Source organism: Chryseobacterium sp. NG-CE01 (genome assembly GCF_055695505.1).
In genome coordinates, this window is record NZ_CM146369.1 from 4,202,261 (window position 1) to 4,259,931 (window position 57,671).

The 57,671-nt window shown below is 37.2% G+C and carries 49 protein-coding genes (2 of these 49 running past the window's edge); 26 read left to right on the forward strand and 23 right to left on the reverse strand.

The annotated features are described in order from the left end of the window. The 5 genes in view from ACYT6F_RS19160 to ACYT6F_RS19180 are tightly spaced (at most 54 nt apart) and all read left to right on the forward strand, a layout consistent with a single transcriptional unit that may run on beyond the window. Positions 1-317 carry the 3' portion of a tellurite resistance TerB family protein gene (locus tag ACYT6F_RS19160; protein ID WP_472599202.1) on the forward strand. It extends 34 nt beyond the left edge of the window, so the window shows 317 of its 351 coding nt (coding positions 35-351); its start codon lies off the left edge, out of view; its stop codon occupies positions 315-317. Positions 318-371: 54 nt separating this feature from the next. Continuing rightward, complete coding sequence (locus tag ACYT6F_RS19165) at positions 372-1,757, forward strand: AAA family ATPase (RefSeq protein ID WP_472599203.1); 1,386 nt, start codon at positions 372-374, stop codon at positions 1,755-1,757. Next, positions 1,750-2,427 carry a DUF4276 family protein gene (locus ACYT6F_RS19170; RefSeq protein WP_472599204.1) on the forward strand — a complete coding sequence of 226 codons (678 nt, stop codon included), beginning with the start codon at positions 1,750-1,752 and terminating at the stop codon, positions 2,425-2,427. Before ACYT6F_RS19165 ends, ACYT6F_RS19170 begins: the two co-directional genes overlap by 8 nt. Continuing rightward, complete coding sequence (gene tpiA / locus ACYT6F_RS19175; RefSeq protein ID WP_248392040.1) at positions 2,424-3,182, forward strand: triose-phosphate isomerase; 759 nt, start codon at positions 2,424-2,426, stop codon at positions 3,180-3,182. The genes ACYT6F_RS19170 and tpiA overlap by 4 nt, the downstream gene beginning before the upstream one ends. A 1-nt stretch (position 3,183) precedes the next feature. Continuing rightward, on the forward strand, positions 3,184-3,474 hold the full coding sequence (locus ACYT6F_RS19180; RefSeq protein ID WP_472599205.1) for a hypothetical protein: 291 nt from the start codon (positions 3,184-3,186) through the stop codon (positions 3,472-3,474). A 57-nt stretch (positions 3,475-3,531) separates the two neighbouring features. On the opposite strand, the gene ACYT6F_RS19185 is transcribed toward ACYT6F_RS19180, so the two are convergent. The 3 genes from ACYT6F_RS19185 to dnaG form a co-directional block, all read right to left on the reverse strand. Next, the gene (locus ACYT6F_RS19185; RefSeq protein ID WP_472599206.1) at positions 3,532-4,029 is read right to left on the reverse strand and encodes a type 1 glutamine amidotransferase domain-containing protein; all 498 of its coding nucleotides are present in this window, start codon (positions 4,027-4,029) and stop codon (positions 3,532-3,534) included. A 350-nt stretch (positions 4,030-4,379) separates the two neighbouring features. Then, positions 4,380-5,066 carry an ATP-dependent Clp endopeptidase proteolytic subunit ClpP gene (gene clpP / locus ACYT6F_RS19190; RefSeq protein WP_029294345.1) on the reverse strand — a complete coding sequence of 229 codons (687 nt, stop codon included), beginning with the start codon at positions 5,064-5,066 and terminating at the stop codon, positions 4,380-4,382. A gap of 111 nt (positions 5,067-5,177) precedes the next feature. Next, a complete protein-coding gene (dnaG, locus tag ACYT6F_RS19195) occupies positions 5,178-7,157 on the reverse strand; it encodes a DNA primase (protein ID WP_472599207.1) in 1,980 nt (659 codons plus the stop codon). Positions 7,158-7,335: 178 nt separating this feature from the next. Here dnaG and ACYT6F_RS19200 point away from each other — a divergent pair, with 178 nt between their 5' ends. The 10 genes from ACYT6F_RS19200 (at position 7,336) to ACYT6F_RS19245 (ending at position 17,520) form a co-directional block, all read left to right on the forward strand. Next, positions 7,336-9,396 (forward strand): hypothetical protein, encoded by a 2,061-nt coding sequence (locus ACYT6F_RS19200; protein WP_472599208.1) that lies wholly within the window; start codon positions 7,336-7,338, stop codon positions 9,394-9,396. Further along, positions 9,372-9,857: a hypothetical protein gene (locus ACYT6F_RS19205; protein WP_472599209.1), complete on the forward strand. Its 486-nt coding sequence runs from the start codon at positions 9,372-9,374 to the stop codon at positions 9,855-9,857. Before ACYT6F_RS19200 ends, ACYT6F_RS19205 begins: the two co-directional genes overlap by 25 nt. A 146-nt stretch (positions 9,858-10,003) precedes the next feature. After that, positions 10,004-10,411 carry a tRNA (adenosine(37)-N6)-threonylcarbamoyltransferase complex ATPase subunit type 1 TsaE gene (gene tsaE, locus ACYT6F_RS19210; protein WP_472599210.1) on the forward strand — a complete coding sequence of 136 codons (408 nt, stop codon included), beginning with the start codon at positions 10,004-10,006 and terminating at the stop codon, positions 10,409-10,411. Positions 10,412-10,480: 69 nt separating this feature from the next. Next, a complete protein-coding gene (locus tag ACYT6F_RS19215; protein ID WP_472599211.1) occupies positions 10,481-11,674 on the forward strand; it encodes an alanine dehydrogenase in 1,194 nt (397 codons plus the stop codon). Continuing rightward, entirely contained in the window at positions 11,674-12,045 is a 372-nt protein-coding gene (locus ACYT6F_RS19220) for a hypothetical protein (protein ID WP_472599212.1), read from the forward strand. Before ACYT6F_RS19215 ends, ACYT6F_RS19220 begins: the two co-directional genes overlap by 1 nt. Before the next feature lie 65 nt (positions 12,046-12,110). After that, complete coding sequence (locus ACYT6F_RS19225) at positions 12,111-12,881, forward strand: histidine kinase (RefSeq protein WP_472599213.1); 771 nt, start codon at positions 12,111-12,113, stop codon at positions 12,879-12,881. Further along, entirely contained in the window at positions 12,859-13,569 is a 711-nt protein-coding gene (locus tag ACYT6F_RS19230; RefSeq protein WP_472599214.1) for a LytR/AlgR family response regulator transcription factor, read from the forward strand. The genes ACYT6F_RS19225 and ACYT6F_RS19230 overlap by 23 nt, the downstream gene beginning before the upstream one ends. Positions 13,570-13,661: 92 nt before the next feature. Then, positions 13,662-15,944 (forward strand): cation:proton antiporter, encoded by a 2,283-nt coding sequence (locus ACYT6F_RS19235; protein ID WP_472599215.1) that lies wholly within the window; start codon positions 13,662-13,664, stop codon positions 15,942-15,944. 277 nt (positions 15,945-16,221) lie between these two features. Next, positions 16,222-17,067: a prephenate dehydrogenase gene (locus ACYT6F_RS19240; RefSeq protein ID WP_472599216.1), complete on the forward strand. Its 846-nt coding sequence runs from the start codon at positions 16,222-16,224 to the stop codon at positions 17,065-17,067. A gap of 48 nt (positions 17,068-17,115) precedes the next feature. Beyond that, a complete protein-coding gene (locus ACYT6F_RS19245) occupies positions 17,116-17,520 on the forward strand; it encodes a PH domain-containing protein (protein WP_472599217.1) in 405 nt (134 codons plus the stop codon). An 89-nt stretch (positions 17,521-17,609) separates the two neighbouring features. Here the strand turns inward: ACYT6F_RS19245 and ACYT6F_RS19250 are convergent, their stop codons facing one another. The 7 genes from ACYT6F_RS19250 to ACYT6F_RS19280 all read right to left on the reverse strand — a co-directional run bounded on the left by ACYT6F_RS19250 (position 17,610) and on the right by ACYT6F_RS19280 (position 24,568). Further along, positions 17,610-19,028, reverse strand: coding sequence for an L-serine ammonia-lyase (locus ACYT6F_RS19250; RefSeq protein WP_472599218.1), 1,419 nt, complete (start codon positions 19,026-19,028; stop codon positions 17,610-17,612). A 222-nt stretch (positions 19,029-19,250) separates the two neighbouring features. Further along, positions 19,251-20,594, reverse strand: coding sequence for an ammonium transporter (locus tag ACYT6F_RS19255; protein ID WP_472599219.1), 1,344 nt, complete (start codon positions 20,592-20,594; stop codon positions 19,251-19,253). Positions 20,595-20,701: 107 nt separating this feature from the next. Next, positions 20,702-21,343, reverse strand: coding sequence for an alpha/beta hydrolase (locus tag ACYT6F_RS19260; protein ID WP_472599220.1), 642 nt, complete (start codon positions 21,341-21,343; stop codon positions 20,702-20,704). 81 nt (positions 21,344-21,424) lie between these two features. Beyond that, entirely contained in the window at positions 21,425-22,060 is a 636-nt protein-coding gene (locus tag ACYT6F_RS19265) for a YceI family protein (RefSeq protein ID WP_472599221.1), read from the reverse strand. A 78-nt stretch (positions 22,061-22,138) separates the two neighbouring features. Next, positions 22,139-22,705 (reverse strand): YceI family protein, encoded by a 567-nt coding sequence (locus ACYT6F_RS19270; RefSeq protein ID WP_472599222.1) that lies wholly within the window; start codon positions 22,703-22,705, stop codon positions 22,139-22,141. Positions 22,706-22,840: 135 nt separating this feature from the next. After that, positions 22,841-23,890 (reverse strand): glucokinase, encoded by a 1,050-nt coding sequence (locus ACYT6F_RS19275; protein WP_472599223.1) that lies wholly within the window; start codon positions 23,888-23,890, stop codon positions 22,841-22,843. A 114-nt stretch (positions 23,891-24,004) separates the two neighbouring features. Further along, positions 24,005-24,568 (reverse strand): hypothetical protein, encoded by a 564-nt coding sequence (locus tag ACYT6F_RS19280; protein WP_472599224.1) that lies wholly within the window; start codon positions 24,566-24,568, stop codon positions 24,005-24,007. 247 nt (positions 24,569-24,815) lie between these two features. Here ACYT6F_RS19280 and ACYT6F_RS19285 point away from each other — a divergent pair, with 247 nt between their 5' ends. Then, positions 24,816-26,195, forward strand: a complete 1,380-nt coding sequence (locus tag ACYT6F_RS19285; RefSeq protein WP_472599225.1) for a DUF1800 domain-containing protein — start codon at positions 24,816-24,818, stop codon at positions 26,193-26,195. 21 nt (positions 26,196-26,216) lie between these two features. Next, complete coding sequence (locus tag ACYT6F_RS19290; protein ID WP_472599226.1) at positions 26,217-27,401, forward strand: DUF1501 domain-containing protein; 1,185 nt, start codon at positions 26,217-26,219, stop codon at positions 27,399-27,401. Between the two features lie 51 nt (positions 27,402-27,452). Here the strand turns inward: ACYT6F_RS19290 and ACYT6F_RS19295 are convergent, their stop codons facing one another. The 4 genes from ACYT6F_RS19295 to ACYT6F_RS19310 form a co-directional block, all read right to left on the reverse strand. Beyond that, positions 27,453-27,593, reverse strand: coding sequence for a hypothetical protein (locus ACYT6F_RS19295; RefSeq protein WP_178337351.1), 141 nt, complete (start codon positions 27,591-27,593; stop codon positions 27,453-27,455). A 54-nt stretch (positions 27,594-27,647) separates the two neighbouring features. Beyond that, a complete protein-coding gene (locus tag ACYT6F_RS19300; protein WP_472599227.1) occupies positions 27,648-28,667 on the reverse strand; it encodes a helix-turn-helix transcriptional regulator in 1,020 nt (339 codons plus the stop codon). Between the two features lie 109 nt (positions 28,668-28,776). After that, on the reverse strand, positions 28,777-29,109 hold the full coding sequence (locus tag ACYT6F_RS19305) for a hypothetical protein (RefSeq protein WP_472599228.1): 333 nt from the start codon (positions 29,107-29,109) through the stop codon (positions 28,777-28,779). A gap of 48 nt (positions 29,110-29,157) precedes the next feature. After that, positions 29,158-29,490, reverse strand: coding sequence for a HopJ type III effector protein (locus ACYT6F_RS19310; RefSeq protein ID WP_472599229.1), 333 nt, complete (start codon positions 29,488-29,490; stop codon positions 29,158-29,160). 97 nt (positions 29,491-29,587) lie between these two features. On the opposite strand from ACYT6F_RS19310, the gene ACYT6F_RS19315 reads away from it, so the two are divergent. The 6 genes from ACYT6F_RS19315 to ACYT6F_RS19340 all read left to right on the forward strand — a co-directional run bounded on the left by ACYT6F_RS19315 (position 29,588) and on the right by ACYT6F_RS19340 (position 38,774). Next, positions 29,588-30,970: an RtcB family protein gene (locus tag ACYT6F_RS19315; RefSeq protein ID WP_472599230.1), complete on the forward strand. Its 1,383-nt coding sequence runs from the start codon at positions 29,588-29,590 to the stop codon at positions 30,968-30,970. A 59-nt stretch (positions 30,971-31,029) separates the two neighbouring features. Next, positions 31,030-35,025, forward strand: coding sequence for a P-loop NTPase (locus tag ACYT6F_RS19320; protein ID WP_472599231.1), 3,996 nt, complete (start codon positions 31,030-31,032; stop codon positions 35,023-35,025). 203 nt (positions 35,026-35,228) lie between these two features. After that, on the forward strand, positions 35,229-35,951 hold the full coding sequence (locus ACYT6F_RS19325) for a hypothetical protein (RefSeq protein WP_472599232.1): 723 nt from the start codon (positions 35,229-35,231) through the stop codon (positions 35,949-35,951). Between the two features lie 372 nt (positions 35,952-36,323). Then, a complete protein-coding gene (locus tag ACYT6F_RS19330; RefSeq protein WP_472599233.1) occupies positions 36,324-37,073 on the forward strand; it encodes a nucleotidyltransferase domain-containing protein in 750 nt (249 codons plus the stop codon). 8 nt (positions 37,074-37,081) lie between these two features. Further along, a complete protein-coding gene (locus ACYT6F_RS19335; protein WP_472599234.1) occupies positions 37,082-37,438 on the forward strand; it encodes a DNA polymerase beta superfamily protein in 357 nt (118 codons plus the stop codon). Positions 37,439-37,676: 238 nt separating this feature from the next. Continuing rightward, positions 37,677-38,774 (forward strand): DNA polymerase beta superfamily protein, encoded by a 1,098-nt coding sequence (locus ACYT6F_RS19340; RefSeq protein WP_472599235.1) that lies wholly within the window; start codon positions 37,677-37,679, stop codon positions 38,772-38,774. Between the two features lie 80 nt (positions 38,775-38,854). Here ACYT6F_RS19340 and ACYT6F_RS19345 read toward each other — a convergent pair whose 3' ends face one another. The 8 genes from ACYT6F_RS19345 to ACYT6F_RS19380 form a co-directional block, all read right to left on the reverse strand. After that, entirely contained in the window at positions 38,855-41,227 is a 2,373-nt protein-coding gene (locus tag ACYT6F_RS19345; RefSeq protein WP_472599236.1) for a choice-of-anchor L domain-containing protein, read from the reverse strand. A 119-nt stretch (positions 41,228-41,346) separates the two neighbouring features. Continuing rightward, complete coding sequence (locus ACYT6F_RS19350; protein WP_472599238.1) at positions 41,347-44,916, reverse strand: choice-of-anchor L domain-containing protein; 3,570 nt, start codon at positions 44,914-44,916, stop codon at positions 41,347-41,349. 198 nt (positions 44,917-45,114) lie between these two features. Next, positions 45,115-47,490 carry a choice-of-anchor L domain-containing protein gene (locus ACYT6F_RS19355; RefSeq protein ID WP_472599240.1) on the reverse strand — a complete coding sequence of 792 codons (2,376 nt, stop codon included), beginning with the start codon at positions 47,488-47,490 and terminating at the stop codon, positions 45,115-45,117. A 187-nt stretch (positions 47,491-47,677) separates the two neighbouring features. After that, entirely contained in the window at positions 47,678-48,208 is a 531-nt protein-coding gene (locus ACYT6F_RS19360) for a DUF1003 domain-containing protein (RefSeq protein ID WP_472599242.1), read from the reverse strand. A 10-nt stretch (positions 48,209-48,218) separates the two neighbouring features. Further along, the gene (locus tag ACYT6F_RS19365; RefSeq protein ID WP_472599243.1) at positions 48,219-48,992 is read right to left on the reverse strand and encodes a TIGR02757 family protein; all 774 of its coding nucleotides are present in this window, start codon (positions 48,990-48,992) and stop codon (positions 48,219-48,221) included. Positions 48,993-48,997: 5 nt separating this feature from the next. Further along, the gene (locus ACYT6F_RS19370) at positions 48,998-49,912 is read right to left on the reverse strand and encodes a ribonuclease Z (protein WP_472599244.1); all 915 of its coding nucleotides are present in this window, start codon (positions 49,910-49,912) and stop codon (positions 48,998-49,000) included. A gap of 174 nt (positions 49,913-50,086) precedes the next feature. Then, the gene (gene rdgB, locus ACYT6F_RS19375; RefSeq protein ID WP_472599245.1) at positions 50,087-50,668 is read right to left on the reverse strand and encodes an RdgB/HAM1 family non-canonical purine NTP pyrophosphatase; all 582 of its coding nucleotides are present in this window, start codon (positions 50,666-50,668) and stop codon (positions 50,087-50,089) included. A 77-nt stretch (positions 50,669-50,745) separates the two neighbouring features. Then, positions 50,746-51,576 (reverse strand): lysostaphin resistance A-like protein, encoded by an 831-nt coding sequence (locus tag ACYT6F_RS19380; protein WP_472599246.1) that lies wholly within the window; start codon positions 51,574-51,576, stop codon positions 50,746-50,748. A 175-nt stretch (positions 51,577-51,751) separates the two neighbouring features. Here ACYT6F_RS19380 and ACYT6F_RS19385 point away from each other — a divergent pair, with 175 nt between their 5' ends. After that, positions 51,752-53,347 carry a peptide chain release factor 3 gene (locus tag ACYT6F_RS19385; protein ID WP_472599247.1) on the forward strand — a complete coding sequence of 532 codons (1,596 nt, stop codon included), beginning with the start codon at positions 51,752-51,754 and terminating at the stop codon, positions 53,345-53,347. 228 nt (positions 53,348-53,575) lie between these two features. Then, positions 53,576-54,496, forward strand: coding sequence for a DUF4349 domain-containing protein (locus ACYT6F_RS19390; RefSeq protein ID WP_472599248.1), 921 nt, complete (start codon positions 53,576-53,578; stop codon positions 54,494-54,496). Positions 54,497-54,737: 241 nt separating this feature from the next. On the opposite strand, the gene ACYT6F_RS19395 is transcribed toward ACYT6F_RS19390, so the two are convergent. Further along, a complete protein-coding gene (locus ACYT6F_RS19395; RefSeq protein ID WP_169229735.1) occupies positions 54,738-55,877 on the reverse strand; it encodes an acyl-CoA dehydrogenase in 1,140 nt (379 codons plus the stop codon). 277 nt (positions 55,878-56,154) lie between these two features. Between ACYT6F_RS19395 and ACYT6F_RS19400 the strand changes: the two genes are divergently transcribed. Next, positions 56,155-57,671 carry the 5' portion of an AMP-dependent synthetase/ligase gene (locus ACYT6F_RS19400; RefSeq protein ID WP_472599249.1) on the forward strand. It continues 262 nt past the right edge of the window, so 1,517 of the gene's 1,779 nt are visible here — the first part of the coding sequence; its start codon is at positions 56,155-56,157; its stop codon lies off the right edge, out of view.

Genomic DNA, 57,671 nt, shown 5'->3' on the forward strand with positions numbered 1-57,671 from the left:
ACTTATTGATGATTTTATCTTCGGTGGACGGGGAATTTGCTCCGGAAGAAGGAATGCTGGTGCAACAATATCTGGCAGATGAATTTCCGTTTAAAACGGATCTTGATAATGAGCTTGAAACCATCGCTCTTTTGAAACCCGAAGAATGGAAAGGTCATTTTGACTTCCATGCCCGTTGCTTCTACGACGATTCTACGGAAGTGGAACGTCAGAACTTTATCCAGTTTGCCAAAACGCTTATCAAAGCCGATAATAAGGTAACCGATGAAGAACACTCTTACTATACACTTTTGAAAAAAATCTGGAATATTAATTAAAATTATTTATTTTAAACTTAATACTTGATATTTAATCACTTCAAATCTTAAAATATGATTACAAAGATTAAAATAAATGGGTTTAAATCATTTCATAATTTTGAAATGACTTTTACACCATTTACAATAATCGCAGGTACTAATGCGTCAGGTAAGAGTAATCTTTTTGATGCTTTGGAGTTGCTTTCCAAGCTTGCAGAGTCAGATAATATTAAAAAAGCAATTCAAAGTCAAAGAGGTGATTTTTTGGAATTGTTCAGCATGTATGATAAAGGAATTTATTCTGAAATAATGGAGTTTGAAGTGGAGATGCTTGTAAATCAAAAAGTAAAAGATGCATGGGGAAATGAGGCGACTTTGAAATATACAAGATTACAATATCAACTAAAATTAAGGCGATTTACAAATCAATCTGGACTTGATGATATAGAAGTATTCCATGAAAAATTAATTAATTTAAAAAAAGACAATGAAGATAGGTGGATCAAAATAATTCCAAAAAATAAAATCGAATTATGGAGACCAAAAGTTGATGGTAATAGAAAAGGTAAACCTTACTTAGATACAATACAAAAAAACGGTATTGATACAGTTGTGATACATCAAGATGGATCTAAGGGAACATTTCGTCAGATTCCGATAGTAAATGCAAACAGAACAGTTCTAAGCAGTATTGATAATGTTGATTTCAAACATGTCTTAGCAGCTAAAGAAGAAATGAAGTCTTGGAAATTTTTACAGTTAAATCCAGATGATTTAAGAGAACCTACTAATAAAAGTAATGGAGAAGATGAAATAACTAGTTCTGGCAAAAATTTAGCAGCCGCACTTTATAGAATTTCTTTAAGCAACAGTTTTGCTTTAAAAGAAATATCAAGAAAACTAAATAAGTTTCTTCCTCAATTTATCGAAGTTAAAGTATTTGATGATAAAGAAAATCGTCAATTTATCATTAAGTTAATTGATAAGGATAAAAAAGAATATACATCTAGGGTTCTTTCCGAAGGTACACTAAGAATATTAACCCTCTGTATTTTAGAATACGATGATAATTTTGGCAGTTTGCTTTGCTTTGAGGAGCCCGAAAATGGAATTCACCCAGCTAGAATTTCCACAATGCTTGATCTTTTAGCAGACTTAAGTACAGATTTTTTAGATAATGAATTACCTCTTAAACAAGTTATTGTAAATACACACTCATCTGTTTTAGTTGGTGAATTTTGGACTAATTACAAAAATGATGAAAATAAATCTCTCTGGTTTAGTAAAATGATAACCAAAACTGATTTTTACAAAAATGAAAAAATAAAATTCGAAACTACTAAACTTTCTCCTGTTGATAAAAATTTTATTGCAGATTTATTTGTCGATAGAAAAGTATCAATCATCACTGTTAAAGATTATTTAGATAACGGTAAATTCTTAATTGAAGATGAGTAGTAGACAATTATTCATAGGCTTAATTTCTGAAGGAAGTACAGATACAAGGTTTTTATTTTCTGTTATAGAAAGAACTATTAAACAAATCATTTTTGATTTTGGTGGTGTTACTGAAATCAGTATAGAAGAATTAAAAAAAGATTTTGGCAAAAACTTTTCAAATCAAGTTATAGATGCTAATTTAAATTATCAAAAAGAAAGTTTTATCAATGTTCTGTTAGTTCATAGCGATGCTGATTATAAAGATGATTCTAAAGTTCTGAAAGAAAAATTTATTCCTTTGTTTGAAAATATTCAAGTAAATAATGATCTACTATGTAAAGAAATTGTGCCGGTAATTCCAGTTTACATGATTGAATCATGGATGTTAGCAGATATTGATTTATTTTTAGATGAAATTTCAACTGACAAAACAAAAACTGAACTTGGACTTAATGGAAATCCTGAGACTTTCACGAATCCAAAAAATAAAATAAAAGAAGCTCTACAAATTATCAACCAGGAAAAGCCAAAGAAGAGGAGAAAAGATTTACTGATAAGTGATTTGTATCAAATTATTGGACAAAAAATTGAAATTGATCAACTTCTGAATCTAAATTCTTTTAATAAGTTCTATAATCAAATTACTGAATCCTTACAAAAATTAAAATATATAAATAAGAAACTATGAGAAGAAAAATAGTTGCAGGAAACTGGAAAATGAATAAGAATGTAATTGATGCACAACAGTTGATGGTTCAGTTACTAAGCTATAAAAACAACAATGCGACCAACTGTGAGGTATGGATTGCGCCGCCGGCTTTATACCTGATGATGGCGAAAGATATTTTCGAGAAAGATGAAATCGGAGTTTTTGCACAGGATATGAGCGAGTATGAAAGCGGAGCCTACACCGGAGAAATTTCTGCTGACATGCTTGAGTCTATCGACGCATCCGGTTCTCTGATCGGACATTCTGAAAGAAGACAGTATCATGGTGAAACCGATTCCCACTGTAACAAAAAAGTGAAACTGGCTCTAGATAAAGGTTTGATTCCTGTATACTGTAACGGTGAAACGCTGGAACAGAGAAAAGCCGGACAGCATTTTGAAGTGGTAAAAAACCAGACGGAAGTAGCCCTTTTTACGCTTTCTGCAGAGGAAATTAAAAAAGTGGTGATCGCTTACGAGCCGGTTTGGGCCATCGGAACCGGAGAAACGGCAACTCCTGAGCAGGCTCAGGAAATCCACGCGCACATCAGAAGCATTATTGCTGCAAAATACGGACAGGAGGTAGCTGATGAGGTTTCTATCTTGTACGGAGGTTCCGTAAAACCGGACAATGCAAAAGAAATTTTCTCCCAGCCTGATATTGATGGAGGACTGATTGGCGGTGCTGCTCTGAAACTGGAAGATTTTTCAAAAATTATTGAGGCTTTTAACTAAGGTGAAAAAGTTTATTCTCACATTTTTTGGAGTTCTTCTGTTTGATATTGTGTATACTTTCCTGTATGATCAGTTTTTTATTGGGATTCAGCCTGAGTTTTTACAATATCCATTGATTGCAGTTCAATATATGGCTTGTGCACCGGCAATTTTCTTTAACAAACTATTGCCTTTTTATGCACCGATACCATTACATCAGTCTATACTGATATTTCTGGGAAATGTATTTGTACAGACCTTATTGGTATATACTATTTTCTTTAAAAGGAAAAAGGTTAAACAGGAAGAATAAAAATTTCGGCGGCATCTTCGATGCCGCCGAAATTTTTATGATATTTGCTCAATTGGGTTACAATGTCTGCTCCTCATGTTTCCCTTCCTTGATCTCTTCCACCATTTTCGCGTTGAAAGCCGGAAGATCTTTTGGAGTACGGCTGGTAACCAGTCCGTTATCTACTACTACTTCACTATCTTCCCATTGTGCTCCCGCATTTTTAAGATCCTGGCTGATAGAATTTACGGAAGTCATATTTCTGCCTTCCACTACTTCAGCATTAATAAGGATCTGCGGTCCGTGACAAATGGCAGCCACCGGCTTTTGCTGCTGGAAAAAATCTTTCACGAAAGACAGTGCGCTTTCATTTGTTCTTAACTGATCCGGATTGATGACACCTCCCGGTAAAACTAAAGCATCGTAATCGGAAGCGTTTGCTTCATCTAATGTTTTATCAACAGGATATTCCTGCCCCCAGTCTTTTTCAGCCCATGCTTTGATGGCTCCTGACTCGGGACTGATGATATGAGCAGTCCAGCCCTGCTGTTCCAAATGTTCTTTTGGAGATTTCAATTCGCTTTCTTCAAATCCGTGTGTTGCTAAAATTGCAATTTTCTTGACATAATTTTATGATTTAAGTGTTATGTCATTTTAATTGGAAAAATGATGCCGTTCAGACCCCTGAATTTATAAAGTTTGTTAAAGTCTTGATTTTTGGTTCGAATCAACCCTATTGGCTATAATTTCAACAAACTGACATTTTAGCCCGGATTGAGCAATTGTCTGAGCTCATTTTGAGGTTTTGGCGGCGCGGCGAAGCCGCGCCGCCAAACCTCAAAATAGCGAGTGCGGAAAGCCGGAATAGCTCCTAATAAAAAAGCGCATCAAAACTAATTGATACGCTTTTCTATCTTTTACAAAAATTACTTTTTGTCTTTGGATCTCTGTAATACTTCGTCTACCATTCCGAAACCTTTGGCTTCTTCGGAGGTCATCCAGTAATCACGGTCTGATGCTTTTTCTACCCAGTCGTATGTTTGTCCGGAGTGTTCGGAGATGATCTCGTACAACTCTTTTTTAAGTTTCAACATCTCTCTCAGGTTGATTTCCATATCAGAAGCTACCCCTTGTGCACCTCCTGAAGGCTGGTGAATCATTACTCTTGAGTGCTTCAACGCAGAACGTTTTCCTTTTTCCCCTGCAACCAGCAATACGGCGCCCATTGAAGCGGCAATTCCTGTACAAATCGTTGCTACATCCGGCTTAATGATCTGCATGGTATCGTAAATACCCAATCCGGCATACACACTACCACCCGGCGAGTTGATGTAAATCTGAATGTCTTTGGAAGGATCTGCACTTTCTAAGAAAAGAAGCTGAGCTGTAACGATATTCGCCACCTGATCGTCAATTCCTGTTCCCAGGAAAATGATCCTGTCCATCATCAGACGTGAAAATACATCCATCTGAGCAACGTTCAACCTTCTTTCTTCCATGATGTACGGTGTAAGATTGGTAGGACCATACATTCCCATATACTGATCGGTAGCCAGACCGCTGTTTCCTAAGTGCTTTACAGAGAAATCTCTGAATTCTTTTTTAATGTCCATATTTCTGTTATGTATTATTAAATTTTACGAAGTTTAAATTACAACTTTTATTCCTAAAATATTATAGGACTTTTTGTCACAGACTTTTTTAAAAAGAAAAAATAATTAAGGTTATCTGTCAGAATAAATTCCGGTAATTGCAGAATAATTCAGTACTTTGGATAGTTCTACTGACACCAGGGTGAGCATCTGTATCTTTTTGATCAGTTCAAAATATTTTCCTTCATCAGAATCGGCATGGTCTGCAAGCTCATTTTTGGTTTTTAAAATTAAAAAATTCACATAGCGGAATTTATGGATCAGAATGTCACCGGCAACCTGTTCGGGGATTTTGTCACCGTAATTGGGTGAAATAATATTCCGCGTAGACCAGTCATTCAGCTCACTGTAGATATTCATAGAATTAACTGCCGCTTTACTGAGTTCTTCATCCATTAATCCGAAAAAGAAATTTCCTTTTCTCAGTTCTTCTTTTTCAATTCCCTCTTTAATATAATCTACGATTTTTTTGTTGAGCTCCACCTGAAATTCGTAACCGTCTTCTTCAAAATGGTGGAGAATTTCCTCGATGACCGTAATTTCATAATTCTGCTCATCGGGTGTTGTACGCTGCAGCACCACATCACCATAGTTCAGCATATGGTTGATCAGGTCGTTTTCCATCTTAGTGACATTAAAAACAATCGGGTCTACCTGATCTCTCGGTTCGTCAACAATCTGCAGTTTGGCAGGCTGCTGCGCTTCGGCTTTCACCTGGGCTTTCTGGGTCTGGTTCTGTGTGATCTGCTTCTGAACATCCAGCTCATTGAAAAGACTCTGCTCCGAAAGTCCGAATTTATTGGAAACTTCCTTAAGGTACACTTCCCTTTTCAGGGCATTCTGAACAAATGATACCGATTTTACAATATCCCGGATGGCTTCCGCTTTTTTGATAGGATCGTTACCGACTTCTTTAAGCAAAATCTCCGCTTTGAAGTCAATGAAATCCATTGCCTGGTTTTCAATAAACTTTTCGACATATTCCTGTGGATGCTTTCTGGCAAATGAATCAGGGTCATCTCCGTCGGGAAACAAAAGAACACGGATGTTCATTCCTTCGGTAAGCAGCATGTCAATACTTCTGAAGCTGGCTTTTATTCCGGCATTATCACCGTCAAAAAGAATGGTAACATTCTCGGTAAGCCTTTTTATTAATTTGATCTGCTCCGTAGTAAGCGACGTTCCCGAACTCGCCACCACATTCTCGATTCCAGACATGTGCAGCGAGATCACATCCATGTATCCTTCCACCAAAAGGCAGACATTTTTTCTTGAAATGGCCTGCTTGCTTTGATTTAAACCGTAAAGAACATTGGATTTATGATAAATTTCCGTTTCCGGGGAATTGAGGTACTTTGCCGTTTTAACATTATTCTTGAGAATTCTCGCTCCAAAACCCAATACTCTTCCTGAAAAGCTGTGAATCGGAAAGATCACCCTTTCACGGAAACGATCAACTCCGGAAGGTGTATTTTCCGGGAAAATAGAAAGTCCGGACTTTTCCAGGATTTCTTTTGCATAGCCTTTTTCCAGAGCATAAGCCGTAAAAGCATTCTTCTGTTCGGGAGAATATCCGAGCTGGAATTTTTTAATGATGTCATCCTTCAGCTCACGCTCTTTAAAATACGAAAGCCCGATCGATCTTCCTTCTTCGGAATCCCAGAGTATTTCCTGGAAGTAGTTATTAGCTACTTCATGAATCTTATAGAGTAGATCTCTTTCTGTATGTGCCTGTTTGGCTTCTTCAGAGTATTCACGCTGATCTTCCTCAATTTCAATTCCGTATTTTTTTGCGGCATGGCGCAACGCTTCAGGATAGGTGAAATTTTCAATTTCCATCAAAAAGGAAATTGCCGTTCCTCCTTTACCTGTAGAAAAATCTTTCCAGATCTGCTTGCTCGCAGAAACCACAAAGCTCGGCGTCTTTTCATCATGAAACGGACTGAGTCCTTTGTAATTAGACCCTGCCCTCTTCAGCTGCACATATTCTCCCACAATCTCTTCTACACGGATTGTTGAGAATATTTTATCAATGGTCTGTTTGGAAATCATGATGCAAAAATATACAAATTTTAGTTTTCATCGGCAAGATATTCGGTAATCGGTGGATTAAGTTTTGTGAAAAACAGTAAATTAATTATACATTTTTTTCAAATAAAATAATAGATACAAATATTATTTTTATGTATAATTGCATTTCAAAACTGATAGATAATCTCAAATACTAAACATGACAAAAAACTATTACAAATTGATAGGGTTTTTCCTATCTATTATCTTAATTATGCAATCCTGTAGAAATGAAAGTTTGGCTCTCGAACAGGAGAATAGTCCTCAATACAATTATAATATTGCAGTTCTCGACAGAGAACAATTAGAAAGCAAAATCAATCTTTTACAAGAAGTTAATAAAATAAAAAATAACTTCTTCCAAACAACAAGCAGCAAAACTCCTAAAGATAGAATTTTAGAGGGCGCCATTATCGAAACAAATAATGTATTAGAAATTACTAAAGGTTCCAACGTAACTTATACATTTCCTATAGCGAGAACATTTTCAAATGATATTGTTGAAAATCTTGTCTTAAGAGAGAATGCTGATCATACTTATTCAGGAGCTTTAATACAGTATAGATTATCACCGCAAGAGAAAGATCGGTATTTAAAAGGCGAATATGTTGATTTAAAAGGAAAAATTAAAACCTATATTATTAATAATATTTCTATTTCTGGTAAAGGCTCCACATATTCTTATTATGATGGTTGCTGGGAATTTGTTTATGAAACAAACCCATGTGCAGGTACGGAACATCATAGTTATGGTGCTTCATGCCCATTAGCCGGAACTAGTGGAGCAGCTCAGCCAAATCAGATAATTGCTGCATATAATCATTGTGGTGAGGGAGATAGTGGTGGAGGTTCTGGTTCTGGAAGCGGTGGAGGCTCAGGAACAGGAAATTCTGGTGGAAGTAATCCAGGTTCTGGTGGAGGGTTAGGCGGTGGAGGAAATTCTGGGGGATCAGGTACGGGAGGGAATACATATTTTCCTGACTCTAATCCTTACAATACCTTTTTATTTGCATCCTTTGATGACATGTATAATGTTTGTGCAGAAGGTGATGAAATATGTGAAGCAGACCGACAATTAAATATACAGGTTCAGCAATATCTTTTAACCTTATCTCCAAAAACAAGTACTTTAGCATCTTATACGCCCATTTTACATATGATTAAAGATTACTTCTTAATAAACGGATACGGTGATGAAGCTTTGACGGAGCGTCTTAATTTACTTGGGAATTGGTTTAAATTCCAAAATAATACAGATGCAGATGTAAAATTGAACAACTTTAAATTTGCAAGCTGGGGTTTGAAATATTTTATAGATCATGATCAGGAAATATTTGATTATTTTAAGAACCATCCTGATGATCTCAATATTTTATTTATGGATGATGTTTCAATTGCTGACGATGCCGAATTCGCCAATGAGTCTGCTAATGTTGTGGCTGATATTTTAATCAATAATCAAAATGCAAGCTTGAATAATTTAAATATATCTTGGCCAAATTTAGATACTTTTAAACAAAAAGTAAAACAAACTATTTCTTATGGTGTTTATACAACTGCAAAATATACAAGAAACTATTTATATTTGCCAATGTACAAACTAGGAGTTAAATATCCAGCAACAATTTATTGGTCCAATAAAGCGATTGATAAAATTAGGCTTGAAGCCGTTACTCCAATGGTGAATTTTAATGTAAATTCAATGGGATGGGGAGATCTATTTAATATCTGGCTTTTTGAATTAACACCTGGAAATTATGCAAACAATACTATTAATTTTACCAATGCTTCTAACATTGTAAATGGGAATAATATTTATAATCCATCTACAAATGCAGTTAAAACTTTTCCTAAAGGAAATGGTAATCATGTGCTTAATATTTCAACAGATTTAGCTAATGGAATGCCTCAAGGAGCAAGTAAATCAGGTTATTTTACATACGATGTTAATGCTTTTTACTCAACACTTTCGAATGCAAACTTAGGAATACAGATGTTAGGATCATTTCCCATTACGGCATATATAATTACGAAATCTTCCAATTCGGCAGTTGTACAATTTACCATTACAAATACTCTAGGATGGGAATCAGGCACAAGATTTATAAAAGGAAGCAGTGGCAATCAAGGAGTTATTAATGACAAACCAGTAGGTTCTGGGTTACACTTAGGTGGAAATATAATAAATAATTTTACATGGATGGAAACTATAACATTTTAAGATATTTTTTAGCGCTTATTGTAAGCCTTATTCTCTCTGGTTGTCATCAAAATAAAGAGCAAGAAAATCCTTTAGATTTAGCTGACTATAAACCTTCAATTAATGAGGCTGCAGGGAAATATTATTTTGTTCCTATCAAAGATGAATTTAGGGATGATTATAAATACTTTAATTTAAATAAGGGAGATACTTTATTCCTGGAAATTAAAAAAGATTTAACGTATAATTTTAATAAATTTTATTTTAATCAAGGCGAATCTCTAAATAATGTAGTTGGGAATTTGGTGTTAGAAAAAAATAATATTATTATTGATCCAAGTAAAAAAATCAAAAATGCAGTTATTTATCTTTCAGGATTTAAAAAATCTCAGAAAAATGATTTATACTATTATTATGGAATAAATACTCCTACCGATAAAACTTATTTTGAATATTATATTATTTATAAAAAATTAAAATAATATTTTTATCAGACTTTAACCTCAGAGACTATTAATTGATAGTCTCTTTTTATTATATATAATCCAGCATCAATGTATACTCTTCCAGCCCATTCAACGGATCACTCCTTCAAATTCCCGTTAAATAATTATCTTTGTTTAAAAATATGCAATTCACAATTCATGATATGGACGACTGGCAACATATTGCAGAGACAGTCGCTTCAGGATTACAACACAACATTCTCCTTCTCAAAGGCAACCTGGGAGCAGGAAAAACCACCTTCACCCAATTTCTGGTTAAAAAACTGGGAAGTGAAGATGAAGTAAGTTCTCCCACATATTCTATTGTTAACGAGTACAATACGCCTCAGGGAAAAATATTTCATTTTGATCTTTACCGGTTAAAAAATATTGATGAAGTCTACGATATCGGTATGGAAGAGTATCTTGATAATGCCTTTTTGTGTATTATTGAATGGCCGGAGGTATATGAAGATGATCTTTACGGTCTTAAATACCACGAAATGAGCATCATTAACACAGGTGAACAGAGAGAAATCTTATTCGAGTAAATATTATGTATCTTTGTTTCTGAAATTGAATGTAAAATAACGATCTGTTAGAATTTAATTATTTAAAGGATGAGTACGACAAATATTTTTACTCCTTTTACCGAAGAGGAACTGATGCCGAAAGAAGAAAAGCTGGAGGTCATCAAAAAAGGAAAACAGTTCAGCATAGGAATCCCCAAAGAAACCTCCCTGAATGAAAGAAGAGCTTGTATCACTCCGGATGCTGTACAGGTTCTGGTAGAAAGTGGTCATGAAATCATTATAGAATCCGGTGCCGGTATTGGTTCTTTTTTTACAGATCTTCAGTACTCCGAGTCGGGCGCAAAGATTACCAATGATCCTAAAGAAGCTTTTTCCCAGGATCTGATTCTTAAGGTAAACCCTCCTACGGATGAGGAAATCGAGTATATGCGTCCTAATACCTATCTCGTGTCTGCTCTTCAGATCAATCTCCGGGATAAAGATTATTTCCTTAAACTTGCAGAAAAGAAAGTAAATGCCATTGCTTTTGAATTTATAGTAGATGAATACAAGCAATTAGCTTTGGTAAGGCTTGTAGGCGAGATTGCAGGAACAGTTTCCATACTGTATGCCTCAGAATTATTAGCTTTATCAAACGGGCTCATGCTGGGAGGAATTACAGGAGTAAGGCCAGCCGAAGTGGTGATCATCGGAGCCGGAATCGTGGGTGAATTTGCAACCAAAGCAGCCATCGGTTTAGGAGCCAGCGTAAGAGTCTTTGATAATTCACTTTCAAAGCTCAGAAGACTTCACACTTTAGTAGACAGCCGGGTTCCCACTTCTATCATTGATCCTAAAGAACTCAAAAAAGCATTAAGAAGAGCCGATGTGGTGATCGGAGCGTTACCAAGACTCAATATGACACCGATTGTGACCGAAGATATGGTCATGAAAATGAAAAAAGGGAGCGTTATCATCGATATTACCATCGACAACGGAAAAGTAATCGAGACATCCGAGCTGACCACCATGGAAGACCCTTACATCATTAAACACGGCGTTATTCACTGTGGACTTCCCAATCTAACGTCAAGAATGCCAAGAACAACAACGAAGGCCATTTCCAATTTCTTCCTTTCCTATATCCTTCACTATGATGAAGAAGGCGGTTTTGAAAATATGCTGGTCCGCAAAAATGAAATGAAACAAAGCCTTTATATGTACAAAGGACGACATACGAAGAAAATCATCTGCGACCGTTTCGGACTTACCTATCACGATATCAATCTTTTAATCTTCTAATGAAAAAACTCAAATTTTATATGATAGGTCTTATTCCGGGACTTATTATCGTATTTTTTATTTTAAACAAAAAAGGGGCAAGCTGCAGCGGATATCTTCCCAACAGCCGCGTCATCGCAGAAACATTATCTAAAGATTTTACGTATTCAGATCAGTTCAAAGCTGAAATGGCTGCATCGAAGATCGATGAAAAATTTTTAAAAGACAGCATCATCACCAAAGGAAAAATTGATTTTGATAAAAGTCATGCCCAGAAAAAACCCTGTCCTGATTATCTTTTAGTTTATCCTGAAGAGAATCCGGTTTATGAACTTACATTTGAAAAATGTGAGGAAAAAGCAACAATGACGTCTTTGAAGAAGCTGAAATAATGCTCCGACACGATCAGCATGACATTTGCCACTATTAAACAACCAAAGAAAAACAATCTGATCTAATGGACGGCAATTACTACATGATTCACGATTATCTGATATTCATCGGGGTTTTTGCTATTTTCTTTTTGTTAACGGTAAGTATTTTTCTGTTTACCCAGAACCAGAAGTTCAGGATTAAAAATGCGAGGCTTAGCGAAGCCAATAAGATGATCCAGCACCGGCTGAATGAAGTTCAGCTGGAACATATCGGTACAAAGCTCAACCCGCATTTATTCAAAAACATTCTTAATTCAGTACAGTCACATGCCTATCAGACGTATATGTCGCTCGATAAGCTGGCCAACGTTCTCGATTATATTCTTTATGAAAGCAACAACAAATTTGTAAGTCCCAAAGAAGAATTAAATTTCGCTTTAAGTTTAATTGAGATTAATAAAATAAAGGTAAATCCCCTCTTTGATTTCAGAATTAAATCTAAAATTGATAAGTCTGATGCTTTGTTTGAAGAAAGAGTTTTTGCACCGCTGATTTCCGTTGATCTGATTGAAAATGCTTTTAAACACACCGATTTTCTTGCTCAGGATTCTTTTATTGCCATTCACATGGAACTTCAGCAGGGAATTTTTTCAATGAAAGTAAGCAATAAAGCTTCCCTTAAAAATGTTCTTGAAAAAGAGAAAAGCGGGTTCGGAAGCCAGTCGCTGGACCAGCGCCTGAAAATGATATACAATAATTTCTACTCGCTGCATAAAAATTCAAAAAACGGTATCTTCACCGCAGAATTAACTATCAATTTAGGAAAATTTTATGATAAAATGCGTTATTCTTGATGATGAATTACTGGCCATCAGCTACCTGAAGCTTCTTTGCGGGCAGATTGAGAATGTTGAAGTTGTAAAAGCATTCAATGATCCGAAAGCTTTTTTAAATGAGATCGGAAATATTGACTGTAATGTCTGCATTTTAGACATCGAAATGCCAGGAATGAATGGTCTTCAGGTCGCAGAGCTGATTCATGATTCAAAAAAAATTATTTTTACCACAGCCTATAAGGAGTATGCAGCAGAAGCTTTTGACCTTAATGTAGTAGATTATGTAAGGAAACCTATCAAAATAGAAAGGCTCATGCAGGCATTTGAAAAGGCGAAGGAACTCGTGCAGAATAGCCATAAAAAAGATTTTATTGAGTGGAATACCAACATCGGCAAAACCGTAATTTTCACAGACCAGATCGCCTATATCAAAACTTCTGAGATCGACAGCCGCGACAAGGAGATAATCCTCAACAACGGCACCAATATAGTACTGAAAAACCTTAATTTTAAAAACCTTCTGGAAATGCTTCCTGCAAAAGATTTTGCACAGGTGAATAAAAAAGAAATCATCGCACTTTCTTCCATTAAAGTTTTTTCCACCAACGAAATTATTACTGCTATTCCTGTTAATGACAACAGTTTTCTGAAACTTCAGATTGGAGAAATCTATCGGAAAAGGCTTTCAGAGTTGTTTGAAAGATAATTTTACTGCATTTTTTATTGCTTTCATTACATTTAGAAAATAATAATATTCGTTATAATTTTATTCTTACCAATTTTGCAAAAAAACGGAGTATGAAACTTGGAAAATATAGGAATATTATTTTTTACCTCAGCACCATTGCGGTCTTTTCGATGCTGATGTACTGGTTTTTTGTTGAAGGAAAAACACTGGAAATAGGGGAAAATATCGCACCTTCCAAAAACACGGGTTTTACCATGTGGGAAAGTTTCACCGAATCTTTCCTTGAAAACCTACATCATCCGTTAGCGCTGCTCCTGGCGCAGATTGTTACCATTATTCTTGTCGCAAGGCTTTTCGGGTGGATCTGCATCAAGATCAAGCAGCCATCCGTAATCGGTGAAATGATTGCGGGAATCGTTTTGGGGCCTTCCCTTGTAGGAATGTACTTTCCTGAATTTTCTGCATTCCTCTTTCCGAAAGAATCACTGGGAAATTTACAGTTTTTAAGCCAGATCGGTCTAATTCTCTTTATGTACATCGTAGGAATGGAGCTTGATCTCAGCGTACTGAGAAAGAAAGCACATGATGCCGTAGTAATCAGCCACGCCAGTATTATCATTCCTTTTGCGCTGGGAGTAGGTCTTTCTTATTTCATTTATCGTGAATTTGCTCCGGACGGAATCCAGTTTACCTCTTTTGCTCTATTCATTGCGATTGCTATGAGCATTACTGCTTTTCCGGTATTGGCTAGGATCGTTCAGGAAAGAAACCTTCAGAAAACCAAGCTCGGAACGGTAGTTATTACCTGTGCCGCAGCAGATGATATTACCGCATGGTGTATTCTGGCAGCGGTAATTGCTATTGTAAAGGCCGGGTCTTTTGCCAGTTCTATTTATGTGATTTTAATGGCGATAGCCTATGTATTTTTGATGATAAAAATCGTAAGGCCGTTCTTAAAAAGAATCGGAGATCTGCAGGCCGGTAAAAATACGATCAACAGACCGATGGTCGCTATCTTTTTTTTAACATTAATCCTTTCGGCATACATTACGGAAGTCATTGGTATTCATGCATTATTCGGTGCTTTTATGGCTGGTGCCATTATGCCGGAAAACGCAAAATTCCGAACCATGTTTATTGATAAGGTAGAAGATGTTGCACTTGTTCTATTGCTTCCTTTATTCTTCGTTTTCACCGGACTTCGTACACAGATCGGACTTTTGAATGACGGGCATCTCTGGATCACAGCAGGCTTTATTATCCTAACTGCTGTTATAGGAAAATTTGCCGGCAGCGCATTAACAGCAAAATTTTTAGGCATCAATTGGAAAGAAAGTTTAACCATCGGAGCATTGATGAATACAAGGGGCCTGATGGAATTAATTGTCCTGAATATAGGATATGATCTTGGCGTTTTAAGTCCCGAAATCTTTGCCATGATGGTCATTATGGCCTTATTTACCACTTTTATGACGGGACCGGCGCTGGATTTCATCAATTTTATTTTTAAATCTAAAAAAACAGAAGATGAAAGTAATGACAGTGATGCTGCCCGATACAGAGTTCTGCTTTCCTTCGATAATCCCGAATCGGCAAGCACTCTGCTGAAGCTTGCACACGATTTTACCAAGAAAATGAATGCCAATAAAAGCATAACCGCTATCAATATTGCCCCGGTAAACGAAATGCATGCTTATGATATCAATGAATATGAAAACGAACAGTTCCGGAATGTAATCGAAACCTCTCAGGAACTTAACCTGGAAATCACCACTCATTTCAAAGCTTCTACCGATATCGAAAGCGATCTTACCCAGATCTCAAATAAAGGAAACTATGATCTCCTGCTTATTATGCTTGGAAAATCAATGTATGAAGGAAGTTTGCTGGGAAGGCTTTTAGGTTTCACGACTAAAATCATTAATCCTGAAAAACTGCTCAATACCGTAAAAGGGAAAGGCAATATCTTCAACACATCTCCTTTTGACGATTTTACCCTTCAGATTTTAGATAAAACCAATATTCCGGTAGGGATTATGGTGGATAAAAATTTCAGCGCCGCAGATAAAGTATTCGTTCCGATATTTAATCTCAGCGATTTTTATCTCCTTGAATATGCCAAAAGGCTCATCAACAATAACAATTCCCAGATTATCATCCTTGATGTTGCCGGACAGATCCGAAGCAATATCGAAGTAAAAGAACTCATCAGGAGTATTGAGCAGGTAGCCCCCAATCACATCACTTTATATAACGAGAAGAAAATTGAAAAAGAATTTCTCACTTCTCAGGACCTGATGCTGATCAGCAATAAAAGCTGGAAAAATCTGATTGACAGTAAAAGTCTCTGGCTTTCGGATATTCCTTCCACGTTGATCATCAGCAATCCTTAGTAAAAGTGAATGGTGAATCTCAAAAGGCAATTAGCTTCTTGCAAATTAACTTGTTATCATCACGCAAATTTACAAATTGACAATTGACCTATAAATCAAAATTCACCATTCATTTTCTTAATTTCAATTAAAAAAATTTACCTATCTTCGTGTTGTGATGATAAATATCGGAACATATTATTATGAAATTTTTAGCTCAGATTTGGGATAAAGGATTTCTGTATAGATAAACATAACCTCGTCCCCGGACGGGGTTTTTTATTTTTAAATTTAAATAATGAAGATAAGTATTGTAGGAACAGGCCTCATCGGCGGATCAATTGCCTTAAAACTGAAATCAAAAGGAATAGCAGACTTTATTTATGGAATCGATAACAACACTGACCATTTGAATGAAGCGCTGAAATTAAATATTATTGATGCCCATGCAGATCTTGAATATGGAATCAGAAATTCCGATCTCATCATTCTTGCGATTCCGGTGGATGCTGCCCGGCAACTCCTTCCGCAGATTCTGGATCTCATTACAGAAAGGCAGGTCGTAATGGACACGGGATCTACAAAAGCAGGAATTGTACAAGCCGTAAAAAATCATCCAAACCGATCAAGGTTTGTCGCCTTTCACCCGATGTGGGGAACGGAAAACAGCGGTCCGAAATCTGCTGTTTCAGAAAGCTTTGCCGGAAAAGCCGGAGTTATCTGCAATAGAGAAGAATCTTCCGAAGATGCCCTTGAAACCGTGGAACAAATTGTTGAAAACCTTGATATGCATTTGATCTATATGGACGCGAAAGACCATGATGTTCACACAGCTTATATTTCACATATTTCTCATATCACTTCCTACGCACTTGCTAATACTGTTCTGGAAAAAGAACGTGAGGAAGAAACCATTTTCCAGCTGGCAAGCTCGGGATTTTCCAGCACTGTCCGGCTGGCAAAGTCACACCCGGAAATGTGGGTGCCCATCTTTAAGCAAAACAGAGAAAATGTTCTGGATGTGCTCAACGAGCATATCTCTCAATTAAGAAAATTTAAGTCGGCCTTAGAAAAAGAAAATTACGGGTATCTTGAAGAATTGATTTCCAACGCCAATAAGATCAGGGGAATTTTAGATAAATAATGTTTGATAATTAATCCTTTCTTACATTTGTTAAAAGCAAATTTAATTATGAAAAATATACCTGTCAGAATCGGATGGGAACTTTTTATTCCTGTTTTTTGTATTATATTTTTTCCTGTTATTTCAGAAATCAGAAACAACAATTGGGAAATAGTTTTCGTACCTTCTTCTGTTATCGCTGTGATATTATTTCTAATATATACGATTCGTTATCAGCTGGATTCTGACTTTTTATATGTCAAAAATTCAATATTCGGCACAACAAAAATCAGCATTAAAGACATTTATAAAATAGAAAAAACCTGGAATATGATTTCGTCTCCTGCCCCTTCGATTATGGGCAGGGTAGAAATCTATTACCAGTCCGGAAGTATTGTTATTTCGCCAAAGGATTTTAATGATTTTGAACGGGATCTTCTTGCGGTAAATCCTGGTATTACGGTGAAAAACTAACTTTAAAGTAACCTAAATTACAGTATTAATTGAAAATCCTCAGAAATATTTCATACTGAGGATTTTTATTCTTTATAAATTAACCAACCTTAACACTCCGCTACATTTACCGCAATCGCCAGTCCGCCTTCGGAAGTTTCCTTAAAGCGGTCGTTCATAGACAAAGCGGTTTCCCACATGGTCTGAATAACCTGGTCCAGACTTACCTTTGCTTTCGCAGGATCACTTTCCAATGCGATATTAGCAGCGGTAATCGCCTTTATGGCGCCCATTGTATTGCGTTCGATACACGGAATCTGAACCAAACCTTTGATCGGATCGCAGGTCATTCCCAGATGATGTTCCATGGCAATTTCTGCAGCCATAAGAACCTGGCCGACACTGCCGCCGAGAATTTCGGTAAGTCCTGCCGCGGCCATTGCCGAAGAGACCCCGACTTCAGCCTGACAGCCGCCCATCGCAGCAGAAATAGTTGCATTTTTCTTGAATAAAGTTCCGATTTCCCCTGCTACCAGCAAAAAACGTACGATATCATCTTCACTTGTAAAAGGTGTAAAAGCCTGAGCATACATCAGCACGGCAGGAATAACGCCGCTCGCGCCGTTTGTAGGAGCAGTGATAATTCTTCCGAAGCTTGCGTTTTCTTCATTCACCGCCAGTGCAAAGCACGAAATCCATTTGTTGATATTGGTGAAATTTTCTTCTGCGTCTACTACCTGCGTGAACCATTCATCTTTATTTTTATAGATCTTATCTCCTAATAATTTTCTGTTGATTCCTGCAGCACGGCGTGAAACATTTAATCCTCCCGGAAGCACACCTTCTTTATTAACACCTTTATAAATACATTCTTTAATCTGTTGCCAGATATATAATGCTTCCTGTCTGGTCTCTTCCTGTGTTCTCCAGCTTTCTTCATTCATCAGAATAAGATCCGAAATTTTTGTAAGCCCCAGTTTTTCACAATATTTTACAATATCCGAAGATTTATGACAAGGATACAAGGTACGGATGCAGTGCTTTTCGATAGATTTTTTTTCCTGGCTCATGATGAAACCTCCTCCTACGGAATAGAAGTCCTGCACAAGCTCGGTTCCGTCATCGAAAATAGCTTTGAAAATCATTCCGTTAGGATGATAATCCAGCGACTGTTTCATATTTAATACCAGATGATGGCCGTAAATAAAAGGAATTTCTTTTTCGCCTCCGAGATTAATTTTTTGCGAGCTTTTTATTTCAGCTATTTTTTCATCAATTTTTGTGGTATCAATGGTTTTAAAATCTTCACCATTTAAACCCAGCATTCCGGCAATATCGGTTCCGTGTCCGATACCTGTTTTAGCCAAAGAGCCAAAAAACTCAAGGAAAACTTCTTTCACTTCCGCAATTGACCTTTCCCTTTTTATAATCCTGATAAATGCAGAAGCCGCATTCCAGGGTCCCATTGTGTGTGAGCTGGACGGGCCAATTCCCACTTTTATGATTTCAAAAACCGATATTGATTCCATATAGAAATTCTTCCTTTTCTTTAACGCAAAGATACATGATAAATCCAAATGCAAAAGCCGGAGATGAAAAATCAGCTCCGGCTTTCTAATTAAAACTATATGAACACTAGTAGATTTTTTTTATATCAATGATGAATAGTCAATATGCTTTCGGAGTTTAATTTTAAATTTAAACCTAATAGATTCAATATTGAACTTTCACTTTCACCTCATTATTCACTTTCAGCAAAGACTTTCTTCATGCTGAGAAATGTCCAGTCCGAGATTTTCTGATTCTTCCGAAACCCTCAGTGTAATTATTCTGTTGGTAATTTTATATAAAAGCAATGATCCGAAAAAGGTAAATATGGAAACCAATAACAATGCAGCCATGTGATGGGCAAAAATTTCAGGGCCGCCATGAAGAAGGCTTGCATTTTCGCCGTGAGCAAAAATCGCAGTGAGGATCATTCCCATAATTCCGCCGACACCATGACAGGCAAAGACATCAAGCGTATCGTCTATTTTTTTCAGCGCTTTCCAGTTCATCATCATATTAGAAACAATTGCAGAAATAAATCCGATAAATAAACTTTCTGAAACAGAAACATAACCACATCCCGGCGTGATCGCGACTAAGCCTACCACTGCACCGATGCAGGCTCCCAAAGCAGAAACTTTTCTTTTATTGATACGGTCGAAGAAAATCCAGGTCATCATCGCAGAAGCAGAGGCGATCGTTGTTGTTCCGAATGCTGTGGCTGCAGTAGCATTGGCACTAAGTGCAGAACCGGCATTAAAACCGAACCATCCGAACCAAAGCATTCCCGTTCCCAATAAAACATACGAAATATTAGAGGGCTCATGATGTGGCCTTTTTCTGTTTCCTACAACCATTGCACCGGCAAGTGCCGCAAAACCCGCGCTCATATGAACGACCGTTCCTCCTGCAAAGTCTTTCACGCCGAAATATTTATTCAGCAATCCGTCTGGATGCCAAACCATATGACAAAGCGGCGTATAAATACAGATACTGAAAAGCACCATGAACAAAAGATACGAGATAAAACGTACCCGCTCGGCAAAAGATCCGGTGATCAAAGCAGGCGTTATCACGGCAAATTTCATCTGAAATAAAGCAAAAAGAATAAACGGAATAGTAGAGGCCATCTGTTTATGAGGCAGAACTCCTACCCTGCTGAAAAACGGGTAGCTCATCGGGTTACCTATAATTCCGTAATGTTCTCCATTGATCGTAAAGCCAATAGAATCTCCAAAGGATAGCGAGAAACCGATCACCACCCACAGAATAGAAATTACTCCCAGTGCAATAAAACTCTGCAGCATGGTTGAAATTACGTTTTTCTTTCCTACCATTCCTCCGTAAAAGAAAGAGAGTCCGGGAGTCATAAGTAAAACCAAACCGGCAGCAGCAAGAATCCAGGCGACATCGGCGCCAACAATTTTATCTTCACTGAGGAATTCTCCGGTATTCGGAAAATCTGCAATAGGACTCCAGAATAAACCGCCCACCGCAACCAATGTTATAATGGAGAAGGAAACAATCCATTTTAAACCAACTGTCATAAATTTATGTATTACCCCTCCAAAAGTAAGCATAAATTTTTAAAAACATATAAAATATTTTTAAACCCCCTAAAAAAATATAGCATGCTTTAAATTTTGATAATAAATTAATCAAACACCCCTTTTAAAATATTTGAGACTTCTTTAGATTTAGTTGCAGGAAAAAGATGAGTTCCGCCTTTGATGATATAATCGGGGCGACAGTTTTTAATAGGAAAAACAATGTCTTTATCTCCGAGAATCTGTATGACATTGGGATCTTCATCAAATTTCCAGTCGGATATTTTTTCAATAGACCATTTAAGGTAATACGGATCCCGCACCTGAAAATACTGTAGGATTTTAGGATTTTTAGGATCAAAAAACCTTCTGAACATCGAATAGATATTGGTTGTTTTTTCATTAAAAAACTTCACAGGTAAAAACTTTGGAATTTTGGTAAACTGTCCGGTTTTTATGAGTACTGATTTTTCCTTATCCGATCTGATGCTGCCCAGGATGACTACTTTCCTGGCAGGCTTCAGTTTATTTATTTCCTGTACCAGAATTCCGCCAAAGGAATATCCCAACAAGTAAAACGGCTCCGAATCATCAATTTTTTCAGCCATTCTCTCAACATAATGCAGGAATTCTTCATCCTGCTCGGGAATCAGCCAGTCGATAAAGACAACTTCATGCTGTTTTGGGAACTGTATTTTTTCCAGCACCTTAAAATCTGCGCCGAGACCGCTTACTACATATATTTTCATAGTACTAAAATAAAAAATTAAGACAAAAAAATGAGCGGCTTCAGAAGAAATCGCTCATTGATTTATAGAAAGACTGAAGTCTTACTTTTTCTTTTTCACAGGAGTCCTGTTTTCGTTATCCAGTTTTTCCGTAGAAATCTTAAATTGAATATCCATTTCGTTTTTAATAAAATAATCTTTAAGAGAAGACTGGTAGAATACTTTGAAATCCCGTCTGTTCAGAGAGAACTTTGCAGATTCTATCACTACTGTAAACTGTGTAATATAAACGTTTGCAGGGAAAGTTATTGTTTTTCTTACTCCTTTTATCGTTACATCACCATAAACCGTAGAGTTGTACCCACTGTTTGCCAGCGGAATAATCTTGGTTAAATGGAATTTTGCCAGCGGAAATTTTTTAACCTCAAAGAAATTGGTGCTTTTAAGATCATTCGTCAATTTTACCATGTCTTCATCCTGACTTGAAACGTCACCCGCCATGATGGATTTCATATCGATCACAAATTCTCCGTCTACAAGAACGGTTTTATCAAAAGTAAATTTCCCGCTTTTCAGCTTTACGGTTCCTGAGTGTGTTGTAGGAACTGTTTTCACTACTTTATATCCCCACCATCTGATCTCCGAGGATGTTACTTTTACCACTTTATCTCCTTTCTTCTGACCGAAAACAAATGACATGCATACACACATCATAGCAAACAATAGTAATCTTTTCATTCTTTTTTATTTACAATTCAACAAAAATAAAAAAAAGTGTAGAACTTCTACACTTTTAACAATCTTTTTTTGATTAAATTATTTTGCTGTTACTTTTACCTGCAAATCCATGTCATCTTTCACAAGAACATCCTGCATGGTAGATTTGTATGCAACATCAAATTTTTGTCTGTCGATTGAGAATTTATTTGACATTAAGCTTACTGTTCCGTTGGCATACGTAATTTTTGCAGGGAAAGAAATCGCGTTTGTTTTTCCTTTCACCGTTAAATTACCTGTTACCAAAGAATTGTATACTTTATCATTATTCTTTTTCACACCTGTAATTTTGAAAGTTGCAGTAGGATATTTTTCTACCTCAAAGAAATCTCCGTTTTTAAGGTGTCCGTTCAGCTTCTGCTGATATTCGCCTGAAAGATCGGTTGCGTTGATAGACGTCATGTCCAGCACAAAATTACCGCCAACCAACTGATTTCCTTTCATTACCATTTCACCGGATTTCACTTTTACAGTTCCGTTGTGAGAACTCGCTTCAGATTTTGCGATTTTGTAACCCCACCACTGAACATCAGAGCTTACTACTTTTTTTGCCTGTCCGAATGCCAAACCACTCGCTAAAACTGCTAATAGGAATATTTTTTTCATTGATAAAAAATTATTTGCTTGTTTATTATTTACTGATGCAAATGTAATCAACAGAAACGATAGATTTCATTGATGTATATCAATTAATGCAATAATTTTTATAAATAAAAAACTCCGGAAATCCGGAGCTTAAAGTTAGTCTTGATAATAAGCAGTGTATAGCGCTGCGCCATTCAAAGCTGTATTTTCATTTTTATTGAGATAAATAGGAATGTTTCTTAGCATTTCTTCCATTTTATCACTGATCTTGAATTTTTCGTAAAACTTATCCTTATCAATATAGGTTCTTATTTCCTGAGGGATATCCCCGGAGATCAGCAATCCTCCTGTTGCTTTCAGTTTTAAGGTAAGGTTATTCGCCTCTCTTGCAAGAAACTCAAGGAAAGTATCTAACGCGATTTTACAGATCAGGACATCATCTTCTACCGCAGCTTTATACAATTCCTGTACGAAATTTCCTTCTGACAGTCTTTCGGCAAGCCATTCGGGTTCGGGATGTCTTTTTACGTCTCTTAAAAAACGGTAGATATTAAATAATCCTGTTTTGGACAATACATTTTCCCAGCTTACAATTCCATAGATATTGTTCAGGAACTGGTAGAATTCTACCTCTACATTCGTTCTCGGGGAGAATTCGGAGTGTCCGCCTTCGGTTGCGAAAGGTCTAATGTATTTACCGTCGAAAAAGTACCCTGCTTCTCCAAGCCCGTTTCCGGGAGCAAGGATGGCAACATTTCCTTTTTCCAGATTTCCGCTGGTGTAGATGGGATCAAGATCGGAATCTTCCAGAAGTCCCATACCGTAAGCTGAAGCCTCCTGATCATTAAGCATATCTGCTCTTTCAAAATTAAAATCTCTTTTAAAATCTTCAATATCGAGATTCCACCCCAGTCGTATCGGATTACTTTTCCCGTTGATCACCGGCCCGGGTACAGCCACAGCAAGTCTCTTTACATTTTCCAGCATATTATGCTGGATAAATTTCCTTAAAATGTCTGCAAATGAAGCATATTCTTTGGTTGGATAACTGTTTTGGATTTTAATCTCAAGGCCTCCGTTGGCGGAAATAAAATGACCTAAAGTGGTAATATCTTCACGAAGGTTTGCGCCAATGATTGATATATTATCATTGCCAGCATTTTTTGCTCCTGGTAAATAAAGCGGAAATTTCGGATTCAAAATCATAACCTCAAATTTTATCAAATATAATAATACTTTTCGTAAATTTTCGTTAGAAATAAAAAACCTTCTCAAAAACTCGAAAAGGTTTGGCTAATAATTGCTTATATTTAAATCTAACTACTTTCCTAATGGAATGTTGTAGGAAAATCCTACACCCAGGTTGCCAACATTATAGTCCTGACCCGGCAAATCTCCTTTGCTTCCTACAAATACTTTCTGGTACTGCACGAAAAAGTTCCAGTCCTGGTTATGATATCCGATCTCAGGCTTGATATAAAAACCGCCATCCGGTCTGTCAAGAGAAGCATTAGAAGCTACCTTATCATCACCAACAAGGAAACCGTATCCTAAGTCAGTCCCAAAATAGAAACCTGTCTGTTTCGGATAAATTCTGATCAGCGCACCCACAGGAACTACCCCTACATCGTTATTGCTGTATCCGTTGTTATCTTTTCCTAAATAATGGGTATATCCGGTTGCGATACCTAATCCGAATCCCGGAGTCACCAGGTTTTGGTATGCCACATCCACACCTACTGCCATTGATGTATTATCAGAAGGAACTGCTAAACCAACATTTGCTCCTACTTTAATCATATTATTCATCTGTGCACTCTGCGCACTCAAAGCTCCAGCAGTAAAAATTCCGGCAAATAAAATTGCATGTTTTAACATTTTCATAACTCTGATTTTTTAATTTTACTAAGCTGAAAACTGTAAAAATCGTGCCAATAAAGGTACCTTTTAAAGATTAGCTCTCTGTCAGAAATGCAAAATAATGATTTTCAATTCATTAAATTTAATTAAAAATTAAATGCTTGTTTAACTGCCATTGTCATAAACTTACCAGTCCATACTATTAACAATTATTAACCGTTGTTCTATTTAACATTATTATCATAACAAGATCCAAAATACAAAAATAGCTATGGCGATTGAGTCAGTTATCCGAAATAAACATCTTCTATGGCGCGCAGGCTTTGGCGCAGGAATTAACCAGCTTGATGACCTCAAAAACAAAAGTTCAAAAGCCTTTCTGGATGATCTGCTGAAAGAAGAGGTTTTTACCGATGTCAATTATGATACGCCCGATACCGAAATTGTGGATTATATGAACGATAGATCTCCTGCAGAAAAAAGAAAAGAAATCCAAAAGATCAACCGAAAACAGAATGAGGAGCTGAATCTTAACTTCCTTTATAAAATGGTAACCGGCACCGGGCAGTTAAGAGAAAAAATGGCTTTTTTCTGGCACGGACATTTCGCATCAAGAGTACTGAATCCGAAATTCAACAGGCAAATCCTTAATGTAATCCGAAAAAATGCGCTGGGAAACTTCAGAGATCTTTTATTTGAAGTAAGCAAAGCTCCTGCTATGCTTGCTTTTCTTAATAACCAGCAAAATAAGAAAGACCACCCCAACGAAAATTTTGCACGGGAAGTAATGGAGCTGTTCACCATGGGCAGAGGAAATTATACGGAAAAAGACATCCGGGAAGGCGCAAGAGCTTTTACGGGTTGGGGTTATGATAAAGAAGGAAATTTCCAGGAAAGAAAAAAGCTTCACGATGAAGAATTAAAAACATTTTTAGGCAAAACCGGTAACTTTACGGGAAATGATGTGTTAGATATTATTCTTGAACAAAAAGCAACAGCCAGATTTATAACCGTAAAAATTTACCGTTTCTTTGTCAATGAAAATGAAGATAAGGTCATTGTAGACCAACTTGCAGAACATTTCTATACATCCGGTTATGATATACGGAAACTGATGATCGAAATATTTTCAAGCTCATGGTTTTATGATCAGAAGAATATCGGCAACAGAATAAAGTCACCGATAGAACTGATGGCCGGAATCATGCGTACATTACCGATGAACATTCAGAATCCGGAAAATCTCATTGTTTACCAGAAATTACTGGGACAGATGCTTTTGTATCCGCCTAATGTCGCGGGCTGGCCAAACGGAAAATCCTGGATCGACAGCTCTACGTTGATGTTAAGGCTTCAGATTCCCCAGATCTGGTCGGGATTACGGCCTTTGGAATACAGTCCACGGCCGGATGATGACATCGAAATGGGAATGAAATCTAAGGAAAATGCAATGAATAAAGCGTTTAAAAATCCAAATATTACGATCGACTGGCAACGTGTGGAAAAAGTTTTTAACGGAAAAAATCCTGAAGAGTATCTGATACAGAACTCAAAATCATTGGATATGAATTCTGTGAAAAATTTCTCCGACAACAGTATTAAAATGAACATTATTAATCTGATGTGCACTCCTGAATATCAGTTGATGTAATGTAACCTAAAACCAAGCCTTATGTTAATCAAAAGAAGAGAATTCCTAAAAATAAGCTCGTTAGCAACCGCCTCATTACTGATGCCGAATTTCCTTAAAGCGATGACGTTCGACGAAGCGCTTGAGCCTGACCAAAAGATTTTGATCGTTCTGCAGTTTACAGGAGGAAATGACGGTCTCAATACGATTATTCCGGTGCGGAATGACATTTATTTTAAAGAAAGAAACAGCATTGCCATTAATAATTCTTTGACTCTGAATGATGAAACGGGGATTAACCCTGCTCTTCCTTATTTTAAAGAACTGTATGACAGCGGCGAACTTTCGGTTATGAACAATGTAGGATATCCGAATCCGGATAAATCCCATTTTAGGAGCATGGATATCTGGCATTCCGCCAGCAAAAGCGATGAATACCTGGACACCGGCTGGCTCGGAAGGTTTCTCGACGAAGAATGTTACCGTTGTGAGCATCCTACCCAGGCTTTGGAAGTAGACGACATGCTCAGTCTTGCATTGAAAGGTGAAAAAAATAAAGCTTTTGCCTTTAAAGATCCGAAAAGACTGTACCAAACCAGCCAGGAAAAATATTTCAAATCGCTGTACGATCATCACCATGACGACGAAACGGTTTCCTATCTCTATCAGACGCTGGGTTCCACCATCAACAATGCCGATTATATTTTTGAAAAAAGCAAGGCTAAAAAAACAACACAATCCTACCCCAATTCACAGCTCGGAAAAGACTTTAAAACGGTTGCTTCTTTAATTAAATCTGATATTAACACAAGGGTTTATTATCTTTCCATCGGAAGTTTTGATACGCACGTCAATCAAAATGAAAGACAGCAAAAGTTGTTCAATGATATTAATGAAGCGGTTAAATCATTTGTAGCAGATATGAAAAGTAACGGACTTTTTGATAATATTTTACTGATGACGTTTTCAGAATTCGGAAGAAGGGTTGCCCAGAACGCAAGCAAAGGTACCGATCATGGTACAGCCAACCAGATGTTTTTTATCAGTGGCGGACTGAAGAAAAAAGGGATGCTCAATGCGCTACCAGATCTCACAAAGCTGAATCAGGGAGATCTTATTTATACCGAAGATTTCAGGAAAGTTTATGCAACTATTCTTAAAAACTGGCTTAAAGCTGATTCTTCTAAAGTACTTGGCTGGAAAAACGGAGTTTACGATTTTATATAAAAAAAGAGGCTGTTGTTCATAACGCCTCTTTTTTCACAATATTAAATCTAACTACTCCCAGTTTTGTACGGGAACGCGTTTTTTATCTTCTGCCGGTTTTTCATCAAATTTTTCGGCGATTTTTTTAATTACAAATTCTATCACCAAAGGTGCCACCACTGCTACCACAGCTTTTAATATTCTTGATTTCATATTATTATTTTTGTATTTTGGGTAATACAATTTCCAAGCCACAAAGAATTTGTTCTAGTCCCCACCTTCTAAATCCAGGTTATTATAATTATTAAATCCCGCTCTGAACTTCTCCTGCATTCTCATTCTCAGTTTCTTTGGCTGATGCACGATAAGACATTCGCCAAAGCCTAATAACAGACGCTCCAGTTCGTAGTTGATCTGCACACAGATTTTAAACACCGTCCCTTCTTCTGTTTCACTAACGATTTCCTGACTTTTATGAAATGGTTTTGTTTTTACATAAGGCGCATTGGAGGCATCCACAAAAAAAACGACATTACGGGGTTTCATTGTCCCGGAAACGGTTACGCCTACGATATCCCTGAAGTACTCATCTCCGTCCAGATCTCGGTCTATGTATTCCGCTCTTTCTTCAAATTCTACATGCTCCATGCGGTCCAGAGCAAGGTTGTACATTTTTCCTTTGTAAACACATATTAAGAACCAGCGGTTATTGTATTCTTTTAGAAGCTGTGGATGAACAGTAAAAATATTAGCTTCTCTTGCTGTAAAGCTTTTATATAAAATACGAAGCACCTTTTTGCTGACAATGCTCTCATAAAGAATATCGATATGTTCCAAGCCTTTCAGCTGTTCGTTTTTATCCAGGTGAATAATTGATTTGTGATGGGTTGCATGAATTGAATCTTCCAGTTTCTGGATGACCCCGTTCATTTCTTTGAACATGGAAAAATCTTTGAACTGCTTCAAAATCTGTACTGCATTATTCATTGCTTTCAGGTCACTTTCATTCACGGAAATATTGTGAATGCTGTAATCGGGATCGCTGTATCGGTAATATTTCCTTTCGTATACTTCAATCGGAGCCTCATACCCGAATTTTTCACTGCGCATATTCTGCAGGTCGAGCTGCACCGTGCGTCTGCTTACAAAAGATTCTTTCCCCTCGTACTCGAACAATGCTTCAGAACATTCATCGATAAGATCTTCCAGCGTGTATTTCCTGAATTTGTTTTTTAAGCATTTATCCAGCGTTTTGTAGCGGATCAGGGCGTTTTTGTTGGATGACATTGTTTTTAAATTAGTGAGTGCTTATTTCAGGTCAAACCTTATAGGTTTTAAAAACCTATAAGGTTTCTCCACCAAAAATTAAAAATAAGGTGGAGTTTCCTAACCGTATTTACCTGAAATCTTTTCCTGTAATGGTTTTATAAAAATGATCGGTTGAATAAATCCTTCCTTCATATTCAAATCTTTTAGAAAATGGATTTACCTCGACTGAATAATATGTTGAACCATCAGGATAAATCCTAAACTTTATTCTCAAAATCTCTTCATTCACCTCTTCAATAGTATCAAGATTAAAATGGGAAATTAGTGGAAGAATTTCTTCACCTGTCGCTGCATTTTCCAATCCGAAACCGTTAATCCATAACGACATTCTAAACTCATTCATTTCTGTAATAAGCCTGAAGTTTCCATTGCATAATATTTTCTCTTGTCTGTACCTCATTTACAATTGGCTTTTCTCGAAAGAGCTATAAATCCTATATATAAATTTCTATTTTCTTTGCAGAGCCTTTCCGTCAAAAGAAACTCCGTCCCATCCAAATTCCATAAAGTTTCTGATATTCTGATGATCGCTTCCGTCCGGATTTTTTAATACATCTTCCCTGTAAAATTCTCCGAAAAGATTCAGGGTCTCCTGTTTACTTAAATCAAGCAGTTGCGCAAAACTAAACACTTTGCACGAACCGTTGTTCTGATTGGCTTCATTTACTGTATTTCCATTGGTGAATCTTGTAGGGGTGAAATCATAATGCTCGTCAATAAAAGCAATGACATCCTTAAACTGAATTTCCTCGGGCGCGTTTTCTAACTGTTCAAACAACATTTTATCTAAATTTTCTCAAAAATAATCAAAATAATCCCATCTGCGCAAAAAGATTGCACACTTGTACGCTTACTTTGCATCAACAAAAGATAAGAACATGGAATTTAACGGAAACAATTTAATCGAATTAGGATACAGACCTTCAAAATGGTTTAAAGAAGCGATCGAATTCATTAATGAAAATAATTTAGACGAACATCAAATCAAAATATACCTGGAACAATTTAAGCAGCCTGAACAGATTCCGCTTCATGAAACGGCCAAAGATTTTATTGTTAACATCAGAGCCGAACACGAAAGCGAAAATGACAACGTAGAAAAAGTAATCAATACGATGAATGTACTGATGAAAACACCAACCCTGCTTCACGGAGCAATCATGCCGGATGCCTGTCCTACAGGTCCTGAAGGACATATTCCTGTCGGAGGCGTGGTTGTGGCAAAAAATGCCATTCATCCGGGATTTCATAGCGCGGATATCTGCTGTTCGGTCATGTTGACGGATTTTGGGAAGACAGATCCTAAAGAAGTGTTAGATACCGCCCATTCCGTTACCCATTTCGGATACGGAGGAAGACCGAGAGGTGAACAGATGCCAATGTCTCAGGAATTAATGGATGCTTTCAGGGAAAATGACTTCCTGAATGATGAAAAACTGATCAGCATTGCCCGTTCGCATATGGGAACACAGGGAGACGGAAACCATTTCCTGTTCGTCGGAATTTCAAAAAATACCGGAAACACCATGTTGGTAACACATCACGGTTCCAGAGCTCCGGGTGCGGCTTTGTATGATAAAGGAATGAAAGTGGCCAACAAATTCAGGATGGAAATTTCCCCGGAAACGCTGAAGGAAAACGCATGGATTCCCTATGATACAGAAGAAGGAAAACAATATTGGGAAGCTTTGCAGCTGATCAGACAATGGACCAAGGAAAACCACACCTCCATTCATGATGCCGTTTTAAACAAAATGAACATCGAGAAAGAAGACCGGTACTGGAATGAGCATAATTTCGTTTTCCGAGACGGAGATCTGTTCTACCACGCGAAAGGAGCAACACCATTGGATGATAAATTCTTACCGGATATTACCGGACCAAGGCTTATTCCACTGAATATGGCAGAACCGGTTCTGATTGTACAGGGAACAACGAATGAAAGAAATCTTGGTTTTGCGCCGCATGGAGCAGGAAGAAATTTCAGCAGAACCCAGCATAAAAAATCGTTGGCCCATAAAACGATTGAAGAAGTTTTCGCAGAAGAAACCCAGGGACTGGATGTCCGTTTCTTTACGAATGATATTGATATTTCAGAACTTCCAACGGCTTATAAAAGCGCCAAAAATGTACGGGCACAGATCGAAGAATACGGATTGTGTGAAGTGCTGGATGAAGTGATGCCTTACGGATGTATCATGGCAGGTGATGTTCAGAAGAATGCGCCGTGGAAGAAAAAGAAGAAGTTTAAAAAGGCTTAGGTTTTAATAATTTTTCAACTAATAAAATTTCATATATTTAAAAAAAACTTTCAACAATCATGAATATCAAAATTAACGAAAAAATAAAAGATCTTGAACAGCATATTTTAAAATCTTTTAATTACGCAAAATCTGATGACGACAGTGCACTTAATAGTATTCGTAAAGCATGTGAAGCGATTTGTAAGATAATTATAATAAAAAACAAAGGTGAATCCACTGGTCTAAAAATTATTAATGGTGAAATTAATTATCACAATTTTACAGTTAATTCAGGGAATCAAAAATCATTGGATCTTCACGCTTTAATTGATGCATGCAAAGAAAATAAATGGTATAGTAATAAAGCTAAGAAAAACACTGCAATATTTCATAAACTTGATGAATTAAGATTTGGAGGTAATCAAGCATCTCATGACAATACAGACAAAAATGATAATCCAACTAGTGATGATATTGAGTATTGTATTATTAATTTTAAAAAACTGGTCAATTGGTTTTGGAAAGAAATTCTAAATATCGAGGTTTCACAAGAAATTTTGATGGCTTTAAACTTAAACAGTAATATTAGCGTGATTACTAATATGCAAAATAATACTTGGGAACAATTACGAAATCTTTCGAACAATTTTGACTCCAGTACCCAAAATTTTCTAGTAGCACCAAAAAAATTTGATAACTTATCATCCAACCAATTATTAGCTTTATCAAAAATAAACTGGAACATTATCTTCGACTTTGATTCTGATTCAAAAAATAGTGGTTTGTTTCTTTCTTTCAGTGTAAACAAAAATAAAAATCTGAGACCAATCAGTATAGAGCAATTACAGCAAAAAAATTTATCAAGTTCGTCAAAGCATTCAATTAATTGGATCTTTTGTGCAGGTATTGCTGGATTAGATAGTACTCTAATTGAAAATTATAAAGAATGGCGAAGTAAGAAATACATATCGCTAATTGAGAAAGTTGTCGAAGAATATGTTAATCAATCTAGTATTTCAAATGTAAATCTTTTTGTACTTTCAAGCGAAATAACTTATGTAGAAAAAATTATTGAAATTATATCTGACAAATATCCTGATGCCCTACTTAATATTATTATTTTATCAGATGATCAAGATAAATTTTTTTCAATTTCAGAAAAATTTGAGAATATATCTATCTTAGATTTATCAATCCCAGATTTTGTTAAATTAGTTGATTCGTTTATTGAATCTAAAATTTTAGATAATAAAGCGATACAGATTCCAGCAAAAATAGATGATAAAGATATGTTAATAGATATTCAAAAATCATATCTAACTTTTTTGGAGAAAAACATTGAGATAGTACACAAAACAATTCACCTTACAGACAATAAGGAAAATTCGCCACTACATTTTTACCAAGGTGGTGTCATTAATTGGAGTGAAATCGCTAATGAAATAGAAGTTAGACGAGATATAGAGAGAGAAGTTGCTGATAAAATTGAATCATATTTAACAAAGCAGAGTGCTAAAGGGCCAATTATTGACCTTCTACACAGTCCTGGAAGTGGTGGCACAACATTAGCGCGAAAAATGGCTTTTAAATTTAAAGAAAGATATCCTGTTGTTGTTATTAATAAGTACAATAAAAACATCACTAATCAAGGTTTATTCGATTTGTCTGAATTATCAAAAAAACCAATTTTAGCTATTGTTGAATCACACAATATAAATTTGAATGATTTGAATGCGATGATTCGAGAAAATAATGCGTCGAAAAAACATATTGTCTACCTTTATATACAAAGGTTTTATTCAATCCCTAAGAATTTAAAAACCAAACCTTCTGAAGTTTATTTGAAAGACACAATGATATCGATTGATGAAAGAGAAAGATTTATAAATAAATTTTGTTTAAATATTCCTACCAAAATATTATCTCTAAAAAAATTAAGCCAGTTACAGCCTTCAGAATGTGAAGTTATAGATTTTTCCCTCACAGCTTTTGAAGATGAGTTTTCGAAAAATAAAATTATCAATTATGTACAAACCTATTTCAATAAAATACCACAAAATCAAAAGGAATTCGTAGTATTTACTTGTTTGTATTATTATTACACACAAGGAAGCACTTCTGAATATTGGTTTTATAAGAAATTCGTTGAAAAATCCCTTACTAAAGAATTGAAAGTAGGATTCGACTTTGGAATTAATAAGTTATTAATTAGAGAAAAGAATGACGATGGAGATTATACTGGTTTTTGGAGACCTCGATTTAATCAATTTGCAAAAAATATTATTTCAGTTGCATTAGATCCTAATGGAAAAGATAATTGGAAAGATTTTCTATCAGAGTGGGCTATAATGTTTATTGAGGAATGTAGAGAAAGTAATGAATTTCTTATAGATGAAATAAGAATTGCTTTCAAAAAAATGTTTTTGTTAAGAAATAACGAAGATGCTATAGGCTTAGATAATATTGATGAATCTCAAAACAAGTTTTCTCAATTTATATATGATGTTAAGGATTCGAGTAAACAAAAATTAGTATTAAAAAAACTAACAACAAGTTATCCAAACGAAGCGCATTTTAGAGCTCATTACGGTAGATTTCTCTTTGAAAAACAAGAAAGTGAAGAGGATTTGGATTTGGCTAAGAGTGAAATTTCAGAAGCAATAATGTTAGGTCATAATGACTATAATCTCTGGCATCTAAAAGGAATGTGCAATCGCAGAAATATTGAGTTTAGAATAAATAATAGTTTGCAATTAGAGCCCTCTGAATTTGATAATTTCTTTCAATGGATAAAAGACGAAACGGAAGAAGCACAAATATTTTTCTTCAACAGCAAGGAAATACGTTCTGATAACTTGCATTGTCATACTGCTGAAATTCAAATGTTAATACGAGTGATAAATTTTGCAAAGGAAAAACTTTATCCTGATTATAGTATGCACTCATTTTTGATGATGAGTGAGAATAGTTGGTATGAAAGTCAATTAAATAAAATTTTGGAACTGATTGAAGAAGCTAATTATATTATTGAATTATCGACAGATATGGACAACGCAAAACATATGAGAACAGCAAGAACAATGATTGAGGACGGGGAAGCAAAAACATTCAGACTTTTGGGAAATATTTCAAAATCAATCGATAAATATAAGCAATTGTCTGAAACAGCTCAAAATTCAAGTAGACCATATTTTAGAAAAATGTTTGTTTATTCAACTTTAGTATCTAAGGTTGGAAATGACTTTAAAAAAATGGATTTAGCATGGTCTTTACTTAGCGATTATGAAAGAAATGAAATTCTAAAATTAATTAATAGTAACATCCATGATCAACCAGAAAATTCAAGTAATTATAAGATTTGGCTAAAATGTATTCGGCATAGTTCGATGTCATTAAGCTTAGATGAAGTAATTAATAAAATAAAAATATGGTATGATAACTGTAATTCTAATAAAATTTCTCGTATTGAAGCAACATATTATTTATACGTATTTAATGCAATCAGTTTGATTGAATCTGGTGATTCGCTTAATAAAATACAATTAGATAAAACTATTAATTACATTAAAGAATCTAAAGAAATAACTACTAACGATAAGTTTAATTTTGAGTGGCTAGGAAAAGGTTTTGGAGCAAAAAGAATTTTGAACTATTCAGTATTGGGTTCTATTAAGAATGAAGATTCAAAACTTTTTGAAGATGATTCTAAATTGCAAGATGTTGAAGGAATAATAACTGTTATCGACGGAAGACAGAAAGGAACAATAAAATTAAAATGTGGATTAGAAGCTTTTTTTGTTCCTGCTATAGGTAAATTTGAAAAAGGAAAAGATGAAACACTAAAAGTGACTTTTTTCATAAGCTTCAGATATGATGGACTACATGCATGGCATGTTAAAAGGCAAGATGTTAGCAGGAATACTACTAACATAGAAATTAAAGTAAATGAGCCTGCAATTAAAACAATTAAAGACTTATCCTTACCTACAGATAAAATTTCTTACAGTGGCTTTGTTAAAATATCAAAGCCTAATATTTTAGGTAAAATTGATATAGATAATTTAAAAAAATAGTTACATACTCGCTCATACCCACTACCAATAAATACAACAGTCACAATCAAGACTCATATGCCAGCAAAAGACCAGAAGCAATTCCGGTCTTTTTGGTTACCCCACTTAACATAACATATTGACAATCAAAATACCCAAACAAACCTACCACACTTTCAAAATAATTTTTATATTTGAAGCATTAATAACGAAACACAATTGATATGTCAAGCACCTCAGAAGTAGGTCACGCTAAAAATGTAGCGAACCTTCAGAAAATGATCCAGCAAGTTTCCACGTACAGCCTTTACAATCCACCGATTGCCGACATTACAGTGGCGAGTCTTCAGACTTTATACACCGAGGCCAATGCAAAACTGACAGAAGTTGGAGAAAAACGCAGCGCAAATAAAAATGCCATCGTTGCACGTCAGACCGCTTTCAAAAATTTGAGTTCAACCTGTACCAGCATCATCAATCTATTGGAAATTGTAGGCTTACCGAAGGGAACCTTAGATCAGGTAAGATCCTTGGTCCAGACTATTCAGGGCAGTTCAGGAAAAAGCAATACATCGGTTAAAAATGATAAAGAAGCGCCCAAAAGCTCATCCACTTCCCGCCAGTCTTTCACCTCAAAAGCTGAAAATTTCGGCCTTCTGTTACAGATGCTGTCTACCCTACCCGCTTACACGCCTAATGAGGACAGTATAAAGTTATCTAACCTCAGCAACTACCACGAATCACTGAAAACGGCAACCCTGTTGGTAGACCAGACCGAGTCTGAGCTGAACACCAAAATAATAGAACGTGATAGAATTCTTTATGCGGAAGAAAACGGAGTGTATGCCATCACCCTGAAAATTAAAAAATACATAAAAAGTTTATACGGAGCCACTTCCCCGGAATACACCACCGTTTCCGCAATAGAATTTACGAATAGAAAATAATGTGTGCTTACGTCTGAATAATATTGTAGCTCAGTAAATCAATATTTTTTCAAAGTAAAGTTGCATTTTTAAAATGTAACTTTATTTTTTTGCCCTGTAAGTTTACTTTTATTCGATATTATTTTACAATGGCACGATGCAACCTTACATTCTTTCGATGTGGTTTTACTTTTTCGTATTGTAACTTTATATTCTTCCATTGTAAATTCACATTCTTGCATTGTAAATTCACATTCTTTCATTGTAAATTCACATTCTTCCACTGTAACTTTACATTTTCGCCTTGTAAGTTTACATTAGATTGTTTTATCAGGCATACAGCGTAAAAACATTGCGCACATCACTATTTACTTTGCATTATAAATTAAAATAATGAGAACAAAAATAGTAGAAAAACTAAAAGAAGTTGAAGAAAACCGCGGTATAGAAATACTTCTTGCCGTAGAATCCGGAAGCCGCGCCTGGGGATTTGCATCTCCGGACAGCGATTATGATGTCCGCTTTATCTACCGGCACGAAAAAGATTGGTATCTTTCCCCCTGGGATAAGGATGAAACAATAGAATTCATGACCGAAGATGATCTGGATGGTTCCGGATGGGATCTCAGGAAAACTTTTCATTTACTGCTGAAGTCAAATGCGGCTTTGTTAAGCTGGTTTTACTCTCCTATCATCTATGTGAAAAATGAAAAGTTTTATGAACTGTTCAAACCTTTGGCAGATGAGTGCTTTTCTCCGATAGCCGTTTCCTATCATTATCTGAGCATGAGCAAAAAATATCTCGAAGCCTGCAGAAACAACGAAGTAAAACTAAAATCTTATTTCTACTGCCTCCGAACAACATTAACCGGAAAATGGATACTGGAAAAAGGAACGGTTCCCCCTGTTTTGTTCAGTGAGCTGCTTGTGTTGGCAGATGATTTCACCAGAATAAAAATAGAAAATCTGATCGCCCTAAAAGCCATGAAAGGAGAATCATACTACCATCCAAACGACTGGGAACTTTTCGGGTTTTTAGAAAAAACAATACTGGATAATGAAGAAAGATCTAAAAATCTGAAGGGTGGAAACTTGGATAAGAATGAAATGGAAAGAGTTTTCAGAGAAATATTAAATACGTGAGTTCGAGCATGAGCAAAAAATATCTCGAAGCCTGCAGAAACAACGAAGTAAAACTAAAATCTTATTTCTACTGCCTCCGAACAACATTAACCGGAAAATGGATACTGGAAAAAGGAACGGTTCCCCCTGTTTTGTTCAGTGAGCTGCTTGTGTTGGCAGATGATTTCACCAGAATAAAAATAGAAAATCTGATCGCCCTAAAAGCCATGAAAGGAGAATCATACTACCATCCAAACGACTGGGAACTTTTCGGGTTTTTAGAAAAAACAATACTGGATAATGAAGAAAGATCTAAAAATCTGAAGGGTGGAAACTTGGATAAGAATGAAATGGAAAGAGTTTTCAGAGAAATATTAAATACGTGAGTTCGATGTAAAAAACAGAACAAAAATATCAATAGAAATGGGCTTTAGCCCATTTTAATAATTAAGAAAACAATCGGCTTTAGCCAAAACTTATACTAAATTTCGGTCAAAGTTAATTTTGATTTGGAATCTTTACCTCGAACCAAAGCCTAACATGCAACTAGTTAAAAATAATGGTGTATCAATTAATTTTTAATCTTCTACATCAAACTCACGTTAAATAATAACACATAAGGTTATGACCATACAAGATATAAAAACCAAAAACCTCATCCTTTTCGAAGCCATCTCCGGAAGCCGGGCTTTCGGGCTGGCTACGGAAAACTCGGATATGGATATCCGGGGTGTATACTATGTTCCGAGAGAAGATTTTTTCGGGCTAAACTATATTCCGCAGGTCTCCAATGAAACCAATGATATTACGTATTACGAAATCGGAAGATTTGTTGAGCTTCTGCAGAAGAACAATCCGAATATAATGGAAGTACTGGCCACTCCGGAAGATTGCATACAGTCTAAACATCCGTTAATGGGTTTGTTGAAACCAGAAGATTTCCTCTCTAAATTGTGTAAAGATACATTTGCCGGATATGCGGTTTCACAGATCAAAAAAGCAAAAGGACTCAACAAAAAAATTCTGAACCCGATGGATAAAGAAAAGAAATCCATTCTCGATTTCTGCTACATTTTGCGGGATCAGGGTTCCGTTCCATTGAAAAAGTGGTTGCGGGAATTCCCCTCCTCTGGAGGGGTGTCCGAAGGACGGGGTGGTTTACAACAGGAAAAATGCGGCCTGGTAAGCATCGACAACACCAAAGGAATGTTTGCGCTTTTCTATGATGAATCGGAAGATTTACACTATAAAGGAATTATTCAGCATGAAGAGGCCAACCAGGTTTCGGTATCTTCGGTTCCGAAAGAGGAAAAACCTATTGCCTACATGTTCTGTAACCTAGATGCGTATTCTGCTTACTGCAAAGACTACCGCGAGTACTGGAAGTGGGTTTCCGAACGTAATGAAGACCGCTACAATGTCAACCAAAACCACGGACAGAATTATGACAGTAAAAACATGATGCATACCATCCGTCTCCTGCAGTCATGCGAGCAGATTTTCAAAACAGGCTCTCTGAATATCCGTGTAGAAAACCGTGAGGAACTGCTGGATATCAAAGCCGGAAACCGTTCTTACGATGAGGTTATGAAAAAAGCGGAGGAACTTATAAAATCTATAGAATTTTATTATTCAGGTTCAAAGCTTCCTGAATTTCCAGATATCAAAAAAACAACAAAGATACTTACAGAGATCCGGGAAGAACTTTATATAAAAATATAATCATTTATCTCTGAACATCTAAACTAAAAGCCCCGAAAAGTTAATTTTCGGGGCTTTATTTATTGAAATACCAACTGATATTATTCTCTGTTTTTAAGCATAATCCAGCCAGACTGGCTCATATTGGTTTTTGATTTCGGATACTGGAAGTTAAACTTGTACCAGTACGTTGCAGTAGGCAATTTCTTTCCTCCAACGGTACCGTTCCAGATCGGGTTTTCTTTTGAGAACCTGAACATTTCCGCACCATAACGATCGTAAATAGATCCTGTAAAGTTGTTGAAACCTCCAAGGGAAGTAAGATCAAGCGTATCATTAATACCGTCATCATTCGGAGTGATAATATTTCTCACCTGGAATGTAAAGAATTCCAGCGCTCCTACACAATGAGTTCCTACTGTTCTCACCTGAATATTATACGTTGTATTGTCCAGAATACCTGTAAACACATTAGACTGCTGCCATGAAATACCTCCGTCAACAGAATATTCTGCAGTCTGAGGAATATTATTGATCATTGGCACTTCTGCGGTAATTGTCAATGTATTGTTGCTGTAATCAACATTCGAAACAAATGGAGATGCTGCTCCCATCACCTCTGCCGTGAATGTTCTCTCGCAATATCCGTTATCGATTTTCACCGAATAAATACCCCAGTTATCTACATTGATGGTTTGTGTGATTTCACCTGTGCTCCATAGGTAGCTGTAATTAGGTCCCGCTCCTGCATCAAGAGTAATTCTGTCTCCCTGGCACATTTCCACATCTGTCAGTGGTGACGTAATCTCAGGAACCACTTCTACCGTAACCGTCGCAGGTAATGAAGACTGACATCCTTTTGTGCCTAAAGCATATACCGAGAATGTCGTAGTATGATAAACCGTTGCCGTCTGTGTACCGCCGGTTCCCTGGAAGTTAGCCCAGTTATAAGTAGCACCTCCGGTAGCCGTAAGATCTACTGTTGAACCCGGGCATACTTTAAGCTTTGATGCTACCAAAGTTACCGTAGGCCTTGTTTCTTTTAATAAGGTTAATTTTGCCATTTTGCTGCAGAATCCTCCATTAGAAACAACAACATAGAGAATCTGTCCGTCATTGCCATTATAATGTAAAACATCCTGAATATAGTTGTTATTCTGAGCCACCGCATCAGCCTGGTTCACATAAAAACGGAATACCGCACCCGGAGTCGTACTGATAGACGGCGTAGCATCCGTCAGATCAAACCATGTCACATCCGGTGTGGAACAAAGCAGTAATGATGCATCAACTGCCGAAGGAGTTGTTCCTCCGTTAATTTTAATATTTGCTTTTCCCGGACAAGGATTTCCGGGAAATGATACCTGAATTTCATAATTCCCCGGTTGTGTAGCAGTAATCGTAGGCGTTGTTGCTCCCGGAATTGCAACTCCGTTGAAGAACCACTGGTAATTCATATTCGGATCACTTACAGAAGCTGTAATAACCTGAGGTACATTGTCGCATACATTGATCTCTTCCGGTAAAGTTCCTCCATTAGGATCTAATAATTCAACCCCGATATTAAATGAACCTCCTTCTAAAAATACCGCAGAATCATAGCTGCTGTCAATAGCATCAGCCAACACCATTTTAAAATGGTAAGACTGCCCGGGAACTACTGTTGCTGTAGCCTGTAAAGGCACTGTTCTGCCATTAAAGTTAGTTTCAACATTAGCGGTATTATATCCTCCGAAGAAAGAAACATTCGGAGCTCCGCATCCCATATCAAATCCGCTAAAACTATTCTGAGGATGAATATTCGTTACACTTACCGGCCCTGTACCCGGAGCAGGCAATACCGCCATATTTACATACGGACCTCCCGCTGTCGGTCTTAATAGTAATGCGAATGCATCAGAGAAACTACAAGGAAAAGATCCGGTATATTCTTCAGACGCAAATAAATAATTAAACTTTACCTGAGAAGAGGTTGGAATAAAATCAAACTCTAAAATAACAGCATCATTAAGTGTTGCAGATGGATTGGTTGCTGCCACAAGATCCGGATCACTCCCGGTAGGCAAATCATCTCCTAAAGTAGTACTTATATAACTGTTACCTGCTTTGGTGGCATGGCCCGTTGTAAGCACGATACCATCTTTAAAAGGAAAATTGGTCGTTCCTTTGTGAAAGTAACCCCAGGATCTTTGAACATTACTTGCCGCTAAGTTCGGGCTTACCTGAACGTTGGATACACTTGGCGTTACACAAGAGTTTGTCCCTGAAGAAATCAACACATCTTTTACCAGCTGCAAAGGAGTATAATCCGTTGGGGCATAACCGGCAGCATTTACATCAATAAAAGCACCTGCTTTCATTGTTAAGCTGGATGCCTTTTCTTTTTGAGGTTTTCTGGGTGTAACGTTTTGTGAATAAAAGAGACTCGACGACGAGACCGCGAATAAGGAAAACAATAGTAAGTATCTCTTCATAAATAAGTTGTTTAAACAAATTTAATTGTTTTTTATAAATATATACACATTTTTAACTTTTTTATATCAAAAAAGCAAATAAACCTCCCAAATTGAGAGGTTTATTATATTTATGACTGTTAATTTCTATTTTTTAACAAAATCCATCCGCTGCGCTGCTCGAGTTTCCTGCTTGCAGGATTCTCCCACTGTACACGATACCAGTATGTCGCCGTTGGAAGTATTAAGCTTCCTCTCAGCAGTCCGTTCCAGCTTGTCTGATTCTTATCTGCTTTAAATACTTCCTGTCCGTATCTGTCAAATATAGAGGCTGCAAAATTGTTATACTTGCTTATTCCTGTAAAATCGACGGTATCATTTCTACCGTCAGAGTTTGGAGTAATGGCATTAATTACCACAAATGTAAAGAATGACAATGTAGTTCCGCACTTCGCATCTTTTACCCGAACCATAAGATTATAGTTGTTATTATCCAGCATATTGTAAAAGATATTTGAATCCTGCCATGTTACTCCCCCGTTTGACGAATACTCTAAAGTTCCTCCTGTCGGATTGGTTGCTGATATTGTTAAAACATGATTATCATATGTAACGTTGGTAAACTGAGGAAGTGCAGGATTGATCAACTGCGCACTATAGACTTTAGAACAGGTGCCATTACTGATCGTTACGGAATATGTTCCCGGAGTATTTACAGAAATCGTCTGTGTAGTTGCTCCTGTATTCCAGAGGTAGGTATAATTTGGTCCAGAACCGGCATCCAGAATTCCGGAATCTCCGGCACAGGCATAGACATCCTTCAATGTTGATTCAATTGCAGGGACAACCTCAATGGTAATGGAAGTAGGATTTGCTACTCTACATCCGTTTCCACCCAAAGCAAAAACAGAATAGATAGTCGTAGCGGTAGGAGATACAACCTGAGTACTTCCGTTACCTGGCAGGCCTACCCATTCATAGGTAACTCCACCTGTTGCTGTTAATGTAACCGACTCACCTACACAAATTTTAGATTTTGAAGCTGCCAATATGGCCACTGGCGGACCGACCACAATGGTAACGGTAGCCGGAGTTGCCGATACGCAGCCATTGGCACCTACAGCGAAAACCGTATAAACCGTAGTATTCGTAGGAGAAACGACCTGTGTATTTCCATTTCCCGGAAGATTATTGCCCCAGTTATAAGTAGCACCTCCGGATGCTGTTAATGTCACGGATTCCCCGGAGCAGATTTGCTGAACGGTTGATGTTAGCGTTGCCACCGGTAATGTGGTATTCTGTGTTACCGTAACATTCGATGTATAAGAACAGTTTAAATTGCCCGGCTGATTAACATTAGTCACTGTTAATGTATACACTCCTCCTGCATTTACAACAGGTGTCAATGTATTTCCCCCTGAAACAATATTTCCTCCGCCGGTTGCCGTCCACGCGATGGTAGAACCTGCCGGAATCACGGAAGCAGAAGCATTGAGTGTTACCTGTGGTGTATTACAGGTAATCTGTTGAGGCTGAGCAATGGTTAAAGTTGTTTGAGGTGTTGCCAACAGCTGCAAATTCACCACATATCTGCATCCTCCGTTAACAACAAGAACATATATTGTCTGATTTCCCGCACTGTTGAATGATGCAGGATTAGCTATTGTATTGGTATTTCCTGCGTTAGCATCAGCTACATTCAGATAGTAAGAGAATGTAACGCCGGTTGCAGTAGTAATCTGAGATTGTGCTTCCGTTAAGTTATAATTGATTCCTCCAGCCTGATAACACTTAAACAATGTAGCATTCTGAACGGTAATTGGTTGTGAAACCTGTATGGTAATGGTTGCAGGAGTCTGAGATACACAACCATTGGCCCCAACTGCTGTGACCGTATACGTTGTTGTGGTAGTTGGTGAAACAGTCTGGGTATTTCCATTTCCCGGAAGTCCCACCCAATTATAGGTAACACCGCCGGATGCTGTTAATGTCACAGATTCGCCGGAGCATATTAGCGTTTTAGAAGCCGTTAAACCAGTAGTTGGCGGAGCACTGTCGCCGGTTACGGTAACGTTTGCCGTTCCTGTACAAGTTAAGTTACCCGGCTGATAAGTATTTGAAATCGTTAAGGTGTAAGTTCCTGCCGTGTTTACCACCGGATTGAGGGTATTGGCGCCGGAGACGATGTTTCCATTTGTCGTTGTCCACGCAAATGTAGATCCGGCAGGATAAGTGGAACCTGAAGCATTTAATGTGATTTGCGAATTGGTACATGTTAAAACAGATGGTGCTGCAATTGTAGCAATTATCTGCGGTGCCTTCACAAGCTGCAGTTGTGCAACCTTTGAACAGAATCCGTTTTTTACAAGAACATATACTGTCTGTCCGGCACTCTGGAATGCAGCAGGATTGGCTATTGTATTACCGTTTCCGGCTGAAGCATCTGACTGATTGACATAATAACTAAACGTTGCTCCCGGTGTCGTACTTATTGAAGTTTGCGCAGAGGTAAGATTAAAAGTGGCATTTCCCTGGGTATAACATGCCGTTAAAGTAGCATTTTGTACGGTAGGCGAAGTGCCTCCAACAATCGTAACGGAAGCGGTTCCGGGGCACGTGTTGCCGGGTAGAAAAACCTGAACCGTATATAATCCGGGTTGCGTTGCCGTATAAGATGAACCTGTTGCTCCCGGGATAGGAGTAGTTCCTAATAACCACTGATAAGTAGCTCCTCCTCCCTGAACAGAAGCAGTAAGAACCTGTGGTGCATTGTCACAGACGTTTATGGATGAGGGCAGCTCTACACCAGCAGGATTGAGAAGCTGAACGCCAATATCAAAAGATCCCGCTTCAAGAAAAACAGCCGAATCGAAGTTTGAATCCTGATAGTCTGCAAGAACCATTTTAAAATGATACGTCTGTCCCGGAATTACCGTCGCTGTTGCCGTAAGAGGAATAGTACGTCCGTCAAAATTGGTTTCAACCTGAGGGTTATTAATTCCTGCAAAATACTGAACATTTTTAGGGCCGCAAGGTAAATTTGCCGGAATAATATTGGTAACACTCACAGGATCACCATTGGGAAGAATCGCTAAATTGGTGTATGTAGGATCTCCTACTTTTTTCAGTAATAAAGCAAAACCATCTGAAATACTGCATGTAAAGTTACTCTGATATTCTTTGGAAGCAAACAGATACCTGAACGAAACTTTTGTAGAAGCAGGTACAAAATCAAATTCTATATAAGTTGCGTCTCTTAAATTGGCATTATTTACATTTAAAGCTGTTGCAAGATCTGTATCTCCTCCGGAAGAAAGCACATCACTTAAAGTTCCCTGAAAATTATTTCCAGTTTTTCTGGCGTATCCTGTGGTAAGAACAATCCCTTTGGCAAAGGGAAAATTAGTGGTGGCTTTATTAAAATATCCCCAGCTTCTGTTCTGGTCGGTAACTGCAAGATTGGGAGAGACAACCACATTGCTTACATTGGCAGCCGAACATGTGGAACCGCCGCTGATAAGAACATCTTTTACCAGTTGTGTAATACTGAAGGCTGATTCCGGATAGCCGGCGGCATTCACATCGATAAAGACACCTGCCTTCATACTTGCGGCTGTAGGTTTTTTAGCAGAAACCTTACTTTGCCTGTCCTGTGCAAATAGCAAAGATCCCGTAAAAACTAAAAATAAAGCCAAAAGTAAATTTTTCATCCTCCTATTTAACATTTTTATATTATTTTAAACAAAAATACTATTTTTTTTGATTGAATATCAATTCAGCCCAAATTACATTATCATTAATACAATAAGGCCGATTTTACAATATATCTTCAATTCATATTATTAACGAAAAAAAGACCAACAAATTATTGGTCTTTCTTTGAATATTTAAAAATTAATCTTTTTCTTTTATTCTATGTTTTTAAGCAGAATCCATCCCGTCTTCAGTGCTGGTTTTTTACTTGCAGGATCTTCGAAACTCACCTGATACCAGTATGATGAGGTAGGCAAACGTTTTCCCTGGAAGTAACCGTCCCAATAAGGCTGAAGACTGCTTGCTTTGTAAACTTCCTTACCATAACGGTCGAAAATGGATGCTTTGAAATCTTTATTCTGATTTACTCCTCTGAAATCAATAATATCGTTAATGTTGTCTCCGTTCGGCGTAATAACATTCTGCATCACAAAAGTAAAATACTGAAGGAAACCTACACAGCTTGTTTTCTTAACTCTCACTCTGATGGATATTACCGTATTTCTTGGTACATTGCTGAATGTAATGGAGTTCTGCCATGTAAGGCCGTTATCAATAGAATATTCCAATGCTCCGTTGCTTGGGTTGCTCGCCGTAAGAACCATCGTTCCGCTCTCGGTGTAGTTTACATTGATGATCTCAGGAATAATGGCCTGAATAACCTGTGTTGTAAAGACTTTTGAGCAAACCCCATTGTTGATTGTTACAGAGTATGCTCCCGGTGTTCCTACAGAAATTGTCTGCGATGTATCTCCCGTATTCCATAAATACGTGTAGTTCGGTCCTGATCCTGCATCAAGAGTAATAACATCTCCCTGACAAATCATACCGCCTGAAAGATTGGATTTAATAGCAGGTACCACTTCTATAGTAAGAGAAGCCGGCTGCAAAGATTTACATCCCTGCGCGCCGATAGCGTATACGGAATAGGTCGTTGTCTGAGTCGGAGAAACTGTCATTGTCGCTCCGGTAGCAGTCATTCCTACCCATTCGTAGGTAGCACCGTTGGCTGCTGTAAGAGTGGTAGATTCTCCTAAGCATAATCTTACTTTTGTTGCGGTAAGCTGTGCGATAGGTGTGGTTTCTTTTCTTAAAGTTAACGTGACCATTTTGCTGCAGAAAGCACCGTTGGAAACAACAACATATAATACCTGTCCGTCGTTACCATTATAGCTGCTCACGGCAGCTGCATTCAGAAAATTATTATTTTGAGCAACCGCATCAGCCTGATTTACATAGTAACGCACAATAGCAGTGGTTGATGTGGTAATTAAAGGTGTAGCGTCATTTAAATTAAATGTGGAAACGGAAGGCGTCGTACAAAGCTTAAGGGTCGCATTCTGTGCCGGCGGCGTTGTTCCTCCCACAATGGTAATGACCGCAGAAGCAGGACACTGATTTCCGGGTACTGAAACTTTTACTTCATATGCACCGGGAGATGTTGCTGTATAAGATACATTGGTAGCACCATTAATGGCAACGCCATCTTTATACCATTGGAAAGTCATACCAGGAGCTACGGTAAGCTGTGCTGTTAAAACCTGTGGTGTATTGTCGCACATATTTACCGTATCCGGCAATACTACGCCGTTGGCATCCACAATTTTAATCCCGATATCAAAGGAGCCTCCTTCTAAGAAAACCGCAGAATCTAAAGTCTGGTCATTATAATCAGATAATACCATCTTAAAGTGATAGGCAACACCGGGAGTTACATCGGCAATTGCCGTTAAAGGTACCACTCTTCCGTTATAGTTCGTTTCAATGCTGGTTGTATTATATCCTGCAAAATAAGTGGGATTTAAAGCACCACATGCAAGTGTGCCTCCCCCGAATTGCGTCGCGGGACGTATATTCGTAACACTTACAGGACCTGCTCCCCCCGGAAGTATCGCAACATTGGTATAGGGACCTCCGGCTACCGGCCTGATAAGTAAAGCGAAAGCATCGGAAAAATTACAAGGGAAACCTCCTGTGTATTCTTCAGAAGCAAATATATAATTAAACTTTACCTGGTTGGAGTTGGGTACAAAATCAAATTCAAGGGCTACTGCATCACGCTGATTGTTAATATTGGTATTGGTTGCAGCAGCGAGATCCGCATCTCCATTTTGAGAGATTGTACCTGCAAGATTAGCAGCAATAGCAGCATTTCCTGCCTGTCTTGCAAAACCTGTAGTCAAAACAATTCCGTCTTCAAAGGGGAAATTGGTTGTTCCTTTGTGGAAATATCCCCAAAACCTGTCATTATTGGTTACTGCCTGATTGGGCGTTACTGTTACATTGCTTACATTCGGTGTCGCACAGCTTGATGCTCCGTTAATAAGAACCTGCTGAACAAGCTGCTGAATAGTATAAGACGATTCCGGGTACGGCGGCACATTCACATCAATAAAAGCTCCTGCCTTCATACTTTCCGAACTCAGTTTTACTTTACCGTTTTTTCTTGATGCATGCTGGGCAGCAGCAGATCCTGAAATCAAAAGCAACACCAAAAAGAAGAAGTAATTTTTCAGTCTATAATTTAACATTTTTTTGTTGTTTGTTCAAAAATAATAATTTTTCGTCTAAAAATTAATAAGAAATGAAATAATTACAATAAAAAACCAATCTATTTTACCAAATTGATACTTATCAGATAATATATCTGTTATAATAAAAAAAAGACTAAATTTTATTAGCCTTTTTGTAGAGTTAATATTTTATGTAAAAAAATTACTATTCATTTTTAAGCTCATCAATTTTACTCTGAAGTTCCTGAATTTTATCTTTCAGCGCTTTGATTTCGTTTTTGTTTGAGCTTACATTACTTTTCAGCATGACATTTTTTGCGCGTTCGCTGTGGTCGTCTTCATCTTCTTCTTCATTGATTTCCTCAATATCTTCCTGGATATCTTCGATGTCTTCATTAATCTCCTCAATATCCTCACTGATCTCTTCAATATCTTCGCTGATCTCCTCGATATCTTCCTGGATGTCTTCAATATCTTCCTGGATATCTTCAATTTTTTCATGGCTCTTGTTTACCGACATCTGAATAAAAATGGCAAGGTAAATGGCTTCAAGAGACACTACCGTAGTGAGAATGAGCAGCATTTTATCAAATTCCACAAGCCCCAGCAGAGGAAGCAGGAACGAAATAATAAAAAACAACGTGTGTGCAATAAGTGACGGAATAGAGCCTATCCACCAGGTTATTCCGTTGGCTATTTTTTCTAAAACCTCAGTTCTTTCTTCGTGTTTTTTCATTGTTATGCTTTTATAATAATTCTTTAGTAACCCCTAACCCGAACAGTGCAAAATCATATTTTGCAGGATCTTCCTCATCAAATTTCCTGATAACAGCATCCAGTTCTTCTACCGTTTTCCAGTCGTTTTGCGTTCTTGAAATCAGCCCTAATTTCCTGGAAATATTTCCTGTATGCACATCCAGCGGAATGGAAAGGTATCGCTGATCTGTATTCTCCCAGATACCAAAATCTACACCACGTTTGTCTTTGCGTACCATCCACCTCAGAAACATGATTATTCTTTTGGTGGACGAATTTTTATACGGTGAGCTTACATGTTTATGACTTCTGTGCTTTTCGGTTCCGAGAAAACTGCTTCTGAAGCGTTCTACCGAATGCAGGAAGCTGGTTTCCGATTCGTTGAGCCTGAATAAAACTTCAAGACTTTCATTTTCACGATAAATCCGGTTAAACTGTTTAATAAAATACGTAAAGTCTTCGGCGTTAAAAGTACGGTGTATGCTTTTATTTTCAATTAATTTCAGGTCTTTTTCCGAATGATTCAAAACAAAATCATACGGCGTATTTCCCATAATATCCAGCATTTTCTCGGCAGATTTTATAATTGCTTTGCGGTTTCCCCACGAAATGGTAGCTGCCAGAAAACCTGCTATTTCGATATCCTGCTTCAGCGTAAATCGATGCGGAATCTGTATAGGATCATTTTCTATAAACTCCGGGCGATTATACTGATCTGCTTTTTCATCCAGGAAAATTTTTAATTCTTCAAATTTCAGCGTCATTTATTTTAAATTTTCACAGGTTCCAGTGCTTTCGGCAAGAAAGTATTGGGAAAAATAGTTCTCGCTTCATCGGTGAAAACCGTAAGATCTGCATATCGATTGGAAAAATGTCCCAATATCAGTTTTCCGACCTCAGCTTTTTTAGCAATCATTGCCGCTTCAAGCGCGGTCGTATGGCCTGTATAATCTGCCATTTCCTTTAAATCATGCAAAAATGTGGATTCATGATAAAGGACCGTCACATTTTTAATAACCGGAATCACATTTTCAAGATAGCGCGTATCGCTGCAAAACGCATAAGAAACCGGAGGAATGGGATCCGTTGTAAGAATTTCATTTTTAAGGACGTACCCATCGCTTAATACGAAATCTTTTCCGGCTTTGATATTGTGATAATCGCAGGTCTCGATCTCATTGTATTTGGAAATTTCCTGCATATTGAGATGTCTTTCTTTCGGTTTTTCCTTAAAAAGATATCCGTTGCAGTAAATTCTGTGATCTAAAGGAATGGTATGCACCTCTACCCTGTTGTCTTCATAAATTTTTTCGGAATAATCTTTATCCAGCTCATGATACACTACGTCAAAACCACGATGGGTTTCGGTAATGGTGAAGATGGTTTCCAGCATTTTCTTAATTCCTTTCGGGCCGTATACATGCAGCGGTGTTTCTCTTCCCAAAAGACGGAAAGAAGCAATGAGCCCCGGCAAACCGAAGCAGTGATCTCCGTGAAGGTGGGAGATGAAAATATGATTAATCCGTGAAAATTTCGCTTTTGCTTTTCTCAGCTGTACCTGTGTTCCTTCTCCGCAATCGATTAGAAAAGATCTTTCTTCCATTTCGAGAAGTTGTGCGGTAGGAGAAGAATTGATGGTAGGAATTGCTGAATTAAAGCCTAATATCGTTAAATAAGTACTCAAATCTATCGTTTATTGTATAAACAAATGTACGGAATTTAGGTAAGAATGAGGCTGAGATTTTATTAAGGTTGAGGTTAAGGTTGAGACTAAAGCAATTATTTTAAAAATCATTTGAAGATTTTATCTCGCTTTGGAATGAATCAGATTTAATTTCTTTAACCTCCTCCTACCCTGCTAATCTTTCAGAAAATCAAGGAACAGATCCAGTGCCTGCTTTCTGTGACTGATCTTATTTTTATCCTGAGGATCCATCTCTGCAAAGGTTTTATCATATCCTTCAGGAACAAAAATAGGATCGTAGCCAAAGCCTTTAAACCCTTTATTTTCATTCAGCAGATTTCCGTGCACTCTTCCGTCGAAATATTTTGCACCGTTTTCATCATAGTAACATAAAACAGTGATGAAATAGGCTTTTCGGTTTTCTACACCCTCCATTTCAGACAATACTTTTTCAATATTTCTGGCAAAATCATGGTCTCCGGCGTAACGTGCTGAAAAAATCCCCGGTCTGCCGTCCAAAGATTCTACAACCAGGCCGCTGTCGTCTCCAAGGCTCGGAATTCCTGTTTTTTCGTAACAGTATTTTGCTTTAATCAGGGCATTGGCATTGAAAGAGTCGCCGTCTTCCACAATTTCTTCATGTATATCATAGTCCGTAAGGCTTTTTACAATAAAACCATCACCCAGAATCTGCTGAATCTCTTCTTTTTTGTGTATGTTGTGGGTGGCTACCAGTAACTCCATATCCTTATTCATTTATATTTATTTTTTAATTTAAATAAACAAATGCGAAACACTTGTTCATTTAATTTTATTTAAAAATCAGTTTATATTTAAATTTCAGAATAATGCACTTTATATTTCCTTGTAAACAGATAGTAAAACACGGAAAAAAGCAGAATTCCGACTATAAGTATTACCCATTCGGGAATTTTAAAAGCATCTGCAAAACTTTCGTTTTTCGTATACGCAATCAATATGGTTGAACATAAATTATTAAACCCGTGCAACAGCATTGGCAACAATAAAGATTTTGTTTTATAATAAACAACACCGAGCACACATCCCAATAAAACCGCCCCTACAAACTGCCAGGGATTCCCATGAACCAAACCGAAAATTACGGATGCGGAGATAATAGCCTTCCATGGCTCCACACCTTTATTGATAAGACCTTTCTGAATAATTCCGCGGAAAACAATTTCTTCAAAGATAGGCGCACATATCACTGCAGTAATGATCATTATGACCGGATCATCGGTAAGCTGCTCCATCAGTTTTGTGAAGAATTCATAATATTTCCCGAAAAAAGGACCTGTTGTGGGAATTTGTGCTGCAATAAATTCTGCAATAAACATCATTCCGAGCATCATAGGAAAAATCAGAAGATAGGTGTAGAAATTAGTGGGCGAAAAATTGAAATTCAGCTTTTTTCCTGTTTTTGGTCTTACGATAAAAAAATCAAAAAAGGCGATAGCGGTAAGAAATCCTGCGGCATTGGAAAGCATTAAGAACCATTCTTTATACTGCAGACTTTCTTTGAAGGTAAACATCCAGAAGATATTAAAAAATGATACCGCCATGGTACCAACTACCATCCCGGCCACCAATAGAAGTCCGCCTATCCATGTAAATGTAAACTTCGGATATCTGCTGTTTTCCATACTTTATACTCAGATTTATCGGGCAAAGATAGAAGTTTTTAAGAAGTTTCTTTATTGTTTGAATAATGAAGTACAAAAAAACATCTGCATTTTTTTGAGGTACAGATCTCTTCCTGAATGAAATCATTTTCAGATTCCATTAAAAATTACGATTTTTGCAACTTCAAAATACGATATGTCAGACTTAATCAAAGAAATAGAGAAAAGAAAAACTTTCGGGATCATTTCTCACCCCGATGCCGGAAAGACGACGCTTACGGAAAAGCTGCTTCTTTTCGGAGGGGCCATCCAGGAAGCGGGAGCGGTAAAATCCAATAAAATAAAAAAGGGAGCTACCTCCGACTTCATGGAAATTGAAAGACAGAGAGGGATCTCCGTAGCAACTTCCGTACTTGCTTTTGAATACAGGGATCATAAAATCAATATTCTTGATACTCCGGGACACAAGGATTTTGCTGAAGACACGTACAGAACTCTAACTGCCGTAGACTCGGTGATTGTTGTAATAGACGTTGCAAAAGGGGTTGAGGAACAGACTGAAAAATTGGTGCAGGTGTGCAGAATGCGAAATATCCCGATGCTGGTTTTCATCAATAAGCTTGACCGTGAGGGTAAAGATGCATTTGACCTTCTGGACGAGGTTGAGCAGAAATTGGGATTAACTGTTGTTCCGCTTTCATTACCGATCGGTATGGGAAGTGATTTCCAGGGAATTTACAACATCTGGGAAAATAATATCCAGCTGTTCCTGGAAGAGAAAAAGCAGAAAGTTGGTGAAGCTATTAAGTTTGACGATATTAATGATGCTTCTATTGATGAAGTAATCGGCGAAAAGGCAGCTGCTACTTTAAGAGAGGAACTGGACCTGGTACAATCGGTTTATCCCGAATTTAATCGTGAAGATTATATGAAAGGAGATCTTCAGCCGGTGTTCTTCGGTTCGGCATTGAATAATTTCGGGGTACGGGAATTGCTTGATGCTTTCATTGATATTGCACCGATGCCTCAGCCAAAAGAAAGTGATACGCGTCTGGTAAAGCCTGAAGAGAATCTGTTCACCGGTTTTGTGTTCAAAATACATGCGAATATGGATCCGAAGCACAGAGACCGACTGGCTTTCGTGAAAATTGTTTCCGGAACTTTTAAAAGAAACGAAAATTATTTACTGGTAAGAGAGGGCAAAAAAATGAAGTTCTCTTCACCTAACGCATTCTTTGCAGATAAAAAAGAAGTGGTGGAAGAAAGTTTCCCCGGAGATATTGTGGGACTTCATGATACAGGAAATTTCAGGATCGGTGATACACTGACAGGTGGTGAAAAGCTGAATTTCAAAGGAATCCCGAACTTCTCTCCTGAACATTTCAGATATATTAATAACAGCGATCCTTTAAAGGCAAAACAACTCGCAAAAGGCATCGATCAGCTGATGGATGAAGGTGTTGCACAGCTGTTTACGCTGGAAATGAACGGCAGGAAGATCATTGGAACGGTAGGTGCCCTTCAGTATGAGGTAATCCAATACCGTCTGGAACATGAATATGGTGCAAAATGTACTTACGAACCGCTTTCTATGCACAAAGCGTGCTGGGTTGAGGCAGATGAGAAATCTGATGAATTTAAAGAATTTGCAAGATTGAAGCAGCGATTTTTAGCAAGAGACAAATACAACCAATTGGTTTTCCTCGCTGATTCTTCGTTTACCATTCATATGACCCAGGAAAAATTCCCGAATGTGAAACTGCATTTCATCAGTGAGTTCAGGAATGCTTAATTAGAAATAATTAATTTAAATATTTAATCCGCGGAATTTTCTGCGGATTTTTATTTTCTAAACAATCCGGTTATTATTATATCTGAAAAACTTTTTGTAAAATAGTTAAAATTATTTTACAAAACCATCAAAATCAAATCTTTATCAATTTACATCTTCAAAACAAACCTTTTACAATCTTTACAACAATTCCACTCCTAATTTTACTTCATCGAAAAAATTAATCGTATGAAAAAATTCATCTTACTTGTTGCCGTATCGGGAACATTCATCATGTGTAAAAAAGGAGAAGCAACATCTTCGCAGCTGGAAAATACAATCAGCTCAGCAGACAGCACTATTTCTGATGCGTCTGAAAAAATCAGTACAATTGATCATGAAGCGAATGCCGCACTGGATTCTGCTAATGTAAAAATCAAAGACTTTCAGCAGGCCGGAAATGAAATTAAAGATCATATGGAAAGTACTGCAAAAATGGTGGATTCTCTTTCTGAAAAAATTTCATCGGTAAAATTGGAAACGAAAGCTGAAAAGAAGGATTCGGCAAAGAAAGAAAGCAATATTGTAGTGAATGTTCCGGCTCCGAAAGTTATTAAAGAAACTAAAATCGTTTACAAAAATTCACCCAAAAAAGAAAATCCTGAATTGATTCAGCAGAATAGATTCATCAAAAAAGGAACATTAGAACTTAGCGTAAATGATGCGGAAACTGCAAAAGAAATTGTAAAGGATGAAGTTGCCAAATACAGCGGCTTTATAAGAAGTGAAAGTGTTTCCCTGCAAAATGATGATAGGAAGACAGCGTACCTGAAGGTAAAAGTTCCCATTCAGAAATTTGATTACCTAATGTCTGATCTCAACTACAATCTGGGAACGGTGGAAAATATGAACATCGAAACTTCGGGTCATGATATGCTTGAAAATACGATGTGTGAAATTGATATTACTCTTTACGGACAGACAGCAAACACTGCAGATGATAAAAAGCCGGAAACGCTGGGCGAACAATCCTTTGCCGCCATATCTTCGGGCTGGAATGTGATTACTTCCGTATTCCTGTTCATACTTCCGCTGTGGCCATTGTTTCTTATCGTAGGAATAGGCTATTATTTTTATAAAAAACGAAAGACTACGGATAAAAATTTGTAACCAAAAGTAGCGTACTATTTTATTTTTAATAATATTTTAATCGGAATTCCGTTTCTTCAATAATTGTTATGTATAACTTTGTATTGTTGAATTAATTAAATTCATAATTTAACTTATGTTAAAGAAATCAATCAAAACAATAATTAAAACAACATATTATTAATATTTTGTGGTTCGTGTGAAAGTAAAAAGGCTCCCATTTCTGAGAGCCTTTTACTATTTCATTTTTATTATTAAGCAATTACTTTGCAATGCTTCTTGAGATTACGATCTTCTGAATTTCGGAAGTTCCTTCATAAATCTGAGTGATTTTTGCGTCTCTCATCATTCTTTCTACGTGGTATTCTTTTACATATCCGTATCCTCCGTGAATCTGTACAGCTTCTATCGTGGTATCCATTGCTACCTGAGAGGCATATAATTTGGCCATTGCACCACTTTCAGAAATGTCTTTTCCGGCATCTTTTTCTACTGCTGCTTTAAAGCAAAGCATTCTTGCCGCTGTGATTTGGGTTGCCATATCTGCCAGTTTAAATGCGATTGCCTGGTGATTGATGATCTCCGTTTTAAAAGCTTTTCTTGTTTTAGCATATTTCAATGCCAGTTCGTAAGCTCCTGCAGCAATACCCAATGCCTGAGATGCAATACCGATTCTTCCGCCGTTCAGAACAGCCATCGCAAAGTTGAATCCGAAACCGTCTTCTCCGATTCTGTTTTCTTTCGGAATTTTAACGTTATTAAAAATCAGGGAATGGGTATCACTTCCTCTGATTCCTAATTTGTCTTCCTTCGGACCGATCTCAAATCCTTCCCAACCTCTTTCAACGATGAAAGCATTGATTCCTTTATGTTTTTTCTCAGGATCTGTTTGTGCAATTACAATATAATAAGTAGCTGTTCCACCGTTCGTGATCCAGTTTTTGATTCCGTTCAGCAAATAATGATCTCCTTTATCTTCTGCAGTGGTTTTTTGTGAAGTCGCATCAGAACCTGCTTCCGGCTCAGACAATGCAAATGCTCCGATTACCTGTCCGCTAGCAAGAGGAGTAAGATATTTTACTTTTTGTTCTTCAGAAGCAAATTTTTCAAGCCCCGCACATACCAATGAATTGTTTACAGACATTACCACAGCTGCAGAAGCATCTATTTTTGCAATCTCTTCCATGGCCAACACGTAAGAAACACTGTCCATGCCTGCACCACCGTATTTAGGATCTACCATCATCCCCAAAAGCCCCATTTCACCCATTTTCTTTACCTGTTCTGCAGGAAACTTCTGGTCGCGGTCTCTTTCGATTACTTCAGGTAATAATTCGTTTTGTGCAAAATCCCTTGCTGCCTGCTGAATCATCAGCTGTTCTTCCGATAAATTAAAGTCCATAAAAATTGAATAATTAGATGGTCGCTAATTTACACTTTTTGATCAAATCTGAAAACAGAATTAAAATTTAAGTCTTAGTTTCTGAAAACCAGCAATTAAACAAATTTTAAAAAATAAATATATTGATTATAATATTGTTAAAATTTTACCTGAAAAAACCTGAGAAATAATATATAATTCAGAGCAATCTTCAGTAATTGTTAATTTCACCATATCATGTTCCCAATTAAAAAAAATGCTTATATTTAAAATCCTTTAACCCATTACTTATAACATCATGACCATAAAAAGATTATTCGATATCCCTCATTACGCATTAGAAACCTATCCAAAATCGGATATGTTTGTAACAAAATATCAGGGGCAATGGAAGAAAACTTCTACTCAGGAGTTTATCAATCAGGCCAATAAAATCTCACGCGGACTGTTAAAGCTTGGCATAAAGCCCGGAGATAAAATAGCGCTCATCACCACGAATTCCCGTACCGAGTGGGCGATTATGGACCTGGGGCTTTCACAAATCGGTGTCGTTTCGGTACCTGTTTACCCCAGTATCTCACCGGAGGATTATGAATTCATCTTTAATAATGCCGAGATCAAATACTGCTTTTTATCTGATAAGGATCTTTTGAATAAAGTAACCAAAGTAAAGCATAATATCCCTTCGCTGCAGGGCGTATTCACCTTTGAAGATATTACAGGGGCCGCAAACTGGAAAGAAGTAATTGATTTGGGAGAAGATGATTCTACACAGATTGAGGTTGAAGATCTATCCAATGCAATTAATCCTGAAGATCTGGCAACAATTATCTATACTTCAGGGACTACGGGCAGACCAAAGGGCGTTATGCTTACGCATCACAATATCGTATCCAATGTTTTAGGCTCTATCCCAAGAATTCCTAAGAAGAATAACCTTGATTATAAAGATACAAGAGTACTGAGCTTTTTACCAATATGTCATATTTTTGAAAGAATGCTTTTTTACCTCTTCCAATATAACGGCTTCTCGATTTATTTTGCAGAAAGTATTGAAAAAATGGGTGAAAATGTAAAAGAAGTAAAACCGCATTACATGAGTGTTGTGCCAAGACTGGTAGAGAAAGTATATGATAAAATATATGCAACCGGCTCATCGGCAGGCGGTCTCAAACAAAAAATATTCTTCTGGGCACTGAATCTTATTTCTAAAAAGAAAACAGTTTCTAAACCTTCCGGATTACAAGAGATAATTGCAGATAAATTGGTCTTCAAAAAATGGCGTGAAGGGCTCGGTGGTGAAATTATCACTCTGGTTTCGGGATCTGCAGCGCTCTCAACGCGTCTGAATCTGATGTTTCAGAATGCCGGAATCCCTATTTTGGAAGGTTACGGACTGACGGAAACTTCTCCCGTAATTTCCGTAAACGCTTTTGGGAAAATGAAAATAGGAACCGTAGGGCTTCCTTTGGATAATGTTCAGGTAAAAATTCAGGAAGACGGAGAGATCACGGTGAAAGGACCTTCCATTTTTAAAGGCTATTTTAAAAATGAAGAGTTGACAAAAGAAGTATTTACCGAAGACGGTTATTTTAAAACAGGAGATATCGGGCACGTTGACAGTGACGGTTTTCTTCAGATCACAGACCGTAAAAAAGAAATGTTTAAAACTTCCGGCGGAAAATATATTGCCCCTCAAACCATTGAAAATCTTGCCAAAGCCTCTAAATTTATTGAGCAGATCATGGTAGTGGGTGATGGCGAAAAGATGCCTACTGCGCTGGTACAGCCTGATTTTGAATTTGCCAAAAGCTG

Coding starts and splice junctions, on each gene's coding strand:
- ACYT6F_RS19165 (WP_472599203.1), top strand. CDS start 372: ATGATTACAAAGATTAAAATAAATGGGTTTAAATCATTTCATAATTTT.
- ACYT6F_RS19170 (WP_472599204.1), top strand. CDS start 1,750: ATGAGTAGTAGACAATTATTCATAGGCTTAATTTCTGAAGGAAGTACA.
- tpiA (WP_248392040.1), top strand. CDS start 2,424: ATGAGAAGAAAAATAGTTGCAGGAAACTGGAAAATGAATAAGAATGTA.
- clpP (WP_029294345.1), bottom strand. CDS start 5,066: ATGGACATTAAAAAAGAATTCAGAGATTTCTCTGTAAAGCACTTAGGA.
- dnaG (WP_472599207.1), bottom strand. CDS start 7,157: ATGATTTCCAAACAGACCATTGATAAAATATTCTCAACAATCCGTGTA.
- ACYT6F_RS19200 (WP_472599208.1), top strand. CDS start 7,336: ATGACAAAAAACTATTACAAATTGATAGGGTTTTTCCTATCTATTATC.
- ACYT6F_RS19205 (WP_472599209.1), top strand. CDS start 9,372: ATGGATGGAAACTATAACATTTTAAGATATTTTTTAGCGCTTATTGTA.
- tsaE (WP_472599210.1), top strand. CDS start 10,004: ATGCAATTCACAATTCATGATATGGACGACTGGCAACATATTGCAGAG.
- ACYT6F_RS19215 (WP_472599211.1), top strand. CDS start 10,481: ATGAGTACGACAAATATTTTTACTCCTTTTACCGAAGAGGAACTGATG.
- ACYT6F_RS19220 (WP_472599212.1), top strand. CDS start 11,674: ATGAAAAAACTCAAATTTTATATGATAGGTCTTATTCCGGGACTTATT.
- ACYT6F_RS19225 (WP_472599213.1), top strand. CDS start 12,111: ATGGACGGCAATTACTACATGATTCACGATTATCTGATATTCATCGGG.
- ACYT6F_RS19230 (WP_472599214.1), top strand. CDS start 12,859: ATGATAAAATGCGTTATTCTTGATGATGAATTACTGGCCATCAGCTAC.
- ACYT6F_RS19235 (WP_472599215.1), top strand. CDS start 13,662: ATGAAACTTGGAAAATATAGGAATATTATTTTTTACCTCAGCACCATT.
- ACYT6F_RS19240 (WP_472599216.1), top strand. CDS start 16,222: ATGAAGATAAGTATTGTAGGAACAGGCCTCATCGGCGGATCAATTGCC.
- ACYT6F_RS19245 (WP_472599217.1), top strand. CDS start 17,116: ATGAAAAATATACCTGTCAGAATCGGATGGGAACTTTTTATTCCTGTT.
- ACYT6F_RS19250 (WP_472599218.1), bottom strand. CDS start 19,028: ATGGAATCAATATCGGTTTTTGAAATCATAAAAGTGGGAATTGGCCCG.
- ACYT6F_RS19255 (WP_472599219.1), bottom strand. CDS start 20,594: ATGACAGTTGGTTTAAAATGGATTGTTTCCTTCTCCATTATAACATTG.
- ACYT6F_RS19260 (WP_472599220.1), bottom strand. CDS start 21,343: ATGAAAATATATGTAGTAAGCGGTCTCGGCGCAGATTTTAAGGTGCTG.
- ACYT6F_RS19265 (WP_472599221.1), bottom strand. CDS start 22,060: ATGAAAAGATTACTATTGTTTGCTATGATGTGTGTATGCATGTCATTT.
- ACYT6F_RS19270 (WP_472599222.1), bottom strand. CDS start 22,705: ATGAAAAAAATATTCCTATTAGCAGTTTTAGCGAGTGGTTTGGCATTC.
- ACYT6F_RS19275 (WP_472599223.1), bottom strand. CDS start 23,890: ATGATTTTGAATCCGAAATTTCCGCTTTATTTACCAGGAGCAAAAAAT.
- ACYT6F_RS19280 (WP_472599224.1), bottom strand. CDS start 24,568: ATGAAAATGTTAAAACATGCAATTTTATTTGCCGGAATTTTTACTGCT.
- ACYT6F_RS19285 (WP_472599225.1), top strand. CDS start 24,816: ATGGCGATTGAGTCAGTTATCCGAAATAAACATCTTCTATGGCGCGCA.
- ACYT6F_RS19290 (WP_472599226.1), top strand. CDS start 26,217: ATGTTAATCAAAAGAAGAGAATTCCTAAAAATAAGCTCGTTAGCAACC.
- ACYT6F_RS19295 (WP_178337351.1), bottom strand. CDS start 27,593: ATGAAATCAAGAATATTAAAAGCTGTGGTAGCAGTGGTGGCACCTTTG.
- ACYT6F_RS19300 (WP_472599227.1), bottom strand. CDS start 28,667: ATGTCATCCAACAAAAACGCCCTGATCCGCTACAAAACGCTGGATAAA.
- ACYT6F_RS19305 (WP_472599228.1), bottom strand. CDS start 29,109: ATGAGGTACAGACAAGAGAAAATATTATGCAATGGAAACTTCAGGCTT.
- ACYT6F_RS19310 (WP_472599229.1), bottom strand. CDS start 29,490: ATGTTGTTTGAACAGTTAGAAAACGCGCCCGAGGAAATTCAGTTTAAG.
- ACYT6F_RS19315 (WP_472599230.1), top strand. CDS start 29,588: ATGGAATTTAACGGAAACAATTTAATCGAATTAGGATACAGACCTTCA.
- ACYT6F_RS19320 (WP_472599231.1), top strand. CDS start 31,030: ATGAATATCAAAATTAACGAAAAAATAAAAGATCTTGAACAGCATATT.
- ACYT6F_RS19325 (WP_472599232.1), top strand. CDS start 35,229: ATGTCAAGCACCTCAGAAGTAGGTCACGCTAAAAATGTAGCGAACCTT.
- ACYT6F_RS19330 (WP_472599233.1), top strand. CDS start 36,324: ATGAGAACAAAAATAGTAGAAAAACTAAAAGAAGTTGAAGAAAACCGC.
- ACYT6F_RS19335 (WP_472599234.1), top strand. CDS start 37,082: ATGAGCAAAAAATATCTCGAAGCCTGCAGAAACAACGAAGTAAAACTA.
- ACYT6F_RS19340 (WP_472599235.1), top strand. CDS start 37,677: ATGACCATACAAGATATAAAAACCAAAAACCTCATCCTTTTCGAAGCC.
- ACYT6F_RS19345 (WP_472599236.1), bottom strand. CDS start 41,227: ATGAAGAGATACTTACTATTGTTTTCCTTATTCGCGGTCTCGTCGTCG.
- ACYT6F_RS19350 (WP_472599238.1), bottom strand. CDS start 44,916: ATGAAAAATTTACTTTTGGCTTTATTTTTAGTTTTTACGGGATCTTTG.
- ACYT6F_RS19355 (WP_472599240.1), bottom strand. CDS start 47,490: ATGTTAAATTATAGACTGAAAAATTACTTCTTCTTTTTGGTGTTGCTT.
- ACYT6F_RS19360 (WP_472599242.1), bottom strand. CDS start 48,208: ATGAAAAAACACGAAGAAAGAACTGAGGTTTTAGAAAAAATAGCCAAC.
- ACYT6F_RS19365 (WP_472599243.1), bottom strand. CDS start 48,992: ATGACGCTGAAATTTGAAGAATTAAAAATTTTCCTGGATGAAAAAGCA.
- rdgB (WP_472599245.1), bottom strand. CDS start 50,668: ATGAATAAGGATATGGAGTTACTGGTAGCCACCCACAACATACACAAA.
- ACYT6F_RS19380 (WP_472599246.1), bottom strand. CDS start 51,576: ATGGAAAACAGCAGATATCCGAAGTTTACATTTACATGGATAGGCGGA.
- ACYT6F_RS19385 (WP_472599247.1), top strand. CDS start 51,752: ATGTCAGACTTAATCAAAGAAATAGAGAAAAGAAAAACTTTCGGGATC.
- ACYT6F_RS19390 (WP_472599248.1), top strand. CDS start 53,576: ATGAAAAAATTCATCTTACTTGTTGCCGTATCGGGAACATTCATCATG.
- ACYT6F_RS19395 (WP_169229735.1), bottom strand. CDS start 55,877: ATGGACTTTAATTTATCGGAAGAACAGCTGATGATTCAGCAGGCAGCA.